The organism is Methanothermobacter sp. (assembly GCA_030055615.1).
In the GTDB taxonomy this organism is placed as follows: domain Archaea; phylum Methanobacteriota; class Methanobacteria; order Methanobacteriales; family DSM-23052; genus Methanothermobacter_A.
This window is the reverse complement of sequence record JASFYN010000002.1, coordinates 365487-423157: the sequence shown is the minus strand read 5'-3', so window position 1 is coordinate 423157 and position 57671 is coordinate 365487. Positions and strand designations below refer to the sequence as shown.

Here is a 57671-nt window from a genome sequence, read left to right as displayed (position 1 = left end):
TGGCAGTAACAGTCCACCCTGATTTTGATTATATTTATGCAAAAACCGGTAAAGAAACATACCTTTTAGCAGAGTCCCTAGCAGACACCATACTAGAAGATTACAAGATAATAAGAAGAGTTAAAGGGAGTGAACTTGAAGGATTAAAATATGAGCATCCCCTCAGGGAAGAAGTACCCTATCATAAGAATTTTGAACATCATATCATAGTAGGAGAACATGTAACACTTACAGAGGGGACAGGATGCGTGCACACAGCCCCAGGTCATGGACCAGAGGACTTTGAAATTGGTAAAAAGTATGGGCTGCCAATATTTTGTCCGGTAGATGAAGCTGGGAGATTCAAAGAAGAAGCAGGCAAATACAAGGGCCAATTTGTAAAGGATGCCGATCCATCAATTATCCAAGACCTCAAATCAAAGGATCTACTATTCAAAGCAGGCACCATAAGGCACCGTTACGGTTTCTGCTGGAGGTGTAAGACGCCAATAATATATCTTGCAACCCAACAATGGTTCCTGAAAATCACAGAAATAAAAAATAAAATGTTAGATGAAATCGAAAAAGTTGAATGGATTCCAAGTTGGGCTGGTGAGAGCAGATTCCGCAACTGGATCGAAAACGCGAAAGATTGGACAATCTCAAGGCAAAGGTATTGGGGGATACCATTACCCATTTGGATATGTGAAAAATGTGATAAAATCAAGGTTATAGGATCCATCAAGGAACTTAAAGAAAACATGATCCAAGGAGAGCTCAAAGGCGACTTCATACACAGACCCCACGTGGACAGAATAATCTTGAAATGCGAATGCGGTTCCAAGATGAAAAGAACACCAGATGTATTAGACGTTTGGATCGATTCCGGAGTTGCTGGTTGGGCGTCACTCTACTACCCAAAGGAAAAAAGCTTATTCAATAAATGGTTCCCTTATGATTTCATAACAGAAGGTCATGATCAGACAAGGGGTTGGTTCTATTCACAGCTTGGCTGTGGAGTCATAGCACTCGACCAAGTACCATACAAGAAAGTCCTCATGCACGGTTTCACCCTCGATGAGGAAGGCCGGAAGATGAGCAAATCCCTTGGGAACGTGGTCGAACCTGAAGAAGTCATCGAAAAATATGGCGTTGATGTCCTCAGATTTTACCTCCTATGGGCTAATAAGCCATGGGAAGATCTTAAATTTGTATGGGAAGAACTTAAAAATATTAATAAGATGTTTAACATTCTCTGGAACGTTTACGTCTTTGCAACCACTTATATGGTTTTAGACAGCTTCAACCCTTATGAGCATGATGAAAGAGAATTCAAATTCAGGCCAGAGGATCGGTGGATACTATCGAGAGTAAATTCAGTAGCCGATAAAGTGACAAACGCGCTTGAGAGACTCTTATTCCATAAAGCCACACGAGAATTGCACGATTTTATAGTCGAGGATCTTAGCAGATGGTATGTTAGACTTATACGTAGCAGGACATGGATCGAAAAAGAAGACCCAGATAAGATCGCAGCATATTATACCCTCTATAATGTCCTTAAAACCCTAATAATTATAATGGCACCTATAACGCCCCACTTGACAGAGGACATTTACCAGAATCTAGTAAGGGGTGCTGATCCAAACGTACCTGAGAGTATACACATGCTAGACTGGGAATACAGTCCAGAACTCATAGATGAGGACCTTGAGGAGAAAATGGATGTTGTGAGGGATGTTATTGAAGCATGTGCACGTGCAAGGGACAAGGCAAAGTACAAGCTCAGATGGCCAGTTAAGAACATAACAGTAGTATCCGAGGACGAAAGGATACTCAGGGCTGTGGAATCACTTAGGGACGTTGTTATCGAACAGGCGAACACCAAGGAGTTAGATGTGACTTTAGAGTTTGAGCGGATGAAAATACACGCCAAACCCAACCCAAAAACCCTAGGACCGCGCCTTAGAAGCGACATGCCCTTAGCAATGAAAAAACTTCAAGAAGAAGACGGCTCTGTTATAAAATCCATCTTAGAAAGTGAAGGAGTATACACATTAAATATCAAGGGCAAGGAGATACAATTGGGCGAGGAAGATATCATATTCGAGACAGAATTGCCAGAAGATATAGTGACAGCCAAATTCAATGGTGGGAGTGTATTCGTAGATACAAAATTAACCGATGAAATATTAAGTGAAGCCATGGCAAGGGAACTCATACGCCGAATCCAGGACATGCGAAAAGATCTAGACCTTGATGTTGAAGCACACATTAAAGTCGATGTGAACTGTAGCAGCAAATTCAAAAACCTTGTAAAACCCCACAAAGAGTTCATCAAAAATGAAGTGAGAGCAGAAACACTATCATTTAAAGGAAAAAAGATAGGATACACTAAAAATTGGAATATATCAGATGAAAAACTTACCATATCAATCTCCAAATTATAAACCGGTGTTAAAATGGTTTTAACTGATGAAGAAATTGAATTCATAAAAAAAGAGCTTGGTAGAGAACCCAATCCACTCGAATATGGGATGCTCGATGTCATGTTCTCAGAACACTGCTCATATAAAAGCAGCAGACCCATACTCAAACTATTCCCCACAGAAGGAGAAAAAGTCATAATAGGGCCAGGAGACGATGCAGGAGTCGTGGAAGTAACACCAGAACTAGCACTAGCAGTCGGAATAGAAAGCCATAATCACCCATCAGCCATAGAACCATATGGGGGTGCCGGCACTGGAATAGGTGGAATACTACGTGATATACTTTCAATGGGGGCCATGCCCATAGCCTTATTAGACTCTTTGCACTTCGGATACCTAGAAGACCAAAAATCAAGATACCTTTTCGAAAATGTCGTGAAAGGAATATCAGATTATGGAAATAGAGTCGGAGTCCCCACCGTAGCAGGTGAAGTTGAATTCGATGAAAACTTCAAATTTAACCCTCTAGTAAATGTCATGTGTGTCGGTCTCGTTAAAAAAGATAAGATAAAAAGGGCCACAGCACCCAACCCAGGTGAAGTATTCCTCTTGATGGGTGGTAGAACGGGCAGAGATGGGATACATGGGGTCACATTCGCATCAGAAGAACTAACAAGCTCATCAGAGATAGAGGACAGGCCAGCAGTCCAAATAGGGGATCCATTCACAAAAAAGATGGTTTTAGAGGCTAGTCTTGAAATAATGGATAAAATAGAAGTTTCAGGAGCTAAAGACCTTGGTGGGGGCGGGCTCACCTGTTGCATTTCAGAAATAGTTGCAAAATCCGATAATGGTGCAATAATAGAATTAGAAAAGATACCATTACGTGAAGAGGGGATGACACCCTATGAGATAATGTTATCAGAATCCCAAGAAAGAATGCTCTTCGTAATAAAACCAGAGAACATAGAAAAAGCCATGAGGATATGTGAAAAATATGAGCTTCCAGCAGCCATAATAGGTAAAGTCACAGATGACAAAAGAATGAAAGTAATAAAAGATGGTGAAGTAATCGCAGATTTACCAGCCAAACTCCTCGCAGATCCGCCAGTTATCATAAGAGAAGCCAGAAGACCAAAATACACCCGGAAAAGTATAAAAGTAGAACATCCACCACTGGAAGAGGCCCTCTTAAAGGTTTTATCTTCGCCTAACATTGCAAGTAAAGAATGGGTTTATCGACAATACGATCATGAAGTCCAAATACGAACCGTGGTCAAACCTGGAGATGATGCAGCGATCCTAAGAATTGATGAAGAAAATGGTATAGCGCTCACAGTAGATTCCAATAGTATACATACAAAACTCGACCCATATCATGGCGGTGCAGGTTCTGTCGCAGAGGCCATAAGAAATGTGGTTTCAATGGGTGCTTGGCCGCTCTGTATAGTGGATTGTCTTAATTTTGGAAATCCTGAAAAACCTACTGTATTCTGGGAATTCAGAGAATGCGTTAAGGGCATGGCGAAGGCTGCAAGAACATTTAATACCCCGGTTATAAGTGGTAATGTAAGTTTTTACAATGAGACAGAAGGAGTTACGGTTAACCCTTCACCAGTGGTTGGGGTTGTGGGATCCCTGAAACTTGAAAATATAAAGACAATGGACTTCAAAGAGGAGAATGACAAGATTATAGTCGTTGGTTCCACAAGAGAGGAACTAGGAGGGTCTGAATATTATAAGAGAGTGCACGGGCTCGTAACAGGAGATCCGCCAATTGTAAAATTTGAGGATGAATTAAAGGCTGCAGAGTCCATCCGTAATATCATAGACAAGTTTGATGATGGTATTACGGCAATACATGATTGTTCTAAAGGTGGATTAGGGGTGGCATTAGCAGAGATGAGCATAAAATCAGGTCTAGGAGCCAAGATCAATACCACGAAAATTCCGAACAGTTGCAAAAATCAACATCAGCTCCTATTTTCAGAATCACATGGTCGATATATTATAACAGTGAAAGAAGAAATAGCCCATGATATAATAGCAAATATAAAAGTACCATCTTCAATTATAGGCAGCGTTGGTGGTGACAATTTCCAGATAAATGACCTTAAACTCCCAGTAGAGAAATTACAGGAGACATATCATGGAGTGATAGAAAAGTACATGTAAATTTTTTGGTGTTTTATTTGAAACATAAGCGAGAAATCCTAAGACAAGCTATACATGCTACTGGTATAATATTCGTAATAATACAGCCTTGGATCGGAGTTAAAAACCTCATTTTACTCGGCATCCTAGCGGCATTCATGGGAGAGATCATACGCCAATACGACCTTAGACACTCCATACCTTTATTTTCATGGCTATTAAGAACCTGCCGAAGAGATACTAATGAAAGAGGATTCATATATTATTTTATAGGCCTAGCACTCACCTATGCCTTTTTTGGGTCGAATATTCCAATTGCAAACGCTGCTATAATCATTCTAACAATTGGTGATGCCGCATCTACCCTCATCGGTAAACTCTATGGCAAACACCCACTACCATACAAGCCCAATAAAACATTTGAAGGTTCCATCGCATTCATATTCATAGGATTCATCGGAGCATTAACACAAGTGAACCCCACAATAGCTCTTATGGGAGCGTTCATAGGATCATTAGTAGAAGCATATACTCCCATAGAAGATAATATCACTATACCCTTACTAGTAGGAATTAGCATGTACATCTTTTTTTATCTAAACTTTATTTAATCAAAATTCCATAAAATATATAAAACCCGGTGCAATAAACTTTAATTGAATTGTTTTTATTCTTTTTTGTGGTGATGGTGTCAAGCGTGGCTAGAGAAACCGACAAGAAAATGATAGAAATTTTAAGGATATTATCCGAACATGAAGAGATCCTCGGAGCGAAAGCAATAGCCAAAGAACTTAAAAAGAAAGGCTACAACCTAGGGGAAAGAGCAGTCAGATATCACATGCGCATACTCGACGAAAAAGGATTCACTAAACGCATAGGATACTCCGGCCGGAAAATAACAAAAAAAGGGTTAAAAGAGATAGAAAAGGGGCTGGTATATGACCAAGTCGATTTCATATTCTCAAAATTCGAAGAAATGATACACAATACAAGCTTCAACCCAAAAACTGGTAAAGGGAAGGTTGTAGTAAACACGTCCACAATACCCCTTGGAGCTTTTCCTCTTATCAAAAAAGCCTTCAAAGAAGGATTATGTGTAAGTCCACATGCAAGATTGGAAAAAAGAAATGGGAATTATAAGATAATGACAGTATGTGGCACCACAATCGATGGTCTACTCCTCAAAGAGGGCATACCCATACTACCAACCTTTGCCGGATTAGTTGAAATAAAAGATTATACACCACAAAGGTTCACAGAACTCATAGCATATAAAAAGACTTCCATGATGCCACTTGAAGCCTTCACAGCAAGCGAGATGACCTCAGTCCTCAATGTAATAAAATATGGGGAAGGGAGGATACCTGCCAATTTCCGTCTCATACCAGAAACAAGCCGCAAAAAAGCCCTAAAATTATTGGATAAACTCCAAAAGATGAACATTGGAGGAGTACTTAAAATAGGCGAAGCTGGGGAAAACCTCTTAGGCATCCCAGTGGATGATGGAATGATCGGGATAGCGATCATAGGAGGTATAACACCCATCTGCGCAGCCCAAGAAGCAGGCTATAATATTAGTATCAAAATGGCCGAGACTCTAATAGAATTTAACAAACTAGATTTGGTCACACGACCCAGAAAATTGTTAAAAAAGCCAAAAACACCCAGTAAAGAAAAAGTTAAAATTTTATTAACCAAGGCATGGAATCTCATACAACAAGTAGATTTTGACCCTGATACACTAACAGGAAAAGTTATAGCCAACATCTCGATTTTAAAAAGAGAAGACCTTGACAGGGCCCTTGATATTATCCAAAGGGTGTGCGAAGAAAAACCAGAATATTCAACATCACCATATTTTAGAATCATGGAATTAGAAGAAGACAAAGTAGGTATAGCTAGCATATGTAGTTTAACAGTTGATGGAGTTCTCATAAACAATGGTATAATGTCAACACCCACCTATAGTGGATTACTCGAGATAAAGGATGACATGCGAAGGTTCGTTGAACTTACAGCATATGATGGATCATCAGTTGAACCCCATGAAATATACATTTCAAAGGGGATGACAAAAGTATATGATCCCCGAAGCGAATCTAATAGGATACTAGCAAGTTTGAGGGAAGTACCCTATATTGCAAGGGAAGAAACCCTAAAGGTGACAGAAAAGCTTAGAGAAGCTGGCTTCAACATTCTCAAAGTTGGTAAAACAAACGAGATACTCTATAATGCCAAGGTTGGAAGATATAAAGTGGGGATCGTCACACCAGGCGGCCTAAACCCCATTGCAGCGGTCAAGGAAAATGGGGTGGACGTGAAGGTCAAAGCCGTTGAATCACTCATGGACATAAATAACTTTTTTACCATCAAAGAAAATATAAAAAATAAGGTGATATAAATGGAAGCCGAAAAAAGATGTGCAACATGCGAGGAACTCTGCCGTTACATAAAAGAGGAAGTAAAACCAGGAGACATTGTAAGATTGTCCCTCGGCAGAGTATATATTCCAGGGAGGGTTATAACAAACAACAATGGTATCATACAAATAAAGATCGACAGTGAAATGATAAAAGGACTTACAACAATTGACGTGGAAAAACTCAAAGATTATCTCATAGAACTAGAACATGAATGTGAAGGTAATGTCTGCATAATAGAGGCAATTGATGAAGAGGAGGGCCAAGAATGAGTCAAACATTCCAAATAATCTCTATAATATTAGCAGGTTTTGTTATTGTATCAATATTATGCCATATGCTCAACAGACACCCCACATAAAAAATAATAAAATAAAGGGAGTTTTATTTAGATGCTTTGATCTCCCTCACCTTTTCTAGGATTTTCTCCACAATTTCTTTATCTGGTAATAGGTCTGTTTCAACGACTTTTCTCATCCTTATAGGCACGCCCTCCATCCTATAAGCTGTGCCCTCTGCTTCAAGACCAACAATAGCTGGTGGGATTATAATATCGGCTAATTCTGTTGTTGGTGTCCTGTGTGGTTCAATGGCTATCACTGGGATCTCGGCCATGTATTCAACAGCCTTCTGTGGGAAATGAGCCCCAGGGTCAGATGCTATAACCATCAATGCATCTGCTTCCCTGTTCTGGAGTAAATCATTCGCACCAGTCTCTCCTGGGTTGTATCTTGGCTCGCCAGCTGAAAAGTCGACACAGTATGGGAACCCACTCTCCCAGGAGGCTACTTGGTTGAATCCTGTAACATTATAGTGGCCTCTCATTGGTATTAGGTTGAATTTACCGAAGTCGTTCAAGTCTTCGGTTAGCATAATGGCTGTGTCAATGTTTCTGTGTTTTCCTCTGCTCTGGGTTAAACCCATACCCCAGAATAGTATCCCGAATTGGGCGTTTTTCATGATTTCAACTGCTTCTTCGATGGTCTCTCTTGGTATTCCCGCCACTTCGTCGTATAGTATTTCATGCCCGAATAGGTATGCTCTCATTGCGTCGATAAGTTCATAGTCTCTGTCAAATTCTACTTGTAAGTGGATGTCTGCAAGTTTTGCGGTGTCTGTTTCCCTAGGATCTACTACGATGACTGTCCTGTCGGGTCTTCCACGTTCCCTGAAGAATCCTCTGGAGAATACATGCCGTGATATGTGTCTTGGGTGGGCATGCATTGGGTTGCATCCCCAATAGACTACAACATCTGCTCTGTTTTTAACTTCCCCAAGGGTACATGTGGGGTATCCTACGTCTTGTAGTGCTAGTACTGAGGGACCATGGCATACAGATGCTGTGTTGTCGATGACTGCTCCTGTTTCCTCAGCTAATTCCATGCCCACTGCATGCGCTTCACATTCAGTGGAGCTCCAACCATATAATAAGGGTCTTTTGGCTTCTGCAAGGATCTTGGCGGCTTTTTCTATTGCTTCGTCATAGGTTACTTCGACTAGTTCTCCATTTTTCCTTATGAGTGGTTTTGTATAACGTGTTGCGCCCTCTGTATGTACAAATTTGTTGTGAGCGATTCTGCAAGCGTTTATAGTACCTACTATTTTATTGTTTTCTACTTTACATATGATGTCGTCACATAGTGTCCCGCAGAAAGGGCAGACAACATTTTTAACATATTCCATTATGATTACCTCCATCTTGGCCTCTTATGGGACTATATGACCGTTACCTCTAACAGCTACGTATACTGTCCCTTTCGCACCTTTAATAGCATGATCTCCTAGGAACTTGTAGAAAGCTCCGGGTATTGTTTGTCCATCTACTTCAATGTCTTTTTCTACGCCTAAGTATTCGAATCCTGGGAGGAATTCGTTGACTATGCCTTTCACTACTATTGTTCCTCCAGCCATTTCGGCTCCAACCCTCGCGATAGCGTTTCCTTCGACTATGATGAGTCCGTTGTTCATGTGTATTCCTGTCATTATGTTCACATCGCCTTTTATGATGATTTTGCCACCGTTCATGTATTCTCCAATCTCGTTGCCAGCGTTTCCATGGACTATTATAGTACCGTCTTGCATGCCTCTCCAATCTCCACGGTATGAGGATCCTACATAGTCTCCAGCATCTCCTAGGATTTCTAGTTCGCCACCCATCATGGTTTGCCCTGCCCATGGTCCGGCGTTTCCTTCAACTGTTATTTTACCGCCTTTCATCTCAGCGCCGACATACATGTTGACATCGCCTTTTATGAGGATTTCACCGGTGCTCATCCCTTCTCCTATCCTTTTTGTCCTGTCAACGTCACCATCAATGATTATTTTGAGCTCTGCAGGATTCTTGGATGATTCGCCAGTTACTTCGAAGAAGTCTGATAATTTGACAGGGGTGTTCCCATGGAGTATTTCGATGTTTTTGATCTCTTCGATAGTCTTACCGGCGAATACGTCAGGTTTTATGTTGGAGGCTTCTAGTGGCACTTCTGGCTGGTCTAGAGGAGTTAATATTATCTCGCTCATAACATCACCCCTTTAACTGGAGCAGACTTTGGCAGATATGCATCTTGTACAGGATAATTCTCTAAGTTTACAGAATAGTATTGTTTGAATTTTCTTTCAACATCGGCTAGGACTTCTTGGTATATGTCTTCTTCTACTTGGGTGTCAACCCAGTATGTTCTTCCATGTTCTCTTGTCTTAACAACGTTACCATCTTTTACTATTATTTCCCCATCTTTTAGGACATAGCTTGCATTTTCGAATGCTTTTTCAATTTCCATGTAATCGTTGGATGGGTCTGTTGTCTCTGGGTTTATATCATATATGGCTATGTCAGCATCTGCACCGACTCCAAGGTGTCCTTTAACATCACTTAATCCGAGGGCTTTTGCTGGTGTGGATCTTGAGACTTGGGCTATTTCATAGAATGTGTATTCTCTATCAATGGTAGCTATACTACTCCTTCTCTGGGCCCAACTGTGCAATTTCTCTTCTATGTATTCCATCCTGTATTTGTTACTCATTAGCCAAGCTTTGATCCTTGGGTATCTGGTGAATGGGCCTGCGTTTGGATGGTCTGTTGTGAGACAAACTTTGTTAGCATCTTTGATTAAGAGGAATAATTCTAGGCCTATTCCCCATTGGACTGATGGGACTGGTGCTCTTGGCACATATAAGAATGGGACTACACCCGCACCGGTTTCGAGTTCGACGTCACAGTTTGCCCATTTGAGGCCGTTTAGTGAGTGTAGGTCGTATTCCATTGGACCGTCTGCTGTCATGGTGGTTGTTTCATCTAGTGTTACTTGTCCGACATCTATGATTAGGTGGTCATGTTTGTTTACATAATCTGCTATTTCGGGGGCTCCTGATTCGAAGTCTCTCCATGTTGTCCCGGCGTAGCTGTGGAATTGTACGTGTGTGGCATATAGTATTGTGTCTCTGCTTCCTACTGCTGGGTTGGGTTTTATGCCCTTAGGGACGTCAAATGATGCTAGTGTTGTCTCGTAGTTGCCTGGGTGTCCGAGGTCGTTACAGTGTAAGTGTATTGAATGTGGCATTCTTAATTTTTCGTTGACTTCTGCGAGTCCTTTTATGATCTCTGCGGGGGTGATGTCGAAGTATGGTGCGGGTTCGTGTATGCCGTGGACGTTTCCACCCCATCCCCATGCTTCTGTACCTGCAGGGTTCACGAGTTTGATGGTGTAACCTTTTGTGGCCTTTAGGAGCCATGATGCGTATGCTGCGCATCTGTCGATATCTCCTTCTTTAAGGTATTCCATTACGAACCAGTTGTTACCGAATAGTGGGTAGGCTGCATGGTCTATTAGGGGTGTGTCATGGAATTCTTCATGTGTGTGTCTTGCTAGTAATGGTGGCATAGCAGCTTCCATTGCAGTGGTGTAGCCCATCTTTGCATAATTGTATCCTGCCATGAAGGTTGATGGGACTGAAAATCCGCTCCCGGCTCTTCCACCTTTAAATTTTGCAGCGGCTTTTTTGCTGTCTTCTGGCCTATAGGTTCTTCCTATGTTGACTTTTGGGCCTGCTATGTGTGCGTGTGGGTCCACGCCCCCTGGCATTACTATTTTGCCTGAAGCGTCGATAACTTTTGCGTTGTCGCTGACGCTTTCAACGATTTTACCGTTTTTGACGCATATGTCCATTTTTTCCCCGTCAATGTCGTTTTGGGGGCAGTAAACAAATCCGTTTTTTATTATAAGCTCCATTTTTATCCTCCCTTAAATTTGACCGAGTTTGCCATAAGCTTTTTTCATTAATGTTGGCATGTCAAGTACTTCTTCATCTGTTGGTATGACTTCTACGGGAACGTTTTTGAAGCTTGGTGTTGCTGTGGAGTCTGTGGTGGGTCTTACAACACGGTTGGCCCATGGTCCCATTGGAATGTATATCATGTCTTCTGGTAGTGCTTCTTTTGTTTCGGCAACTTTAACGACAACATCTCCGTATTCTGAGATGACTTTTACGTTGTCGCCTTCTTTTACTCCTAATTCTCTCATCATTTCGGGGTTCATGTAGACTATTGCAGCGGCATCCACGTATAATTTAAGGTCTTTTCCGGCTTCTATGGCTTGTCCTTGCCATATGGTCCTTCCAGTATTTAGTATTGCTCTCATTCTGATTCCTCCAGTCTTATTGCATCTACGGGACAACTTTCAACACATGTTCCACATTTTCCGCAAAGATCTGGATTTTTTATGTTGATGACTCCATCTTCTACTATCATTATAACTTCTACGTCTTCTGTGGGTCCTTTACCTCCCGCGATTTCAGGACTTCTTAGGGCATTGACTGGACATGCTACGACGCAGTTTCCACACCCGTGACAGAGGTCTGGGTATGCTTTCAATTCGATTGCCATTGGTTAAACCCCCATTATTTTGTTAAGGATTCGAATGCATTTTGCCATGCTTTTGATCTGGTTGGTGTGTAGTTGATGTTTGTCCTTTTAACTGTTATTGCATCTACAGGACAAGATTTTTCGCATGCTCCACAATAGATGCAGAATTTTTCGTCTTTGTGGAGTTTTTCGGGTTTTTCTCCGGGTTTTTCGGGTTTGGGGAATGAGAGGACATTACATGGGCATACCATGACGCATGTTTCGCATCCTTGACATTTTTCTTCGTCGAGTATTAGTTCGCCTTCGAATGGTTTTGTGACTTTAGCAGCGTCAACTGGGCAGATTTCTTGGCACCATCCACAATTGACACATAATTCAGGGTCTATGTAGGATGTTCCTGTTATTTCTGGTTCTTCTATTTCGTATTCTCCGTATGGGCAGATTCTGCATACTTGCATTATTGCGTCGACTGGGCATACTCTCTTGCAGATTCCGCAGTGTACGCATTTGTCTTCATCTACGTTGATGTCGCTTGCTATGACTGGGTTTATTGATGTTGGTTCTTCGTGGTCTATTTCTATGGCGTCTGCTGGGCACATTTCTTCACAGATTCCGCAGTATATGCAAGTGTCTTTGTCTATTTCGATTTCTCCTGTGACGAGGTCTTTTCTTTCTGGGAGGTCTCTTGTTATGGTTATTGCATCTTGTGGGCATGCTGTTTCACAGGCTTTGCAGTTTATGCATTCTTCTTCGTCGATTTCGGCGGATTTTAATAGTTGTGGATATCCTGGGATTTCTTTTATGGATGTGCCGTTTATTTGGAGGTCTAGTGCTTGGAATGGGCATATCGAACTGCACATGCCACATAGGACGCACTTTCCTTCGTCTATGGTTATTTTGCTGGTCTCTTGTTCTGTTCTGATCATGGCACCTGTGGGGTTGACTTCAATGGCTTCTACTGGGCAGATTTCTTCACATAAGCCGCAGACTGCGCAGAGACCGTTGTTGAAATATAATTTTCGCGTTTCTTCGCCGGCTCTTTCAACTGTAATATTCCCCCCTTCCTCTATTACTTCTGTAGTCTCCATCAATCTTCTACCTCCTCAATTTCTATAGAATTTGTCGGACACATTTCAACACATATGAGGCAACCACAACACCATTTAGAGTCGATTTCTGCTTTTAGTTCATCGAGTTTTATGGCTTTCATAAGGCAGCTGTCTATGCAAATGCCGCATCCGATGCACGAATTTTTCACTGAAGCTTTGAATTTTCTTTTTTGGCAAGCTTTGATTATTGTTCTTGTTTTATTCGTGTCCTGTAAGAGGGCGTAGGTTAGAAGTAGGAAGTCTCTTGGACATAATTCCGTTATCACTTTTGCGACTTCTATCGATCTTATTGAGAGGTTTCTGCCATTCAGGTAGTGTGAAACTGTGGATCTGTTGATGCCTAGTCTATTGGCTACCTCTTTTTGTGTGTGTCCTTGTTTTGTCAAGTTTACTGCTGCAAGGTACCGGAGTCCTGAAATTATATGCTTTGGCATCGGGTCACCATGTGTGCTAATCACACTTTTATGCTTATTTTATTTAAAATATTTCTACCAAGAAAAAATAGAAAATTATATATACTGGTGTGTGGTATGTACACATACTATTGTGGGATTAAATCAACACAAGAAACCTTCAAAGCAGGCATTCCGGAAAGAGGATCCCTTAAGGAACTTGTAAGACGATTCACAGGAGCAAAATGGAAACTCATAAAGGTAACACCTTCCATTAAAGCTTCATTGAACTTTACCCTTGCTTTAACAGCCCCTCGCCTCGATTTAACCAAGACAAAATCACCTTCACGAACTCCTATTTTTTCTCCATCAATAGGGTTCATCTCAAGAAACTTCCAGTCCCTAAGTTTTTCAAGGCCTCTTACTTTACTTGTCATGGTTCTTGTATGATACTGATATAAAATTCTACCTGTGATGAGTATGAAGGGATAATCTTTGTCAGGAGTCTCAAATAATTTGAATGAGGGTAAAATGAATTTTGCTCTACCATTTTCCCGCGTGAAACCATCCTTATAAAGAAAAGCAGTTCCTGGATCTTTTTCACTTCTACAAGGCCATTGGATTCCCCCACTTTCTAGTCTTTTATATGATATGCCTTTATATGACGGTACGAGTTTTCTTATCTCATTAAATATTTCTTTAGGATTTTCGAATTCGAAACCAGTGGCTCCCATTTTTTTGGCAATATTGCATATGATCCACCAGTCGGGTTTAGCGTCTCCTGGTGGTTTAATAGCAGATCTTATTAATTGCACCCTTCTTTCAGTGTTTGTGAATGTACCATCTTTTTCTGCGAATGAACAAGCTGGTAAAATAACATCCGCGAATTTTGAAGTTTCACTTGGGAATATGTCTTGTACGATTAAAAATTCAATATTTTTAAGGGCTTCTTCCACGCTCTTTATATCTGGTTCGCTTAAAATGGGATTTTCACCCATGATATACAATGCTTTTATTTTACCTTTGCATGCATTTTCAAAAATTTCAGGCAATATTATCCCTTTTTCGGGGGGAAGTTTGGAATTCCATTTTTTTTCAAATTTTTCCCTAAAATCATTGATCGATTGATAACCTGGGTACATATCTGGTAGTGCACCCATATCAGAGGCTCCTTGGACGTTATTCTGTCCCCTTAATGGGTTGATACCAGTATTGACCCTTCCAACATTACCGGTTAGCAACGCTAAGTTGCTAAGTGCAAAAACATTATCTGTCCCATTAACATGCTGGGTTATTCCCATGGCATAGATTATAGAAGCAGTGGGAGAAGATGCATAGAGTATAGCAGCCTCCCTAATAGCATCAGAGGATATGCCAGTTAATGACTCTATTTCACCCCATTCAAGACCATGAAGATATTTTTTGAATGATTCAAAATCTTCAGTTCTTTCTTTTATGAATTTATGGTCTATGAGATCCTCTTCTAATATGGCCTTGCACATTCCCAAAATTAGAGGAACATCAGTACCTGGTTTGTTCCTTAAATAAATATCAGCATGTCTTACAAGCTCTATCCTTGTTGGATTAATCACTATAAGCTTTGAACCATTTTTAACAGCTTCTATAACCTTATATGCGATTACAGGATGGGTTTCAGTTGTGTTGGTTCCAATTGCCAAAATGCAAGCGGAGTTTTTAAGTTCGTTGATTGAATTAGTCATGGCGCCGTTGCCAAGAGTTTCCCTTAAAGCTACCACAGAGGGGGCGTGACAGAGTCTTGCACAATGGTCAATATTATTGGATTTCATCACAGTTCTTGTAAATTTTTGTAACAGATAATTTTCTTCATTAGTACACTTTGCAGAGGCTATGGCTGCGAATTCATCTCCATTGTATTTTGAAAGTTTATTTGCTATGAATGAAATAGCCTCGTCCCATTCAACTTCTTTGAACTCGCCGTTTTCTTTTATGAGGGGCTTTCTTAATCGTTCAATGCTGTTAACGAAATTTAGGGCGAATCTACCCTTGACACAAAGTCTGCCATTGTTAACTGGATTTTTAGGATCCCCTCTTGCACTGACTATTCTATTACCTCTGATTCCAAGGTAGATTCCACAACCCACACCACAGTATGGGCATACCGTTTTAACTTCTCTTGATGGTTTCTCTGATTTCTTTACGAGGGCTCCGACTGGACAAGTTTCAACACATTCACCACAGGATACACAGATAGAATCTAGTAAAGGTTTATCCATGAATGTACTGATTTTGGTTTTGGCGCTTCTGAATGCGAAATCTATTGCATTTACGCCTATAATATCACAAGATTGGACGCATAAACCGCAGAGTATGCACTTACCATTATCCTTCAAGAAGAATGGGTTAGAGTCGTCAATTGAATCGTCAATTTTAAATTCCCTCAAATTTGCCAAATTCTCGTTATTAATACCAAGATAGGAAGACACGTTTTCTAATTTACATTCTCCCGATTTAGGACATTTAAGACAATTCCCAGCATGTTCATTTATCAACAGGGAGACTATAACCTTTCTAATCCTATTGAGTCTATCAGAGTCAGATATTACCATCATACCGTCTTCTACTGGGGTTTCACATGCGGTTACAAGCCTGCCGTCAGAGGTTTCAACTAGACACAACCTACAAGCACCAAAAGCATCCAAACCCGGCCTGAAACAAAGGTGGGGTATGTATATATTGTTTTCCAATGCGGCGTCCAATATACTTTTACCCTCGTCCACTCTAATATTCTGACCGTCTAAGATAATCTCTATTTTCTTCTTCATAAACATCGTCAAAATTTTTTATTTGATGAGGAAAATTTTATCTTTATCTAAAAATAAATCTTTGTCCTGGTGACCCTATGAAGATACTTGGCATAATAGGTACAAAAGACACTGGTAAAACAACACTTGTAACAAGGTTAATAAAAGGATTAACCAAAAAAGGGTACAAGGTCGGGACAATAAAACATACTCATGGAAGATTCGACTTTCCGGGTAAAGATACTGAAAGACACCGCAAAGCAGGGGCGACGTTGGTCATAGGAGCGGGAAAAGAAACATTTTTCCTTTCCCCCAAAGAAAAGAATATCAAATGGATAATATCAACAATACCCTTCCTAGAAGAAATAGATTTCCTAATCATTGAAGGATTCAAAAAAATGGAATTTGCCAACATATCCACATCCACGGAAAATGAATTCACCATAAAAAAGGTAGATCCATTCTCCCTCAAAGACGAAGAATTCAAAGAAATACTACAACTAACAGAAAAAAGAACCTATGGCCTCCTATTAGGCCTGAATTGTGGAAAATGCGGATTTGAATCTTGCGAGGAATTTGCACAGGCAAAAGTTAGAGGGGATGCAGATGATATTAATTGTAAAAGCCAATTCAAAAGGGCCATGTTACGCATAAATGGCAATCCAATACCACTCAACCCTTTCGTCCAAGAAATCATGTCAAAGACCATTACCGGGATGGTTAAATCCCTTCAAAGAGAAGAAACCGAAATCAACAAAATAGAGATCATAATAAAATGGTGAAAATGAAAATCTACGACGATTATAACAGGCCGGTAACATCATTAAGGATCTCGATAACTACAAAATGCAACTTAAACTGTTTCTATTGCCATAAAGATGGTATAATCCCCAGTTCTAGGGAAATGACAGCAGATGAAATAGAGAAAGTATGTAAAGTCGCATCCCAATTGGGTATAACCAAGATAAGATTATCAGGCGGCGAACCATTGCTCAGAGATGATATAATTACGATAATAGAAAAAATTGACACCATAGGATTCAAAGACATATCACTCACTACCAATGGCACACTACTCAAACAATATAGCTCCAAACTCAAAAAGGCCGGCCTTAATAGAGTCAACGTGAGCCTTGACACGCTCGATTCCAACACATACAAGTTCATAACAGGTAAAAACCACCTAGAGAAAGTTAAAGCTGGTATAAAAGCTGCTGTTAAAGCAGGCTTATACCCGATCAAGGTTAACATGGTGATAATGAAGGATATAAATTCACATGAAATCTGGGACATGTTCAAATTCTGCCATCAACAAGGGGCCATACTCCAACTCATCGAACTTTTAACCACAGAACAATGCCCAGACAACGGTTTTGAAAAATACCATTATAACCTCACTGAAATCGAAAAAAAACTTTCCAAAATAGCTCATCATGTGAAAACTAGGAAATTTATGCAAGATAGGAAAAAGTATTATATCGATGGTGGGGAAATCGAAATCGTAAGACCAATGGACAATACAAGATTCTGTGAAAACTGTACAAGGATGAGAATAACCCCAGATGGCAAATTAAAACCATGCCTCTTGAGAAACGACAACCTCATTGACATGAAAAAAGCACTTCAAGAAGATAACCTAGAAAAACTCCGCAGATTATTCATAAAAGCAATAAAAAACAGATACCCATATTATCACAAAATAAAAAAAGGGGAAAACTTAACCTGGTAGATGGTATGGATTACCATCCCAGAAACTACTGTCGATGAGACCATACCTGAAAAGCACGTAACCAGTTGCCCCACCATTCAACGCGGCCATTATATCAGATTCAAGCTCTGCCTTAGGGATTGGTGTTATGTCAGAATCTGATCTATAACTTTGCAAACCTGTCCACACTTCCTTCCCGCCGCAGTTATCCTTCACATACCTCGTCACTTCCTCTATCCAAGCTGTTGTCGCATTATAGTTACCCTTGTATGCCATTGGGATGAGCACGTCAAGATATTGTGCAAGTTGGCCATAATCTTGGCCATAGAAGTAGGCATTCCATTTTGTCTCTGGCATTAGAGCCGCTGATACTAGAATTGTTGGATTAACAGTTTTAACTGTCTCATATATTCTCTGAACTACTCCTGTTATTATATCTGTTGCATTTGGGAACTTATAGGCAGTTCCTGGATAACGTATATAGTCAAGGTGGATACCACTAACACCAGGAAAACCTAAAAACTCTTGAACTCTGTTTATCAATGTTTCGATGTGGGATTCATTTGTAGGATCAACCCAAGCACCGTTTTCTCGTAGACAGATTACCCATGCACTTACACGGATACCAGCATCTGAAGCGCCTTTAAGGAAGTTCAGAAGTGCTGTTCTGTACTCCATCTTAGTGAAAGCCTGCTGTTCCAAGAATATATCTGTTATACCCTTATTCTTGAGGGTGGTGAAATTAACCTTGTCCATGGTAGAAGCGTGAACCCATACCGCACCATGTGCTATCGGACCTTCATTATTTTTTATATTAACTACCGTCACGTAATTTGGCAGTCTTCCATTGGTATTGTAGAAGTTTATTATCCTGCTGTAGGCGTAGATTAGGCTTTGGTAGTTCACTTTACCAATTGTCGTTGTCATGTAATCAGGTGATCTTTTGTTGGTTTCCATGTATTTTTTGATGTTTTGGGCCACTTGTAAATATTCCGTCTTTGTGAGCGTCCCAATCGCTGTGGTCTTCAATGGATCCGTTGGCGATTTATAATTATTAATAGGTACGCTTGTTTTCTGGTTGGTGTTTAGGTTTATTGTTGTGGTTACTGCAGCATATAAGTAATCATCTAATGTTATGATCCTATTGTTTACCGCAATCTGGGAGGGTATTCCACCATTTTGACTTATATAACCTGTTATTGCATTGGACATTGAAGATATTTCATTGTATGATAACTGGGGTGTACTTGGTATAGTGCTGATTTTCACACTTTTTATTGTCACAGAATTTGGCAGTCTTTCATTGGTATTGTAGAAGTTTATTATCCTGCTGTAGGCGTAGATTAGGCTTTGGTAGTTCACTTTACCAATGCTTGTGCTGACATAATTTGGTGATCTTTTGTTGGTTTCCATGTATTTTTTGATGTTTTGGGCTGTTTGTAGGTATGCTGTTTTTGTGAGTGTTCCTGTTGCGCTGTAGGTGGGTGGGTTTGTTGGTGGTTGGTAGTTGTTGGTTGTTATTGTTTTTTTCTGGTTGGTGTTTAGGTTTATTGTTGTGGTGGCTGCTGCATAGAGGTAGTTGTCTAGTGTGATATTTTTATTGTTTACTGTGATCTGGGATGGTATTTTGCCTGTTTTTGATGCTTGGTCAGCTATTACCTTGGAAGCATTTGAAACTTCATTGTATGTTAATTGGCCCGCCGAGGCGCTGTTGGTCAGCACTAGTAGAAATGCCAAAAAAACACCCAAATATAATGCTCTTTTCATGGTAACACCATAATGAGCCTATAAAACAAAACAACTATATAAAGGTTACTGTTCTCTGGGGGTTTTTCAGCTGAAAAAAGGTTGGAATGATCTCTTCATAAACTATTTAAAAGAAAAGATGGCCAAAATAAAAAAATAAGACAAGCAAAAAGCGTTTACAAAGAGCTTCGATAAACCTTCCTATGATTTTTAGCCCCATAAATAACAAATATCTTATAACTTCACATCCATATATTATCCTAATTGTTGCTATTTTTGTCGTGTGGGCGGCCCCCAAGCAAAAACGAATATAGGAACCCTACCTAAGAAAGGGGGGTGATACTTTCTTGCGAATCATAAATGTCGGGAAACTGCTTTTCGGGCTTCATCTGCTATGAAAACTATAGGTATGAATGATATTAAGTATACCCATTCATTTAATCCAAGGGGTGAAGTTCCAAAAATTGACTGAAGTTGGGGCACATAAACTATGGAGAATAGTATGAGAAGCTCGAATAATATTCCCCAGATTATCCAACGATTCTTGAATAATCCTATTTGAAAAACTGATGATTTCGTAGTTTGGCATGTTAAGAGGTTACCTATCTGGGCCATCACTATACCAGCGAACACCATTGTAGTAGCCTTAAGGTATAGTGGATCCGTAAAGGCTAAAGGTTTTCCCAGTGTCCAGCCGCCGTTATAGAGCACCCAAAAATAGCCTGACATTACAAGGATGGCCTCTATAGTCCCAATGAACAAGTACCCGTGGAATATAACTGGTAAGTTCAGTAGTCGTTCGTGGGGTGGTCTTGGAGGTTTATCCATAACATCAGCTTCTGGGGGGCTTCTTCCGAGTGCTAGTGCGGGTAAAGTGTCTGTTCCAAGGTCTATTGCAAGTATTTGCATTACGGTGATTGGGAGTGGTATTCCAAGCAGAACCATTAAGATGAATGGTACTATTTCAGCGGTTTCATGTGAAAAAATGTATGTTATAAACTTTCTGATGTTTTCGTAGATGGTCCGTCCCTCTTTAACCGCTTTTACTATAGTTGCGAAGTTATCATCTATTAGGACCATGTCCGCGGCTTCTTTGGCCACGTCAGTGCCGCTTCCCATTGCAACACCTATATCGGCTTTTTTGAGGGCTGGTGCGTCGTTGACTCCGTCTCCTGTCATTGCTACTACTTCTCCTTCACCTTCTAGGACCCTTGCTATGCGCATTTTATGTGTTGGGACTGTTCTTGCGAATATTATATTATTTTCCCTTTTTAGAAGATTTCTAAGTTCGTTATCTGATAGTTTGTCCAGTTCTTTCCCTTTTATTATCTGGTAGTTTTCATCTGGGATTATCCCTATCTCTTTTGCTATTGCTGCTGCTGTTAAGCCATAATCGCCTGTTATCATAATTATCCTGATACCTGCTCTTTGACATTCTCTGACAGCTTTTTTAACGTTTTCGCGTGGGGGGTCTTGGAGTGCTGTCATTCCTACTAATATAAGATCTTTTTCGATGTTCTCTGGTCTATAATCTTCTAGTTGGTTTGGAAGGTCTCTGTAGGCCATAGCAAGCATTCTGAAGCCCTGGGATGCGAGTTCGTCATGGATTTCTAGTATTTCTTTTCTTCTTTCGTTTGTTAGTGGTTCTGGTTTCCCATTGACTGATATCCATTTTGATAAGGATATTATCTTTTTTGGGGCGCCTTTCACGTATGCGACTTTTTTATGGGGTTTTTGGTGTATTGATGTCATCATTTTCCTCTTGGAGTCAAATGGGATTTCTGTTATTCTTGGGATCTTCTTCATTTCTTGGTCGCGGTCAAAGTCTATCTTCTTGGCGGCTACTAGTAATGCAGCTTCTGTAGGGTCTCCTATGATGTGCCATTCACCATTATCTTCTGGTGGTATTAGTTTGGCGTCATTACAGAATGATGCTGCCCTCATAAGCAGTTTTATTTCGCGTATATCCTTGTGAGTGAGGGATTTACCATCCCATATAAATTTTCCTTTTGGTTCATAGCCTGTTCCTGTTACATCGATTATCTTGTAGGGTACCCATACTTTGCGTACTGTCATTTCATTACGGGTTAATGTGCCTGTTTTATCTGTGCATATGATTGTTGTGGAGCCGAGGGTTTCTACACTGGATAATCTTTTTATGAGAGCGTTATCTTTTACCATTTTGCGAGCAGAAGTTGCCAGGGACAATGTAACAGTTGGAAGCAGTCCTTCGGGCACGTTAGCCACCATTAGGCCAATTGCAAAAATAAATGCTAAGCTAGGTGGTAATCTTATAATGTAGAGGTTGACTAGGAATAGTATTATGCCCATTAGGATTGCGATAATTGCTATTATCCTTGCAACATTTGCTATTTGTTTTTGCAAGGGACTTGGTTCTTCTTTAACTTCTTGTGTTAATTCGGCTATCTTGCTGAATTCTGTATTTTCACCGGTGCGGTATACTATTGCTTTGCCCGAACCTGAAGTTATGCTTGTACCGGCAAATATTAGGTTGGGTGTTTCAACATAATTGTCATATTCTTCTACTGGATGGGATACTTTCCTTACTGGCTTGGATTCTCCGGTTAGTGTTGAATTGTCAACTTTTAGTTCGTGTGCTTCGATGAGCCTGGCATCTGCTGGTACATTATCCCCTTCTTCTAGGATTAAAAGGTCTCCTGGGACAATATTCTCTGCTAATATTTCGATTTCTTCACCGGCCCTTATAACCTTCGCTTTTAATGGTAAAATCTTTTTAAGGGCTTCGGCCGCTTTTTCGGCTTCATATTCTTGCCAGAAGCTGAAAATGGCATTGATGATAATAACGGCGATTATGGCAACTCCTAACTGTGGGGTGCCTGATATAAAAGCAAGGAAACTAGCAGCCCATAAAATCAAGGCTAGAATATTGTACAAGTTCTCTATGAAATTGAATATAATGGGTTTCTTTTTAACTCGTTTTAATTTGTTGGGCCCGTACCTTTTTAAGCGTTTTTCGGCTTCTGAATGGCTTAGACCATTTTTTGTTGTTTTTAATTTTCTTGGAACTTCTTCTTCAGGTAATTGATATATTTTCATATTTTACACTTAAAATGTATCTTTTATCCTGAGAGGTTTATTTGCATATTATGGTGATTATATCTCTATTTTGGAGTTTGTAGTCTGATGCTATTCTCATTTTTTTCCTGGCATCTATTGCATGCATGAAGGAATCTCCTATTTCGGTATGTATTAAATATGCGAGGTCGCGAGGTTTCGAGCCTCTGGGGATGAGAAATGCGTCTGGTAATATGTTACCTTCCTTGTCTGATAATTTGTGTTCATCCTCTACTGGGTAGACTACTATCATGTCAAGTAGATCGAATACTGCTTTATTAAGGGCTTCTTGTATTCCCGTGCTCCCATAAACTTTTAGGACATTTTCTCTTATGTATTCAAGTGCACTTAGTTGCTTTTTGGTGAGTTTACTCTCATCTAATACCCTAAAATCGCTATCACCCGGCTTATAGTCTATTAAACCGGCCTTGGCAGCTCTTTTCAGTGCCAATTCAGCCTCTGCAGATGTTGGAACAACATTAGGATACCTTTCTTTTAATCTTTCTATGTTCTCCCTTGCTGATGCCATGTCGGCCTTATTTGCAACTATAAGACTGGGTTTCGCGATTTTGAGAAGTTCATCCACGAATACAAGCTTATCCTCATTATCCCATGAGTAGTAGTCTTTTCCAACTTTCCTTGAAGCTTCGATAACATCCTCAACACTCACACCCACGCCTGAAAATTGTTCATAGATAACCTTTGCCATATCAATCTTCTCAGAGATTGCTTTTCTAAGTAATCGATCCCAGTTCCTATCTATTATGCCATAAAGCCACATAAGGATCTCTTTTTTGAGAAATTCAACGTCCTTGATGGGATCATAGCTTCCGGGGTCCACTGGTCTCCCTTCTTCATCAGTGGAACCAGAAGCATCCACCACATGGAGAAAAACTCTAGCCTGTCTTAAATCATCTAAGAACTTATTCCCAAGTCCCCTGCCCTCATGGGCTCCTGGCACTAGACCAGCAACATCTATAAGTTCAACAGGTATGAAACGAACACCATCCTCGCAAATGGAATTTTTAGGATTACATTTTATATTAAATTCCTTACATGGACACTGTGAAGTTACATATGCCACTCCCCTATTCGAATCGATAGTAGTGAAAGGATATGATGCAACCTCTGCTTTTGAAAGAGTGGCCGCATTAAAAAACGAAGATTTACCCACATTAGGTTTCCCTGTAATTCCAATCTCTATCATCATATCACACACTAAAGAAATTCATCATACTATTTTTTTTTACTTCACCTAAATAATATAAGAGGTGTTTGAATATAAAATTACTACTTGAAAAAATTAGAGTTGGAGGATTTCTTCGGTGGTATTATATCTTGTGGGAGCCGGGCCAGGATCTCCAGATTTTGTCACGCCAGCGGCGCGAAAAGCGGTTAAAAAATCCGACTTAGTTGTTGGAAGTGAAAGAGTCCTAAAATTATTCGATGAAAAGAAGGAGAAGATAACACTTAATGGCGAAAATGTAAGAGAAAAGTTAGAAGAGGCTGTTAAAAGAGCTTATAGAGGGGAGACAGTTTCAATCATTTCAACAGGGGATCCCGGCTTCTCAGGTGTTTTGAATCCAGTTAATGAAATCATCAAAAAACTTAATATAGAAGTAGATGTCCAGGTTATCCCTGGTATTAGTTCAATTCAATTGTGCGCAGCCCGACTCTTGCTACCCTGGAACCATGCAAACATCTTAACATTACACGGGCGAAAAGAAGCTGAAATATCCAAGTTAATTGACAATGGGAAACCCACTATCCTACTACCCTCTAAAAATCCTAGTGAAACAGCATCATTCCTAATAGAAAGTGGCGTAGATCCCGAAAGAAAGGTGGCAATATGTGAAAGGCTAAGCTACCCAGATGAACGAATCATAAAAATGAAATTAGAAGATGTTAAAAATTCAAAATTTAGTTACATGTGCGTCATGGTAATCTATTAAACAATAACACTTGGTTATCAGAGTATTTTGACCTCTTTCATTTTTAAATTTGGTTTGATGATTAACATGTGTCCCATTTTTATTTTCTCCCAATTTTCTTCAGTCAACTTTTCAGAGCAGACTATAACGGCCTTCTCCTTATTTAATGATTTGGTTTCGATTAACATTCTAGTTTCCTGGGATTTCAAAGTTAAAGGACTTATTTCAGACGGTTTCCTTTTTAATTTGAAAAGCGAATAATAATCAGTGTTTATTTCTGAATATCTGAATGCGTAAAATGATTTACCATCTGATAATAAAAAATTAAGGCCAGTAAAGTTACTTTCCATGACTTTTTCCAGAGCCTCTTTTACTCCACTTATAATATCATGTTCTTGAATATTCTGTAGGATCCAATGAAAATAGACTTCTGAATCGGTCTCCCCCTTTATATTTCTGCTATAGTCCTCTTTTAGAAGTGGTAAAAGATTTTCTCTGTTCACTGAACCATTATGGGCGAATATCCAATCATTACATTTGAATGGATGTGAATTTACTTCGGCTGCTGGAGCACCAGTACTCTTTCTCACATGGGCCATGATTATCCTCGATTCAACATACTCAGAAAAACTTTGAAAGCGGGATCTTTCATCAGTTGCAGATATACCTTGCTTTTCTAAACGAGGAGAATTATTTTCATACCATGCAACACCCCATCCATCAGGATTTTCATCTGAAAATTTCTCCTTGAATAACTCTAAAGAAAATTTAAAATCCACTAGCTTATTAGCTACCAAACCTAACAATCTACACATTTACCTTCACCATCCTAATTTTTTGGAATTTCCTCCAATTCTACATTACCACCGCTACTGGCCGGTATAGATTATAAGTGTGCATACTAGTTATTCTGCTGTGCGAAATCCACATTTTTTTATCCTTCTTTGACCTCAATTTACGGTAAAGGTGACAAAAAGTGATAGAAGAACCAAAACATTTGATGTAGATACTTCCTTGAAGGTTCACATTCCAAATAGGGTAATAGATAGTTTTTTATTGGATTTTGGGGGGATAAAATGAAAAAGACATTTCCTGTTATAGTTTTGGTAATTTTGGTGTTAATGTTTGCCGGTTGCACAAACCTGGGGGCAAATGTGTATGATGGCGAATACATGTCATTTGAATACCCAGAAGGTTATAATAGTTCGGATAATGGTAAAGAATTTTCTGAATTAGGAAATTATGAATATGTAATGCTTTCTTGCGAAGATGAGAATCAAGATATAATAGTCAGCGCTTATCTGGATGCTACATTTGAGGATGTTGAAAAATATGTGGTGCAAGAGATTGAAAAATGGAAAATGACTGGAATGAACTATACACGCGTCACTGAGACGATTGGAGGGGCAAACTGCACCATATATAAAGTTGAAAAAATGAAGAACTACCACCTAATGTTATTATTGCAATGCCCTGAATTTCTTATTTTCCAAAAGGAAAGGATGGTCTTTGTGCTATGATTGTGGTTCGTATAGTACGAAATTTGATCGGTATGATGCTGTCGAGCAGATTATAAAAACAATAAAACCAAAAAAATCCTAAAATCCCTTTGATGATATCATTTTGGAAAAACTATGGAAACTTAAAATATTTATTTTAGTTTCAATAAAGGCAGCGCTCAATTTTTGTCTGGGAAGGTGCTTTTGATGTGGAGAAAAAAATACATGGCCTTAGTGCGTTGAGGTATAATACTATCTAAGGCCCTAGTTCACCAAAAAATATAACAAAAAAATATAAATGTTTATTATAAGAGGGGGGACAGTGGTTTTTTCATTCCATTGGGATATTTGGTCTCAGAACTTTCTTATGAATATTCTCACTCATTAAACTTGACTGACGATGGTTTGAGGCCAGATGTATTGCCGGAAAATTTTAACAAAAGTAAGTTAATATATGAAGAGATAATAATGAATGCGATATATTCGGTTGCTAAAAGGGTTTGATATTGAAGAAAGTGGAAAAGCAGGAGTATTCACAGTACACACTCTCTAGTTCCGGTGGTACTGTTTCAGTTGGTAATTTTATTATCATCTTTATTTCTGAGAATAGCAGTGTGACCATTTAAGATTTAGGATTCAATGATCCTGAACTGTATGAACCACTCGGTAATGAGACAACTGGGAAGGTAAAGTGTATACCAAGAAAAAAACTAAACGATACTAAGATACCTTATTATGTTCATGTCTTCGAAAAGGATGGAGGAATTTTATTATTTATTATGCGTCTGAATATGAAGAACTTGCTAAGCGAATCATAAAACCTTGAAAGTGAATGATCTTCCAAATTTTCTTTTTAATTTTTAAATGGATTACCTTGAAATATATACTGTTCACTCACAATACAACCTTGAAAAGGAAGATTAAATTCGAAAAACCGACCATTAACATGAGATGGGTTAAAAAGAAACTAAGAGACAAAAATAGGTGATTTCTTTAGAACATTAAGAGGATACCCCGGCCAGTGCCCCATATTATGCTAAGTGCTAATACTAAGATTACAAATACTGAAACAGAACTTACAATAGGGTTTACCAGATTTTTAGGGAGTTTGGATTTTAAAAGTTCCTCAAACATTAAACCTCCGTCAAGTGGCTTTGCAGGTAGGAGGTTAACGGTTCCAACTGCGAAATTGAGGATTGAAATCCAAAAGAACAAGTCTTGGAGGTAAAGTAGTAAGGTGGGTAGGTTATCTCCCCATATTGATTTCACGGACTCCTTGACTTCTAGATTGTTGGTGCTCCTTATGCCAATATATGCTCTGCTTGCATTGTTTGGATTTTTTGAAGTCTTTAACTTGAATATACCTTGATCTGTTTCTATTGTGATCACTTCACCTATCTTTATATCTTCTATAGCCTTCCGGTATTCGGTTATATTAGTTGTTGACTTGCCATTAATGCTTTTTATGACCATACCATCCTTTAGTATGGTACTGGCGGGGCTGCCAGGTACCACGCTTTTTATCACTATGCCATCTGTTTCGAAGGTTGCGGGCACGGCATAGGATGAAACTCCAATAAATACTAGAAGGCATAAAAATGCTATTATCAGGTTAGCGATGGATCCTGCTGCGTATATTCTCAATCTTGGGAGCCTATTTAACCTTTTAATATCATCCTCATCCGGTTCTACGAAAGCACCAGGTATTATAGCGAGCAAAAGTAAGCCAATGGATTTTATTTTCACGCCTTCAATCCTTGCTAGTATTCCATGTGCGAATTCATGGGCTACTATCACAATTACTAGTCCTATCAGCCCATAGGACAATGGAACAAAGAGCGGACTCCCTGGAATATCCACTCCTGGGACGATTAAAGATGCTTGTGGTTGCACGAAAATGTCCTTGAGGGATGCTATGATTGCATATAACATGTAAAACATGAAAAAGAAAGCTATGGGGATACCTATGTTCACACTCCACTTCCAAAATCTGGAATACTTTTGAGCTATCCTATCAATAAGGCCCCTCATCCTCTTTGTCTTTCGCATGAGTAGGGGTCCATAGACTTCAATCTTTAATTTTTTCCTGAATAATAATGCTAAAGTCCATATGAGTATGAAGACAACCCCATAGAATAACAGAATATCCATATTTACACCTTAGATTTTGAATGAATCGAATAGGAGTACATTGCATTTAGAGTTTTTATCTATTCCTTCACTGTTTTCTTCTATCATGATATAACTGTTTGATTTTACCATAGATTTTATGATACCCGAACCACTTATAAGTATCGGTTCGGCTATTTTATTATCTGTAAATGCACGTATGTAATCTGTCCGCCCAAGCTTGGATGGGATTTTACGTTGACATATTCTCTCAACTAGCTCATGTTCATAGTTGATATTCTGCATCCTTAAAAGGTAATATCTTACGAAAATGTCAAATTGTACCATGGCAGCTACAGGATACCCTGAGAGCATGAACACGGGTTTATCCTCCACTAGTCCAAAGGCTAGTGGTTTGCCTGGTCTTATGGCAACTCCATGGAAGATGACTTGACCAAGATTGCTAACTGTATCCACTACAATATCGCCTTTGCTAATGGCGGTTCCACCAGTTGTTATTATCATATCATATCCTTGAATGTTCTCTTCGATCTTTTCTTCTAATACTCTGGGATTGTCTGGTGAATGTTCAACCGTCGGTGATGCCTTCGCACTTTCAACAAGCGCTTTAAGAGCATACTTATTGGAATTTATTATCTTCCCTGGTCCTGGTTTTGTCCCAGGTTCTACAAGTTCATCCCCTGTGATGATGATCTTAACTCTAGGCTTCTTATAAACTTCAATAGTGTCGTAGCCTGAGGATGCGGCGATTGCAAGCTCTTGGGGGCGCATAACAGTTCCGGGTTCCAGTATGGTTTCACCAGCTTTTACGTCCTCTCCTCTCGTGGCGATGTTTTCACCTGGACTGGTGGGCTGTAAAACCTCGATTTCATCCCCTTTTTTGTAAGTGTATTCTTCCATGACCACTGCATCTGCACCTTCAGGTATGGGGGCGCCAGTGGCTATCTTAACAGCTTCTCCTTCTTTAAGTTTAACATTTGAAACCTTACCCGCACTGATTGAATCTATAACCTTTAAAGTGATGGGATTATCCGCTCTGGCCTGGAATGTGTCCCTTGCTTTTATAGCATACCCGTCCATGGCAGCCTTATCAAAGGGTGGTGAATCCAACTTTGAAATTAACCTCCTAGAATTTACACGACCATAAGCATTGATAAGATCGATGGTCTCTTCACTGGTGAGCCTTTGGTTTTCATCTAATAACTTGAAGGCTTCTTTCACTGGTAAAAGTTCACTTATAAACATGAGGATCCTCCCTATCAATTAATATTTTACTAGGATGTAATATATTTAGGTGAAAATCAGAGTTTAGACTGCTATGATAGAAGTGGAATCTCTTAGAAAAAGTTTTGGAAAGATAATAGCATTGGATGATATCAGTTTCCATGTGGATGATGGTGAGTTATTGGGTATTATAGGCCCTAATGGAGCTGGTAAAACCACTGCCATCCGGATAATCGCTTGTATTTTACATCCTGATAAAGGTAGTGTTAGAGTGGCTGGGTTAGATGTTACCCAAGATCCTATTAAAGTTAAGTCGATGATAGGCTATCTCCCTGAAGAGCCAAATCTTTATGAGCGGTTCACAGCAAGAGATCTTCTCAAGTATTTTGGTGAATTATATGGGGTTCCAAGGGATGTTCTTGACGATAGGATTAATGAATTATTGGAACTTGTGGGCATGGAGGATCGGGCGGCTGATCCTATAAACACGTTTTCTAAGGGGTTGAGACAGCGTATTGGTATAGCTAGGGCGCTTATACATGACCCTCCTATTCTTATATTGGATGAGCCTACAATGGGCCTTGATCCAGCCACCGCAGCTTCTATAAGGGAATTTATAAGAGAACTCAAGGGTGATAAGACTATGATACTATGCACTCATTACATGGAAGAGGCTGACTACCTCTGTGATAGGGTCGCTATTTTGAACCAAGGTAGAATATTAGATGTAGGCACGCCCCAGGAGCTTAAATCGAAGATAAAAGGCGACCTAACATTGGAGATAAATCTCATCGACCCTACTAGAGTTGATCTAAACCTTTTAGAAGTGGAGGGTGTGAAGAATATAAGATTAGATGGGAATAGACTCGAGATTTCACTCAAAAATAGGAGTATTATCCCAACTATTATAGGAATTTTGGGGGAGAATGTTTATTCTGTGAATACAAGGGAAACTAGCTTGGATGATGTTTTCATAGAGATGGTTAGGGGTTCATAATGTGGACTATAACAAAATGGGAGATCAAAAGCACATTCAAAAGCCGTAAATTCCTCTTCATCTTCATATTCCAGATAGTCACCTTATTCCTGATAATATTTATTTTTGGTGGAGTGCTTCAGATGATGAACACAACCGAGGAGGTCGCATTAACCCCTTCACTCAGTGAATTCGTATCCTTGGATGTTAATGACCCCTCAGGGATCATCAGAGATGAACTCAACTCCAAGGTGGTCATGATACACCCTACAAGCACAAGGTTCCCAAGAGGAAATTCGCTCCTACTTGTAGATGAATACAATGGATTACCATTGAATGCAACTCTATTCCTAGATTATTCAACTCCAATGAGAAACGTTATAAAAGATGAGGTGGAAAGTGCTGTTGAAAGATCCTCAAGGAAAATAGCCAATCAGATCATGGCATCCATGGAAAAAGAACGAATTAATGTTAAAGAAGAAGCTGTGGGAGAATCACTACCATTAAAACTTGTGAATAAGGTTATGGTCGCGATACTCCTCATATTACCCTTGTTTATGTTTGGGAATCTTATCATCGACAGTATCACGGGAGAGAAAGAAAGAAAAACAGGAGAATCACTTATTGCAATGCCAATCCCCCGCAGTCACATCATTTTGGGAAAATCTTTTGCGGTTATAATAATAATGGCCATTCAATTACTTATATGGCTGATGATAATATGGGTTAGGTTTAGAATATATAATGCTCCTATTATATATTTTGTTCTAGTTTTAACAGCATTCCCGGTTGTGGGACTTACAAGTTTGGTCGCTGTTTATTCCAAGAATTACAAGGAAGCTGGTATAGGTATAACGTTGGCTTATATAATTACCATAGGTTTTCTTATAGTCCCGGCACTGGCATATATTTCCCAGAAGAGCGGTCTAGGCCCCTTAATTCTCATAATAAAGCTTTTAAGTTTAGAAAATATAACGATATTTGATATGGTATCAACTGTTTCGGTTTTAATTTTTAGTAGTGTGATCTTTCATGGTTTGGCGGTGTGGCTTTTTGAAAGAGATGACATAATATTCGGCCCCCGGCCAGGTGTTTTAAAGTTATTAAGGGATTTTTTATGAAGTTGGTGGCATTATCGAGAAAGGAGGCATATGATATACTCACGAATAGGGTCTATGTATTCCTCGTGATTGTACAGGTTGTTATATTGCTTGGGAGTTTTGCCCTTGCTAGTGTAAGCTCGATTGTATTAGACCCGGGGTTAATAGATAAGTGGGGTGGAGGCCAATTCTTGAAAGTTGGAGTACCTGAAGATATAAAGGGGACGATCCTTGAAAAAAATTTGAAGGAAGAAAATTTGAAACTTGTTTATTTTAATGATCTTCGAAGTGCGAATAGGGCTCTTGGCTCGGAAACATCGGCTACAGTGTATCTGGGCGAGGATGGGGATGTTAAGGTAAACATAGATGCTGGGAGCATATTTTACACTATATTATCTGAGAAAGTACGAAGGGCAGCGGAGTCATATAATATAGAGAAGAGCCTTAATGATCTTCCAAGCGAGGAAATAAGTAAGGTTAAGAAGCCTATTAAGCTTAGTATAGTTGAGATGAACAAGGAGAAGCATTTGGAGGTTGCACTTGAAAGTCCGTATTTTGTTGGGATTATGTACGGTTTCATGGTACCTTTTATACTTTTTTTACCTTTCTTCCTTGGTAGTAATATTGTTACTGATAGTATTGTTGGTGAAAAGGAGAGGAAGACCTTTGAGGTGCTTCTCATGACACCTTTATCACCATACATGATAATAGTTGGTAAGATAATCCCTATAGTTTTATTTTCTATTCTACAGAGTTTGGCTTGGATTATTATCTTGTATCTGCTCCACGTCCCACTTTATAATCTGTCTTTGATTGTTTTGCTGCTTTTTTTCATGGTCTTTGGATTTGCAGGTGTTGGGGTGTTTGTTTCGAGTTTGGTTGACAGCACGAAGGAGGCTAATTCCGCGATAACTATCATACTCTTCATCGCAACATTCATACTTTTTGTGCCACTTTTTATGGATGTGGGTTTCTTAGGATCCTTTATAGATTTTATACCAAGTGTAATATTAGTGAAACTTTCAACCAGCCAATCTGTTGGAGGGGTAGTCTGGGATATGGTACCTTCTTTGATTTTTTCCATTTTAGTATTTGTTTTTTCCACTATTTCATTCAAAAAGGAAGGCCTAATAAGATTATAAAAAAAAGTAAATTTTTGGGGGGGTTTAGATGTTGAGATACTTTTCTATCTCATACTTGAATACTTGGATTCTGTACTCGTCCCATTCTTTATGTTTTATTTCCATGAATTTTTCATAGATGTGGTCTCCAATGGCTGATTTTATGACTTCATCTTCTTCAAGTGCATGGTATGCCTCCCAAAGGCTTGATGGTAACGTTTTTATACCCATCTTTTCAAGTTCTTTTAAGTCTAGTTTGAATACATCAAATTCAACAGGTTCTCCAGGGTCTATTTTATTCTTTACACCATCCATTCCAGCCTCTAACATGGCGGCGAATGCAAGGTATGGATTACAAGATGGATCGGGTGCTCTGAATTCAACTCTGGTACCTTTGCCACGAGATGCAGGTATTCTTATAAGTGTTGATCTGTTTTTGAAACCATAGGCAATATACACAGGGGCTTCATATCCTGGGACTAGTCTCTTATACGAATTGACTGTCGGTGCGCATATTGCAGATAAGGCTCTTGAATGCTCTAATAGGCCCCCTATAAAATACATTGCCGTTTCTGATAATTGTGTTGGGGTGTCTGGATCGTAAAATATGTTTTCACCGTTTTTGAAGAGTGATTGGTGGCAGTGCATGCCGCTTCCATTTTCTCCGAAGAATGGTTTTGGCATGAAGGTTACAAGGTAGCCCATCTTATCTACTATTGCTTTTATAGCCTGTTTAAATGTTATAACTGCATCTGCAGTTTTTAAGGCGTTGTCGAATTTGAAGTCGATTTCGTGTTGTCCTGGGGCCACTTCATGGTGGCTTACTTCAATCTCAAAGCCTAGGGCTTCTAGGTCCATTACTAGTTTTCTTCTGAAGTCTGTTCCTTGGTCTATTGGTTCAACATCGAAATATGCGCCTGTGTCGAGTGGTATTATGTTCCCTTCATCGTCATAATCGAGTATGAAAAATTCTGGTTCCGGACCCACATTATATTCATATCCTAACTTTTCATATTTTGATAGGACTTTTTTTAGGACGTATCTTGGATCGCCTTCAAATGGTTTGCCATCTGGCCAGTATACGTCACATATGAATCTGCAGACGCCTTTTTCTTCTGGTCTCCAGGGTAGTGTGGAAAATGTTTCTGGTTCTGGTTTTAGTACGAGGTCGCTTTCGTTTATGTCTACAAAGCCTTCGATTGAGGATCCGTCGAATAATATGCCCTCTTTCATTATATCTTCTAGTTGGTCTGCTCTCATTAAGGGTATGGCCATGTTTTTTGCGGCCCCGTGTATGTCCACGAATTGCAGTCTGACGAATTTTATGTCGCATTCTTCTACTTTTTCCATGATTTTTTCGATTTTACTATCCATAGAATACCTCCATTGACCGGAAGTATATTTCCTCCTAGTGGTATATATACTTTTTTATAGTTCCACAATCTTAAAGGGGTCATCCTTTAGAAGGTCAAAGGTTAAAAGTTTGGGAGCCCATATAACATTACCTTTGCCTGTTAAAAGTTTTAAAGCTTCAAATGATTCTATACAACCAACAATATTCGGTACTGGTCCTATAACTGGTGGAATTTCACCTTCTAAACGTCGAACTTTCTCTTTAACATCACTTGTTAATCTGAGACCCTTTGAAGGTAATTTAAAAACTTTTTCATAGGATGGTGTTCCATCTCCGAATACGGTCACTTGGCCCATTGAAGCATGCACGGCTCCGTGTACAAAGGGTATTTTTGATCTTTTACACTCTCTACTAACTATGATCCTTGATATGATGTTATCCATGGCGTCAATTACAACATCATTATTTTCTATGATTTTATTCACATTGCTTTCATTAACTTCACAATTAAAAATCCTGATCTCAATGAAGGGGTTTATTTTCCATACCCTTTCTTGGGTAGCGGTTACTTTCGGCTTTCCAATATTATGAAAATTGCTCATCAACTGTCTGTTGATATTAGATATGCTGAAGGTGTCCTTATCTACAATAGATAGTGATCCCACACCCATCCTAGCTAGCATTTCAATGGCGGCGCCGCCGATACCCCCGCATCCAATTACTGCAACTCTGCCTTTCTTTAGCTTTAGCTGTTCATTCTTTTTCAAAAAACCCATCTGTCTGGTTATTATCTCCCAATAGGTTAAGCCTTCATATCTTCTTGGCATTTATGCCACCTTAATCCCCCTTATAATGGGGGAATCTTTCTGGAATCATAGGATGGTTATCCTTAGGTTAATTTACTATAAAAATTTATCAAGAAGTAGTGTTTTTTAAGTTTTATGCCGGGGGCGGGGTTCGAACCCGCGACCTCACGGTATCCCAGGTTAGGGGTTAGAGCGGTTATTCTACCCTATGAGCCGTGCGCTCTAACCAGCTGAGCCACCCCGGCTTTGCTTGTAAAAAACCAGTATTTTACTTATGAAAATTACTCGTTGCTGGGGAAGTGACACGTTTTTTGGATCATTAGTATTGGCTATTGAATGGTAAATTTCATGTGAAACTGGTTTTTTTCTCATACATGGACTTTGAAGTGGGTATCAGCTTTTAGAACCCTCTTATAGGCTTCTAAGACTATTTGGGGGGTGACAAATCATATTATCATTTTTTATGTTATAAATATTTTTCGGCGCGCGGATGTTATGGATTTCTTCCCCCCATAGTTTTTTTATAATTTGAAGTTTTGGATGTAGTAGAGTACTATTATGAGGGCTATATTTAGGATCATGAATAGGATGTCAGTTCTTTTTAATGGAGATTTTTTATGGTACATTTGGCTTTCTTGGGAATATCCGCGGCTTAACATGCTTAGGTAAGTTTTTTCGCCTTGTTCATAAGCGCGTAGGAATATCATTGCGATAGTTTCCCCGATTTTCTTAAGTCTCCATGAGTATTCAGTGTTTTTATTCCATATGTCAAAGCATCTGGTTTTTTGGGCGTTTTTTATCCTTTCAAGTTCATCATAGAAAAAGAATAGGTATCTTACAGTTAGATTTAGTAGCATGATAAATGTGTGTGGTATCCCGATTCCCCTCATTGAATTTGTAAGTTCCTGCATTGGTGTTGTTGAAGAAAGTAGTATTATCGCTGTTATACTAACGGTTATCTTTGCAAATAATAGTATCCCAAATAGGAGTCCTTGCATTGTCACATGAACCCCAAGGGGTCCGGTCCAGATAATATCACCAGTCCTTATAAATAATTGGAATAGGGCGATGAAACCTCCAAAGGGCAATATCAAAAATAGTCTCTTTAATATGTAGGAGAATGGTATCCTAGAAAGCGATAATAAAAGTAGGAGGTAGGCCTCGATTATAAGAAGGATTAGGAGATCAGAGGCGCTCACTGCATAAATTATTATGATTAGACTTATTATTATTTTTATGCGCCCATCAAGATGATGTATGGGACTTTCCTTTAGAGTTTCCCTTTCTATGCTTATAAGATCTTCCATAAAAGGACCTCAAAAAAATTAAAAAAAATTGGAGGGGGTGGTTATTTCCCAGTTTTAAGCGCCGCACTTATCCCATAGGCTATGATTAGAACTATTATCGTGCCAAGGACTAATGCAAGTACTTCTCCTTCCTTACCGAGTCCTGGTATGGTATAATCAGGCAAGGGTGATTCTATGACTGGTTCGGTTTCTGGGTTTGGCATTACCTTTTCTGCTGTACTTTCTAATCCGTCGGGGTTTTGGGATGCTAGGAATGGTGCCAGTGCTGCTATGATGAGGGCTATGATAGCCCCGCCAACAATTAGTTTTTTGTCTCGACTCTTCATTTAGATAACACCTCTGCCTTTTCTTTTCCCCACTCTTTAAATGAGAATAGGTCGGGGCGAGCGCTTTGAACTGCTAGTACTATTACTACAGTTAGGACTCCTTCTATGATTCCTATGACTGCATGGTATAATCCCATCATTGCAAGTCCTTTATCTAGTGGGAATGTCCCCGCGATCCACATTTCTATTGCACATGCTATAGCTGCCAAAAATATTGAAGCCCATGCTGCTATGAAAACTGCGGGTATTTCTCCTAGGCTCCTTGTACCCTTGAATAGGTAATATCCTACGAATCCTCCGATGATGCCCATATTGAGGATGTTAGCTCCTAGTGCTGTTATTCCACCATCACCAAATATCAAACCTTGTAGTATAAGTACGATTGATAATAATAGGACTGCTGCCCATGGACTTGCGAATATTATGGCAATAAGTGCCGCGCCGACCATGTGTCCACTAGTACCCCATGGGATCGGGACGTTCATTGCTTGTATCGCGAATATACCAGCTGCTAGGACTGCGAAGAGGGGGATTTGCCTTTCATCGAGTTTTCTGCTGGCCCATCTAATACTAAAATACAAGGCTACGATTGCTATTATCCAGTAGATGAGACACTGGGAAAGTGGTATGAAACCATCGGGTATATGCAAGTTATCCTGCCTCCTTATTCTTTTGATCATTATCATGTACATGCTATAATATAAACATTACCCCTAGTATTACTTCATGTTGTATCATTTATATGGTAGGTAATAATAGTTTTGGGGTTTTCCTAAAAAAGAGAATAAGGGGGCAAGCAATAGACGATTCAAAATCTAAAAAATAGGTACTTTTAGGTTGTGTGGGGTTTATTTCCTAGCCCTTGCAACTTTTCTAGCTATGACTAATTCTCCAATTGCTATAAGTCCAACGAAGAATTTTTCAAGTCCGCCAGTTGCCCAGATTGCCTCTCCAAATGTTGATTTTTTTATCCTTTCCTCATATTCTGCTGCTGTTATCCTTTCTCCTGTTCTTCTTCTTGTGATTATAGCAGCGGCTTCCATGAGCTCATCCCAGCTTATACCCTTTAACTCCTGGGACATGGCCTCAAAGATCTTGTAAACCTTGATCTCATATAAACTAGAAAGTGTTTTCACTATGTCCAATGCTCTTACAATCCCAACAATGACACCTTCATCATCTAATACAGGCAAGTTAACAACTTTATGTTTTGAGATTTTTAAGACTGCTAATCTTGCCGGGTCATTTTCATGTACGTGTATAATCTCCTCTGGTATGTGCATAATCTCTGATACCCTCTTTTTACCCTCTCTAAGGCCCCTGATGACATTGAGGGATGTTATCCATCCTATAAGTCTCCTTTTCTCGTCTACTACAGGTATGGTGAATCTTTTATGTTTTTCCATTTTTTCTGATACTTCATCCAGATCCGCATCTGGGCCTACTACTATAAATTTTTTATCCATAAGCTCTTTAACTTTCATGGGATAACCTCTTCAATTTTAGTGCACCTACTGGGCATTTAGTAGAGCATACTTCACATAGGATGCATTTATCATCTGAGAATATGAGTTCCTCATCTTCGAGTCTTATGGCTTCTGTTGGACAATTTTCCTCACATATTTGGCATGCAACACAAGCTTCTTGGTCTATTAGAAGTTCTTTCGTTCTTATTACGGGTCCGAGTTCTCTTTCGAGTTTTATCACGCCTTCTTCACATACGTTTGCACAAGCTCCGCAGCCAATACATATACTAGTATCTATGGTTGCAGTTTCATCTTCAAGTTTTATGGCTCCTGTTGGGCAGAATCTGATGCATGTACCGCAACCTTTGCATCTTTCGCTGTCTATTTTGATGTTTTTCATTCTCAAGATTCTGTGGGGTATTTTCAAATCCTTGAGGTGATATTTCACATCTTCGTCTATTGTTGCTATGCTCTCAACCACATTTATACATCTTATGGGACATGTTTGAGCGCATATTTCACATTTTACGCAATTTTCTAGCACTTTAGCCTGTCTTGTGGATTTTGCATTGGCTATAGCGTCTACTGGACATTCTTCGGCGCATAAGTTACATCTTATACATTCTGGGGAAATTGTTATGAATTTACCTTTCACTTTACATTTTCCAATATCTAAATCTTGGCCTTCCACGGCCTCTAGCTCCATGTATCTTCCCTGTAGGTCTTCTTTAAGCGCATTTTTACTTTTTTTAAATGTTATATCCATTCTTATACACCATTCATCTTATTAGTTTTCGATTAGTTTGATGGCGTTTACTGGGCATATGTTTTCGCATTCACCACAGCTGATACAAACTTCTTGGTCGACTATTATTTTATCGTTTTTGAGGCTTAAGGCATTTACTGGGCATTTGTTTACGCAGATGCCGCATGCTTGGCAAATCATATCATCAGGGATGACTTTTCCACTCTTCGGTCCCTTGATTTCTCTTCTTTTAAATAGTATTCTATCATCTTTGATGGTGAAGAATTCTTCTTTAAGGTTTATTGCCTCTACCGGACAAGCTTGTACACATTTTCCACAATATACGCATTCTTCTCCTATGCTAATTGGGGCTGGCATTTCAAGTTCTATGCAGTTTATTGGGCATTCATCGACGCAAGCCCCGCAGCCAATACATTTCTCCTCTAAACTTGCTATTTCCCTATTTGGTTTGGTCTTTTCGATTATCTCTACTATTTCATCTATTTCAATGTCTTTGTCTATGATTTCCTTGATCTTTTCTTTTATCTGGTCTGTTATATCTATTTCAAAGTTTTTTTCGTCATGTTTATTGCTTATTTCATTGGCGATATTTTCTAGGATGGAGTTTATCTTGCTTGTGGCCTCTGCTACTTTTTCTGTTTCTTTTTCGAGAACTTCTGATACCATTTCTGTTGTATGTATTCTATTAAATTTCCTGGAGGCTGTGGTTCTTGTGGTGTATTTGATGGCGGTTGATGGGCATACATCCATGCATTTTTCGCATCTTGCACAATATGCAGGGTCTATGTAGGGTAATTTGCTTACTTTCCCGACCTTTATCGCTCCTTTGGATGGGCAGACTCTTGTGCATGTCATGCAACCTATGCATTGATTGTGATTTATTACTAAGGCCTTTCCTGTAGCCACGGCCCTTGGTAGGATTTCGCCGTATTTTATGGCTTCTGAGGGGCATGCTCGGGCGCAGTAACCACATCTTACACATTTTTCTTCATCTATAACTGGGTGTATTTCCTCTTTACCAGAGGCTACGAGTTCTATGGCACCAGTTTTACAAGCTGCAACGCATGCTCCACAATTTAGGCAAAGTTTTGGGTTTATTGTAGGTGTTGGTTCCCTTATAGGCTCTGATAGGATGGTTTTCATTTTTATGGCATCGTATGGGCATGCTTCCCTGCATAGTATGCATCCTATACATTTTTCGTCTATTTCGATGTGGTTATCTGGTGGTATTTCATGGATGGCATCTACTGGGCAGACTTTAAGGCAAGGCCTATCCTTGCATTCTTTGCACTTTTTATCATCTATTTCATATTGGACTTCTATTTCTCTTATTGGTTTGTATGTTTTTTCGACAGTTACTGGAATTTTATCAGCCCCTTCCAACTATCTGGGATGGTTTCAAGGTTATGAGGATTTTATCATCTTTTAGGAGGAATCTTGCGGTGTATAATCCTGGGACTCCGAATGGACATGTCTGGTAGCATATGCTACATCTGAGGCACTTTTCAGGGTCTCTTTCAGTGATGTTTTTCTCTTCGTTGTATTTTAGGGCGCCTGTGGGGCATTCATCTATGCATAATCTACAACCTTTGCATTTGTCCTCATCCCAGGTTATTACATTGATCTTAAGCCTGTCTGTTATATTTTCCACTATTTTAGTTACTTTTTCCTTATCGGGAAGTATTTTGAGGGCTTTTTTCATGATTTTGGATAGTGAGAATTCCAATTTTATAATCTTTTCAGGGTCATAGTCTGGCAGTTTTCTAACCCTTTCAACTTCTAGGTTTATGGCCTTTTCTAAATTGTCGACTAATAAGTTAATTATCTCTTTTTGTTCGTCGATGTTTGTGATGAAGACTTCTTTTATGGCTCCTTTTATTGGGCAAGTTTTGATGCAATCTCCACATGATACACATTTTGACTGGTCTATGGTGATTATGTTGTTATGGGATGAGATGGCCCCTATCTTGCAAGCTTCTAGGCATTTTTCGCAGCGTATGCAAAGGTAGTCATCGATTACATAAAGGGTGTCCTTTGGTAATATCTTGTATTCTTCTTTTATAAGATAGTTTTCACCTGTTTTGAGAGTTTTTGGTTCTGTTGGGCACACTTCCACGCAGAAACCGCATCTTATACAGGCTGATTTGTTTATGACGGGGTATGCCATTTCCATTTCATCGTCTCTCACCAGTTTTATCGCCCCTGGAGATGGGCAGGAGGCTATACAGGCCCCACAGGAAATGCATAATTCTTTTTGGACTTGTGGGAAATCTCTGAACCTTGATGGCGATTCAGCTATTTCTGGATCTGTTTTAGCATCTAGGAATCTTTTGATCCATTTTTTTCTTGCGAATTCGTATATGTACCATATTACAGAGGACATTATAATTTACCTCTCACCCCTTCTTTTCTCCTGCTATGTTCTTTTAAAAGATTGTTCATGCCCCTGAAGTCTTTTTTGTTTCCATGTTCATCAATTATTGTCACACGTTCGGTGCAGGCAATGCAAGGGTCTATACTTTGGTATATGGCGACTGCATCTGCTATTGTAGGTGAGTCATTGAACATGTGTTTTACACAGGCTTCAAGGTTCATTATAGTGGGGGTTCTTATGGTTATATCTTTTATGATGCCGTTTTTCGCTGTTTCGAATATGTATGTGACTTCCCCTCTTGGGGCTTCGTATCTGTTATCAATTGAACCTTCGGGTATTTCACATTCTTTCCTTATTGGACCCTCTGGGAGTTCATCGATGGCTCTTCTTATTATTTTTATGGATTCTAGTATTTCGTCGAATCTTACCATTATCCTTGCGTAGTTGTCGCCTTCTTTTCTCCATACTGGTTTGAAATCGAAGTAGTCTGTGAAGGTTGGGTGCTTTTGCCTCCAGTCGAATTTGACACCTGAGCCCCTTGCTATGGGCCCTACAGCTCTTACATCTATTGCATCTTTTTTGCTCATTTTCCCTATATCCTTGGATCTTAAACCTAGAAATGCTCCGGTTTTGAACATTTTCCTGTAACGGTATACTGCTGGCTCCACTATATCCAAGTTTTCTAATATTTTCTTCTTTTGAGATTCTTTTATGTCCATTCTAACTCCGCCGACTATGTTCCAAGCGTAGTGCACTCTGTTTCCTGTTATCATCTCTGTGAGGTCCATTATCTTTTCTCGGATGTTTAGTAGGTATATTGCGAGGGTTTCATGTTCTATTGCCAGGAAGTATAATGCATTAGCGATGAGGTGGCTTTGTATACGGTTGAGTTCACCTATTATTACTCGTAAGTATTGTGCTCTGAGTGGGGGTTCGCAGTCTGCAATTTTTTCTAGGCCCTCGATGAATGTTACTGGATGGAAGTGGGAGCATATGCCACAAACTCTCTCTGAGAGGTAGACTACTTTCTGCCATGGTTTGCCCTTGGCTATCTGTTCTGCGCCGCGATAGAAGTAGCCTAAGTCGACTTCGGCGGCTACTACCCTTTCTCCTTCTGTTTTGAGTTTTATCCTTAATGGTTCTTTTATTCCAGGGTGGATTGGCCCGATGGGTATGTAACTCATTATTATCATCTCTCTTGTGATTATTTTGAGTAGCTGGCCAGGACTCCTGGTACGTATTTTAGTATGGCTGTGGCTATTTCGGCTGGTCTTGGTGGGCATCCTGGGACTTCTGCGTCTACTGGGATGAAATTGCTTACTGGGGCTCCTGTTTTGTCGGATTCTTGTTGGAATATTCCCCCGGTTAGGGCGCATGCTCCTATTGCTAGGACGGCCTTTGGCTCTGGGACTTTGTTATATAATTCTATGAGTTTTTCTTGCCATTGTTTCGCCACATGTCCAGTAACTAGGAGCGCGTCGCATTCACGGGGATTATTGTGGAGGTATATGCCGTATTGTTCGATGTCGTATCTTTTTGATAGGAGTGCGGCTACTTCTATGTCGCATCCGTTGCATCCTCCTGTGCAGATTAGGCAAACGTGAATTGATCTTTTCCTTATGAAGTCTTTTATCATCCACTCCCCTCTAGGATTTTTATTATCTTCTTCCTGGCCTTTTCTATCAGTTTTTTATACTCTTCTGGGTCTATTTCTAGTTTCCCAGAAATTTCTAATTTTTTTATGATTTCTTCTTTTATGGTTTTTAGTTGTTCTTTATCCAGGAGTTCTAGATGGTGTAGGTAGTCTAGTCCTAGGTCTAGTTCTATCTGTTTTTCAAGTCTGAAAAGTATTGCTTGTTCCATTGATGAGTGGGATGATTCTATCCTTGCCATGTCCAAGTTTTTGGCTAATAATTCCTCCACTTTTTCTATTGGGATCTTCAAGGTTTCTGAGAGTGTTTTCACTACTTGGTTTTTGTAGGCGTAACTTTCAAGCTTCCACAATTTTATCTTTTTTATTGTCTTGTCGGTCATAGGGTCACCCATAGTATTAATGCGAATAGGATCCCTATTATGCTCTCATAGACACCATATCCCGGTCTCATCCCGATCACAAAACCTATGAAGAATAATCCGAGGGGTGCGTAGATGATCATGAGTCCGCCCCCTATTAAAGCGACTATGAGTGGTATGGTTTCTATTCTTTTTCTTACGAATGGTTCACTGTGCCACTTATAACTTACCTCTAAGCCTATCACCATCCCGATGGTGAACATGACCAAATGTGGAAGGTATGTGAAGTATGCCATTCTAGAAGCCTCCCCCCTTGAATATGAAGGCTGCTGTAATTATGAACATGATTATAACAAACCAGAATGCTATGGTTTCAATTGTCTCCACATTTTTACCTAGGAAGAAAAATGAGAGCAGTAGTGTGAATATTATAGCTGCTACTATTGCAATCCTTAATTGCATTATACTAGCTGCGACCATTACCATGACAAGAATGCCGATCATAGCCAATGACAAGATTATATATGATCTTTCCATTATTTACACCTCACACAAGGACAGCATTTACAAGGGCCAGTACTGCGAATATCCATTGTATCATTACAGAGTGATATGGTGCCACCATTGGCGTCAAGGCAGCGATAAATCCTAGAATGATTGTAATGATTGTCATCCCTATGATATAATCTAATGGCGTGTTTATTATACCCCCAAAGAAGAGTGTTAAAAAGCACCATAAGAGTACGAAGTATCCTAGAATTTCACCCATCATTAGAACGCCCCTTATAACACCAAAATGCTCTGTCTTATAACCTGAGACTATATCCTTACCCCAGACTATCCCAAATGGACTATAAGGTGCCTTTGAAACTAGTAATATGAACACGGCCAATGCGCATAATGGTAATTGCATGACTAGAGATCCATGGACGATCTGATAATTGATTATATCAGCTAATATGAGGGTGTGGGTTTTGAAGTATACTAGTGCCATGACTGCCATTAGGGGCATTTCAGCAGTAGCAGAAAGAACTGCCCTACAGCTTCCCATTTTTGTATAAGGCGACCCAGAAGCTAGGCCTATACCATGCTCTGAAACCTTATGTATGGCATAGCATAATATTATAATGCCAAGTGGACCATGTAATATCGGGCCTATGATGAGTGCGAGAACCCATAGACCATCTAATGCCATTACTATCGCCACGTATAATGGCATGCTCGAAGTTCTGGGGATTGAAAGCTCTTTTATATAGAATTTGAATGTGTGGAGTAAATGTTGTATTATGGGCGGTCCTGGCCTGCCCTGGATCCTCGCTATAACCTTTCTTTGGAGTCCTAATAATAGTCCTCCTATTATGAATGCTGTGATTATCTCTAATAGCATGTAGGGTAGATTGACTGGGGATAGATAGCCCATCTTTATCACCGAGTTTTAGTAACCTGTGAATGTCAGTTTTGTGCGTTCTTTCTCATCTTTCTTGGTCTTTGCACGGGCCATTAACACGAGGCCAATATAATATGCTGATAATGGGATGAACACGGTTAAAATTATGATTGAAACAACTAATGGGGGTGGTATTATAAGTCCAAGTATGATGGGTAGGCTGGTGACTGTTGCGAGTATACTATTTTTTGTCTTTTTTTTCATTGTAGATCACCCTAGGATTAATAGGACTTCTATTACTCTTGTGAAGACCATTAGGGAGCTTAAATGCATCATATTTATATAGGGGGCTCCCTTTGCTCTTATCATTTCTACTTTGGTTGCGAAGAATGGTGCTAGTGCACCTTCTCCTATAGCCCCTATGAGGAGTAATGTTCGGCTCATGTTCAATATAGGGTTTGTGGGGATGTTTGCTAGGATGCCCATGCTTAGGGTGCCTGTGTTTGCTAGTATCATGGCCACTCCACCGAATAGTGGTAGGCTACAGATCATGAGAACGAGGCCATAATGGAATGTTGCATCGAGGACGTGGGTGTCCTTCACTCCTGCAAATATGCCCATGTTTGTGATGCCAGTTAACGATACGAATAGTGCGAAATTGAACAAGTCCCCTGTGGTAACTACGCCTGTTAATGCTATACCACAGAGTATTGTCATGAATCTCCTGAATCTGGCTTCTTTTTTCTCTACAGTGGTTGTTCTTACTATGTCTTCTCCAAATCTTGCTACTGATCTTAATTCTGGTTTGCTTAGTGCCAAGAATATTGTGAAAGCCACTATAACCGCTACTAAAGCTAGTGAAAATGGGCTTATATATAATATTATATCCATGAATGGGATGTGTCCTATTATTGGACCGTTTAGATTTGTTATCTCATTCATAAACTTGACCGCCCTTATTTATTGAATTCTTCCCGGTTTAGTATTCCTAGGAGTCCAAATTTCAAGGCTACTTTGATTACGATCCCGCCACCTGACATGAATAGTGCCACAAGCCATAATCTTGGGTTTAGGAAATATAATAGGAATCCTAGAAGCCATGAGCACCATGCCAATCCTGACACTCCTGACATCTCCTCCCAGAAATCATGTGATAAGCCCTTGGGTTCTCCTATGAACAAGTAGATGAGTATACCAGCCCCTGCGACCGCTCCCCCTGTAAAACCTGTTAGTATCGTACCATATACAACACAGAGGAGTGAGGTTATGGGGATGGCTGTCTTTAGAACTTCCATGTCAATAGGTTTATATTTTTTTAATTGTGGCGGGTTGGTTCCTCTTTTTGTATATTCTCTGAATATTAGCACTTCTGTTACTGCTAGTATCTCTGCTAGTGATACAACTAACCCTGGAAGGATGAGTGCTTCGGCTAAGTCAGTCCCCACAGCTGCTACGATTATCAGCATGGCATAAGTGACTATCTGGATTATTAGAATCTTTTGGAAGTCATTTTTTTCTATTATAACCCCTGAGAGTCCTATGGCGGCTGTTACGATGGCGATTGTGATTGCTATGGGATAAAAGTTTACGATTATTTGGGGCACGACATTAGGGACTATTGAAACAGGGTCCATTTTATTATTCTCCCATCATATTTTTCTTGTCCTATTTAATATAACCCAAGAGGCTATGGTAAATGCTGTGAATAGTATGGATGATTCGAGTATCGTGTCTAATCCCCTTGTGTAGTATAAGATTTCATCTAGGATCCCCCCTGGATGCGCTACGATAGTGGTGCCTAAGTGGTATGAAACATCTCTCAGCCACTGGGAGAATGGAGTTAGATAGGCCGTTATCCAACCTTCATATGGGCTTTTGTACTGTGACTTCACTATACCCCTATTATGGGGGTCTACTGGCAATCCGCCACGATTATAGGGTGCAAGATTATAACTCACATCAACATTTTTCTTGGCCAGCTCTATCTGGAGTTGGGGTGGAGGTTTAGGATAGACTTGTTCAGGGTTGAGATGAAATGGAAGAGGCAAACTAAAAACTAATACTACTGCTATTGCGAATGCGAATATTTTAGGGACCACCCTGGGCTCGGCTAAAAGATTTAAGATTCTCCCTATCAACTTATGGGGCCTCCCATTTCTTCCAATCTTATAATAGCCCTTATCATTATGATATAGAGGATTGGATTCACACTTAGAAATGTTAACATTGCAAGGGTATAATTATAACTTAAAAAGATCAATGCCACGCCTGTAGAAGGGACTGTAAGGTTTATTATCCTAACTATGGGCTCTTTGGAAGTTTTAGGCCCGAATACAACACCTAAGCTCCCAATTAATACTAAGGTTAACCCTAGGTAGAATGATATTAATGGAAGTGTCCCAGTGGCTGAGATCATCCTATTTCGCCTCGCATTTTTCTGATTTCAAGTACTCTAACTAATCCTATCATCATTATGATTATTCCTACGAAGGTCATGAATGAGGATGCCATGGCCACGTCAAGGTAGCCGAAGGTTGCCACGATACTAATTAGCCCATCACCTAGCACTGCTAACATGAGGAACTTGTCTATGGGCCTTGTTTGAAGCACGCCTCCTAGGGCCCCGACTATCATGAGGATGGCCGCAGCATATATGAATTCAATGTTCATCCTTCTATCTCCTTTACTTTGCTTATGGTGAATGCTATTGCATTGGCGCCTACAGTTGCGAGTATGAAATATACCATTGATGTTATTGCACCTAGTGGTGATGGATTTTTGAGTGTTATAATCGCCGCAACCCCAAAATTTATGACATTGAGGTATGGCATCCTTTCTAACCTATTCTGGGTTATGAAGAGTCTTAAAACCATATATATTATTATACATGAGATGATTGTTTCTTCTATCATTTCTACCACTATTTGATGACCTTTCTATTCATTTTTCTGGCTATTTTACCGATTAGTTTGGATGATAGTGGATGATATAAGCCTTGGATGGTTAATATGGCGATGACTATACCTACTATAAAGTAATTTGCTGTGATACCAAAATGGGAGGCGATCCATATTATAGAAGTTATGGTTAGGGCTCCTGTTGTCCCGGCGTATCCGGGATCTGCGCACATTCTATTCCCGAAGTAAACGAATAATGCGGCGATCAGACCACCCTCAGGGCCCCCGAATCCATAGTAGCCACAGGATGCTAGTAGAGTGCCGGCTGAGGCGTCTGGAGAGCATACGATATTCCCCTTAAAGTAGCCTCCGCCTAGATCTCCTCCTCTTTTCTCTATGGATTTGCCGATTGCCCTCGCGCCTCTGACACCTGGGGCTTCGGGTAGGCCCATCCATATGTCTATTATAACGAAGTTTAGCCATGCTAAGATTGCGGCGATTGGGATTGCTATGATTTCATTCAAAGGTATCCACCCCAGGTGTTAGTTTCCCTAGAAGTAATATTAGACTTGTCCCAGTTTATATGTTTGTATTTAATATTCTTAGATTCCATGGATGATCCAAAGAAGCTTTGTGAGGTCATGAAATTTGGATGGACATTTAGATGTTTAATGTTTTTTTCAAAAAATCTTGGAGTGCGGATAATAGTATATTAAACATTTCTTTTGCACCTCATACCCGTATTATCCCTTTATACTTCACCTTAATTCTTCTCTTAAAACATATAAATATGTTTTGTTTTGCCCTAGGATATGAATATTTTATAAATTTTTGTTATTTTCCCGGTTTCTTGTCCAAATTTAAAAAGAGTAAAAAAAGTGTGGGAAATTTAAGATATTGGGTAAATAAATTGTATCTCAGTGTTTTTTTATAGTATCTTTGATGATAATTCTAGGGCTTTATCCTCGTTGTATATTATTTTAAGGTCCCAGAATAGTGTTAGGTAGGATTTTAGTGGTGTTGGGTCATTTTTAATGTTCTTTTTTAAGGTGTAATTGAGAGTTTTTTCCATGGCTCCTTTGTCCCCTGCCACGTAATATACTAGGAGTGCATCGGCGTAATGTCCTATGGAATATATTTCTGGATCTCCATCACCTTTGAATTGGCCATTGTCTTCTTGGTTAGCTTTAAGCCATTTTGAGCCTTCTTGGATTGATTTTAGGGCCTTTGTATCATTTGTTGCGAGGTAGTATAGGGTTAATCCTTTAAGTATTTCGATGTTTTCATATGCTATGGAGGTCCAAGATCCGTCTCTTCTTTGTTTTTCAATTACATTATATATGATTTCTTTGTTTGGGTTCATTCCACCTACTTGGGATTCTGTTTTAAGCTTCAGGTAATCTGATCCTATAAGTTGTGATGACTCTTTGTTGGCTGCTATTCTGATCTCCCCATTTTTTATCTGGTTTTCAATAAATTGTAATCCTTTATTTGTTATTTTTTCAGTTTCATTTGTTTTTAGGTCTTTTAGGGGATAAATTGTCTGGGCCGTTGTTATGGTGTATTCTGCTGGTGGCATTCCACCAGGGAATGACCCATTTTCCATCTGTTTATATTCTAACCATGTGATTAGATAATCAGATCTTTCTTTAAATTGTGTGTTTCCTGTTTTAGCAGCTAGTTTGTCATATAAAACTGCTATCATGGCGTTGGAGTCGTAGCAGCCTTTAAATGTGCTTCCGAATTCTAAGTCTCTAGCGGGATCATATTCCATTGGAGTGTATCCACCGATTTCTGAATAAGAATATCCGTTCCAAAACTTTTCTATGAAATCAGTTATTTTTTCATATTTTGGGTCTCCAGTAAAGTTTATTTTGGATTTATTCCCTTCTATGGGGGGTTTTGGAATGTATTGATATACTGCAGCATCTCCCGTGACAATAAGAGTTTTGAAGTGGGTGTCTGTGGGGAGATATAATCCCAAACCTTGCTGATGCATGGGTTTTCTAATGTAAATGTATGTTATGTTATTTTTTTCGAGGAAATAGTATGCTTCATTGATCTGTGAAGTGGTAAATATTGTCTTTACTTCTATTTCGCTCATCTCTTTCTCTTTTAATGTGGGGGGGTTTCCCATCATACCCTGGTAGATCGTCTTCCATAATAGAACGTCCCTTCTGTGCGTGTTACCTATAAGGAGGTAGGCATCTTCCATTGTCGCCAAAAACACAGAATTGGGTGGCGTGTTTTTCTCTATCCATTCAAAGGCCTCTATCTGCTCTGGTGTGGGACTTATAACATTTAGATAAGCTATCACACCCCCTTGTGCGATTGGGATGATCAAAAGAAGTGAAATAACAAATAATCTTATATATGGTGTGAGATTTTTCTTTAGTATCCTATAATCTGGTATTCTGAGCTTATTCAATCTTATAATGGCTTGTGAGAGCCCGTAACCGGCCATTAAGGATAATGGTATCGCAGCATAAGGGTCCCGGAATCTGAAGGAATATGTTCCCATTATCGCAAATATAGTGAACCATAAAAATATAAACTTGTAGAGTGGATTCTTCGATTTTATGAAAAATAGTGCACCATATAATCCGAATATGAGCTGGATTAGACCCATCCATTTTGGGAATCCGAGTATTGTAACTGGTTGTGTTTGTAAACGGGTGGCGAGTAATGTGAATTCTAGAATACCGGCGACTGCGAAGAAGAATAAGATAGAAACTTCTATTGGCCTTTTTTTAAAGGAGGGTATCAGGAATGTTAAAATTAATATTAGGACAGTTATGGTGAGGAATACCCATCCCCTATGGGTGAATAAGTATATTGAAAATATCAGAAGAGCTATTATAATATATTTAAGATTGCCTTTGAATATCTTGAAGAATCCTCCTAGACTGAAACTATCAATATCAGAGTATTCTGGCATGCTCTTAACATATTTTACGAGGATGTAGAGTATTATTGTGAATAATAGGATTCCTAAGGATTCTGGTATGAATACCGATGTCCTGGCCACAAATGATGGTACCATTGAAAATAAAAAGGCTGAGAAAATTGAATCCCTCTCATTTTGGAAGATTTCCCATGCGATCTTATAAAATACGAGTATAGTTAATATTGCAAGAACCGGTGGTAAAAGAAAGAATACAAGTTGGCTGTTAAATATCTTATACATGAGGAGTCCTAACATATGATAAAGTGGTGGATAAGCGTATGGTTTAAGTCCTAGTAGTGAAGTGGGGTTTTTTGAAATTATGCCTATGCCTTTTGTGGCTAGTCTCATTACAATGTCATGGTGGATGTATGCATCGTTACCAGGGAATGCAAAATTCCTACTTGGTATGAGTCTTATGATAAAGGCTAGAATACATACTAATATAATAGACTTCTTTCTTGGCAACTTTATCACCACTATAGTATTTCTTTGAGGATTTTGAGGATATTAGGGTAATCTTTCACCAGTCTGAAAATTGAAACCTTGGAATCTAAATTTAATTTTTTTCCTTTTAATGATTCTATCAAGTTATTTAGATCTTCGTCAGTTAGTTTATTAAGTATTTTCCGATACTTAAGGGATTTCATAATATTAACTCCAACTTTTTTATACCACCTTTTCTCATACACTTTTAAAAAGCCTGCATCGGTTCTACCTTCTTCTATGGCATCTGAAGCTGTTTCAGCGGCTATTTTCGCGCATTCTGCGGCTATGTGTATGCCCCCACCGGTTAATGGGTCTACTTGTCCTGCAGCGTCACCTACTACGAGCAGACCATCAGTATAGGTTCTTTTAACAGGCCCTCCAATAGGTACGGCTCCTATATTGAATTCTATTTCGGTCGCATTTAATTTTGATGTGAATTTTTTAAGATAATATTGTGCACTTTTCATGTTCCATTCTTTTCTACGTATTCCAACGCCAATGTTCGCCCTTTTTTCGCCTTTTGGGAATATCCAGAAGTAACCGCCGGGTGCTATTTTATTTCCGAGATAGAATTCCATTATTTCATTTTTAACATTAACGCCCACCATCTCTGACTGGGCGCATGAACAGATTTCATCTACTTTAAACCTTGTATCTAGGCCTGCTTTTCTGGCGATTTTTGATTGTATCCCATCCGCAGCTATAACGATCTCTGAACTGATATCAAATCTTTGACCATTTTTTTTAACTATCACACCATTAATTTTACCATCTTTGATTATCAGATCTTTTGCTGTTGTATTAACCATTATATCGGTTCCTTGTTCAGCTGCTAAAATGGCAAGGTGTTTGTCAAATATTTTTCTTTCAACAATATAACCTGTTATCATAGGGTCCCTGGTTAGGAAACTTGCACCAGAAGGTGCATGAATGCATGCACCTTTAATCCTAGTGCAAGTGAATTTTGGTGATGGGTTTATTTTCATGGATTTGAAGAAGGTGTCACTCACACCCCCGGCACATTGTACTGGTGTGCCTATTTCAGGGTTTTTTTCTATCATAAGGACCTTGAGACCCTTCTTCGAGGCGTAAAACGAGGATATAGATCCGGATACTCTGCCTCCTACTACTATGAGGTCATATTTCATGATTTGCACCCTTTATTTGTATAGCGTTCACTGGACATACTATACTGCAGGTACCGCATTCCCTACATTCTCCATTTATCATGACAATCTTTTCCATTTCTAAGACTTCATATGGGCATACATTTACACAAGCGCCGCAACACCCACATTTATCTAATAGCCTCAATTAACCACCCTATTTTTTTAGAGTGTGCAGAGCGAAGATTTTAATCAGATGAATTGATGGGAATTATGTCTAATTTTACCTATAAAAGACCTTTTATTAGAACTGTTAAGGGTGAGATGGGTTTATAATCATTCTAATCATTAACTTAACCGTTAACTTAATATACCAGTTTTTTATTATTTATTAATTACCATGCAGGGGTGCCCGAGCGGCCAAAGGGGGAGGACTTAAGATCCTCTGGCGCAGGCCTTCGAGGGTTCAAATCCCTTCCCCTGCACTAGACCCATACTTATTCTGGCCTTAGTAGCTCAGTGGTAGAGCGCTGCCTTGGTAAGGCAGAGGTCGGGGGTTCAAATCCCCCCTAAGGCTTTGTAGGTGATTTGATTCTTTCATAGATATGATTTTATGAGAAGTAATGTTTTTTTAGGTGATGGAATTGTCTAAGGCGTTTGATATAATAATGGCAGGTGTAATATCGGGTATAGTAGCGTTCACTACCCAAAAGCTTGGAGTGGGTGGAACTGCATTAGGCGCTGTTTTAGGGTCAATGCTCTATCAACTCTTATCTCATTACCTTAGAGAGCCCCTAGAGGATGTTAAAACGCAGATAGTGGAGGATAAGATAGTTTTTACAATCCCGCTTATGATTATACTCATAATAGAAGTTATAAATTTCTTGGCCAATTTTTATTGGAGATCTGAGAGTATAATTTATCTTTTAGAAGGTGTAACCCATTGGAATCTTTTCAAGTCAATGGGTCTTGGACTTCTTATAATGGGGTTATACCCTTTCTTGAAGCCAGATGAGATAAAGAAATTTCATGGTTACTTGCTTGTATTCGCAGGTTTATTGCTCCTTTTAAGGGGATTTGTGGATGTGAATTCTTCTATTGTGAAATTTTATAGTCTATTATTTTATCAGTTTGATGCTTTGATCTCTGTTATTATTATTACTATCCTACTTTATGTGATAGCTATTATACTTAATGAGTCTATAATTATAATAACTGGAAATAAGCAATTGTAATGGATGCGATGGAAATGTCCCGGAGGAACGCCACTCTTAAGGCTATAATTGATGTGATATTATATGAAAATCCTTCTACGCAGGATGAGATCGCTGAAAAGTTGGGAATTACGCGGCGTTATGTTACTAAGTTACTTAGGCCGCTTATAAAGAAGGGTGTTGTTAAGAGGGCTTATATGGTTGATCTTCAGAAATTTGAGGAATTTGCGGATGTTTTTGGTGAGGAAGTGACTTCGAGGGAGTATGCTGGGAGTTTTTTCATCAAGGAGCTTTTGAAGGATATGGCGAGGCATGTGTGTAAGCAGCTTGAAAAGTCATTTAAAGCTTTTGCCACTTATGATAAAGAGCTTGCAGATGAAGCTCTTAGGATGGATTATGTTACTAATCATATGCATGAAAAGATCAGGTCTTCAGTTGATACTGCAATTGCTATGAATCCATATTCTGAGTTTGGGAGGGCTGTGGTATTCACTGAAATAGCCTATGATCTTGAACGTATAGGTGATCATTCAGGTATAATAGCTAATTTCACGGTTAAGGAAGCGTATCCTGTGGATCCTGAGATTATGGATTATCTTCGTTGGATGTATGAAACTGCTATTAGCATGGTTAAAAAGGCTATGAAAGCTTTCCTTAATGAAAGATTGGAACTTAAAGATGATGTTATGAAACTTGAGAAGAAGATGCATAGGATACAGAGAAAAGCGCTTAATTGTATTGCTACTCAAATGGCTGAAACGTCTTTTGATGAGAAAGAGCGTTCAACATACTATATTTCGCTTTCAAGGGTAGTTAAGACCTTTGAGAGAATAGGGGATATTTCTGTGGAGATTGTGGATACTGCGGGTGAGTTTTATATGAATATTCCACGTACAATTACTCCTGAGAGGTTCAGAAAGTTGTAGATTTTTTGGTTATGAAAAAATGGAAGGCGTTCCCAACATTTATTTCAGAGATTGTTGGGTTGATATAACAGAAAGTGCATTAAATGGAGTTTTTGAATTTTGCATTTTTTTATTTGGTTTTTTTCCGTGATATTGTATTTCTTCGAGTTTTAAGGTTTTTCTGAATGGTTCTTCTTGTGATTCTTCGTTTATGTGGGCTATTAATCCTGGTAATCTTCCTATCATGAATATTCCGGTTCCTGTGCTCCAGTGGAATCCTATGTCTGATAATATTGCTGCGTTAGCTCCGTCGATATTTAGGTGTATTTTTTTGGAGTTGTATAGTATTTTTTCTATTTCTTTTGCTAATTGTGTGTGTGGTCCTGTGCATTTTAGTTCTTTTGCTATTTTTAGTATTTTTGTTGCTCTGGGGTCTTTTTGGTGGTATCTGTGACCATAACCAGGTATTTTCTTTCCCATTTGTAGGTGTTCTTCCACGATTTTCTCTGCTAATACTGGTATATCTTTTTGGGATTTACAAATACTTATGGTTTCTTGGAATAATTTCATGGCTTTTTCTATAGCGCCAGCATGGTTTTCGCCGAAGGCTAATAAACCGGCGGCTAGAGAGGCGTTTAAAGATGAACCTGTTGATCTGGTGAGACGGGCGACTTGTGTGCTTGGTGGTGTAACACCATGGTCGCAGAAGGATACTAGTATGGCATTAAGCATTTTGGATTTATTTTTAGAGGGCAAATCGCCCATTAATAGTAAAAATATGACTTCGGGGAAGGAAAGATTTTCAATTAAATCTTCTATTAAATAACCACGTGTAATTATACAATTTTTTTCAATGAGGGTTATGGATGTCCTCCAACGACAAATATTAAACTTAAAAATTTCTTTTAAGGATTTTTCTGTTATCATAACTATTCACCATACCAGGCTTATATGTCATCATATTTATACTTTTAGTGTAGTTTTGTTCATATAATATGAACAAAATCCTATCATCAAATATTTTTGTTCATAAAATACGAAATATAATTCACTAATAGTAAAATTTAAATAAGTTTACAGCCAACTTAAAAATTGGTGATAAAAAATGGACACCAAAACAATTTTAGGGATAATAGTCGCCATAATTATAATAATAGGAGCCATAGTAGTCCTAGGCGGCCAGGGTGAAGAAAAAAGGATCGATATAGTAGGTTCAACATCTGTACAGCCGGTGGCTGAAAAACTTGCAGCCGAGTACATGAAAAAACATCCAGATGTTAAAATAAACGTACAAGGCGGAGGATCAAGTGTAGGCATTACACAAGCACAACAAGGAACAGCAGACATAGGCACATCCTCCAAAGAACTAAAAGAAGACGAAAAGAAAGGCCTTAAAGTATACCTCATAGGTAAAGATGGTATAGTCGTAATCGTGAATAAACAAAACAACATCCAAGGCCTTACAACAGAACAAGTCAGAGACATATTCAGTGGAAAAATACGAAACTGGAAGGAAGTAGGAGGCCCAGATGCCCCGATAACAGTTATAACAAGGGAAGAAGGTTCAGGAACGCGTAAAGCATTTGAAGAAATTGTGATGAAGAAAGAAGCTAAAATAAGAAAAGATGCAATCGTAGAAAGTTCCACAGAGGCAGTTAAACAAGCTGTTAAGCAAGACCCCAATGCCATCGGCTTTATATCACTTGCTAACCTCGATGACACCGTTAAAGCACTTGAAATCGATGGTATAATACCATCAGAGAAGACAGTAGCCGATGGGTCATACAAACTCCAGAGACCATTCTTGTTCCTTACAAAGGGCGAACCGACTGGCGTGGTAAAAGACTTCATTGATTGGGTCCTAAGCCCAGAAGGACAAGAAATAATAAGATCCGAGAAAATAGTCCCAGCCAAACAATAGAATCCAAACCCCCTATTTTCTCTTTTTTAGAACCTCCTGAAATGAAATATATTATATATTAATTAAGGAAAACTATTTTTTAGGGGAATAATATTTTCAAGGTGATACATTTGGAGATAAAATGGAAAGGGGGGATACTACTCATATTTGTCATCGTACTCTACCTATTATTCAGACCAGGCGTCCATTATGAGAGGATCGAGATAGCAGGTTCAACATCTGTACAGCCGGTGGCTGAAAAACTTGCAGCCGAGTACATGAAAAAACATCCAGATGTTAAAATAAACGTACAAGGCGGAGGATCTGGTATGGGCATCCGAACAGCCCAACAAGGCGTTGTAGACATAGGCACAAGTTCAAAATCACTTAAACCCGAAGAAAAGGATGGTTTAAAAGAATATGTTATCGGAAAAGATGGTATAGTGATAGCAGTGAACAAAGAAAACCCCATAGACGACCTGACAAAAGAACAACTTAGAGACATATTCAGTGGAAAAATACGAAACTGGAAGGAAGTAGGAGGCCCAGACGCTGAAATACATGTCATAGTCCGAGAAGAGGGATCAGGGACTAGAAGTTCATTCCAGAGCTTAGTAATGAAGGATGCTAAAATACGTTCTGATGCGATAGTTCAAGGATCCACAGAATCAGTTAAACAATCAGTTAAACAAGACCCTTATGCTATTGGTTTTGTTTCAATGTCCCATATGAGTGATGATGTAAAAGCCCTCAAAATTGATGGTGTCCAACCATCTGAGAGGACAGTCGCTGATGGGTCATATCCACTTGTTGTTCCGTTCATATTCCTCACAAAGGGCGAACCAACCGGTGTTGTGAAGGACTTCATAAAGTGGGTTTTTTCACCAGAAGGACAAAACATAATAAGAAGTGAAAGAGTTGTGCCCGCAATAGCAAATGTTTCAGATGATGACTAAAATTGTGGGGGTTATACCATGATAAGTAGGACAAGGGAAATGCTAATTGAAAAGGGACTTTTCCTAACCGCAATATTCTCAATAATAATCATACTACTAATAGTACTTTTCATCTTCAGAGAAGCCATACCAATATTCCAAGAATATGGTTTTATACATTTCATATTCGGTTGGGAATGGGCCCCTTCAGATGGAGAATATGGCGTATTTACAATGATAGTAGGATCATTATGTATTACTTTCCTTTCACTTGCCATTGCAGTTCCCTTCTCCTTTTTATGCGCAATTTTCATGGCAGAAATAGCACCACAATTCATGAGAAGAATCCTCAAACCAGTCATTGAAACACTAGCAGCCATACCATCTGTTGTATACGGATTCTTTGGCCTCATAGTCTTAGTACCCCTTGTAAGAACACATATCGGGGGCACAGGTTTCGGCATACTTACAGCATCATTAATACTGGCCATCATGATAATGCCCACGATAATAAGCGTATCAGAAGATGCGATCAAATCAGTCCCATTGGAATACAAGGAGGCGTCACTCGCCCTAGGAGCAACCCATTGGCAGACAATAAGGCATGTAATAGTCCCAGCTGCAATACCTGGTATAATTACATCTATTATCCTCGCGATGGGAAGAGCCATCGGTGAAACATTAGCAGTTATCATGGTAGCAGGTAACGTAGCACAAATCCCAAGTTCAATATTAGACCCTGTGAGAGCATTAACATCAAACATAGCCCTTGAGATGGGATATGCAACAGGATTACATTACAGCGCACTTTTTGGGACGGCTGT

General features: G+C 39.3%; 58 protein-coding genes and 3 tRNA genes (2 of these 61 cut by a window edge). 19 read left to right on the top strand and 42 right to left on the bottom strand.

Features of this window, described 5'->3' with window-relative positions; translation table 11 throughout:
- From ileS to QFX38_05440, 5 genes are all read left to right on the top strand, one after another.
- Positions 1-2429, top strand: partial view of an isoleucine--tRNA ligase gene (ileS, locus tag QFX38_05460; GenBank protein MDI9624313.1) — the 3' portion only. Its footprint begins 694 nt before the window's first position; the window shows 2429 of its 3123 coding nt (coding positions 695-3123); the start codon falls outside the window, past its left edge; the stop codon is at positions 2427-2429.
- Between the two features lie 12 nt (positions 2430-2441).
- The gene (purL, locus tag QFX38_05455) at positions 2442-4583 is read left to right on the top strand and encodes a phosphoribosylformylglycinamidine synthase subunit PurL (protein ID MDI9624312.1); all 2142 of its coding nucleotides are present in this window, start codon (positions 2442-2444) and stop codon (positions 4581-4583) included.
- 17 nt (positions 4584-4600) lie between these two features.
- Positions 4601-5173, top strand: a complete 573-nt coding sequence (locus QFX38_05450) for a phosphatidate cytidylyltransferase (GenBank protein ID MDI9624311.1) — start codon at positions 4601-4603, stop codon at positions 5171-5173.
- 74 nt (positions 5174-5247) lie between these two features.
- Positions 5248-6963 carry an NrpR regulatory domain-containing protein gene (locus QFX38_05445; GenBank protein ID MDI9624310.1) on the top strand — a complete coding sequence of 572 codons (1716 nt, stop codon included), beginning with the start codon at positions 5248-5250 and terminating at the stop codon, positions 6961-6963.
- The gene (locus QFX38_05440; GenBank protein MDI9624309.1) at positions 6964-7254 is read left to right on the top strand and encodes a DUF2097 domain-containing protein; all 291 of its coding nucleotides are present in this window, start codon (positions 6964-6966) and stop codon (positions 7252-7254) included.
- 112 nt (positions 7255-7366) lie between these two features.
- Here the strand turns inward: QFX38_05440 and QFX38_05435 are convergent, their stop codons facing one another.
- The 8 genes from QFX38_05435 to fdhF all read right to left on the bottom strand — a co-directional run bounded on the left by QFX38_05435 (position 7367) and on the right by fdhF (position 16148).
- Positions 7367-8668 carry a formylmethanofuran dehydrogenase subunit B gene (locus QFX38_05435; protein ID MDI9624308.1) on the bottom strand — a complete coding sequence of 434 codons (1302 nt, stop codon included), beginning with the start codon at positions 8666-8668 and terminating at the stop codon, positions 7367-7369.
- Positions 8669-8689: 21 nt separating this feature from the next.
- A complete protein-coding gene (locus tag QFX38_05430) occupies positions 8690-9502 on the bottom strand; it encodes a formylmethanofuran dehydrogenase subunit C (GenBank protein MDI9624307.1) in 813 nt (270 codons plus the stop codon).
- Entirely contained in the window at positions 9499-11211 is a 1713-nt protein-coding gene (locus tag QFX38_05425; protein ID MDI9624306.1) for a formylmethanofuran dehydrogenase subunit A, read from the bottom strand. The genes QFX38_05430 and QFX38_05425 overlap by 4 nt, the downstream gene beginning before the upstream one ends.
- Before the next feature lie 12 nt (positions 11212-11223).
- Positions 11224-11619: a molybdopterin dinucleotide binding domain-containing protein gene (locus tag QFX38_05420; GenBank protein ID MDI9624305.1), complete on the bottom strand. Its 396-nt coding sequence runs from the start codon at positions 11617-11619 to the stop codon at positions 11224-11226.
- Positions 11616-11864 (bottom strand): 4Fe-4S binding protein, encoded by a 249-nt coding sequence (locus QFX38_05415; protein MDI9624304.1) that lies wholly within the window; start codon positions 11862-11864, stop codon positions 11616-11618. Before QFX38_05415 ends, QFX38_05420 begins: the two co-directional genes overlap by 4 nt.
- Before the next feature lie 14 nt (positions 11865-11878).
- Positions 11879-12931: a 4Fe-4S binding protein gene (locus QFX38_05410; GenBank protein MDI9624303.1), complete on the bottom strand. Its 1053-nt coding sequence runs from the start codon at positions 12929-12931 to the stop codon at positions 11879-11881.
- Positions 12931-13386 carry a 4Fe-4S binding protein gene (locus QFX38_05405; GenBank protein MDI9624302.1) on the bottom strand — a complete coding sequence of 152 codons (456 nt, stop codon included), beginning with the start codon at positions 13384-13386 and terminating at the stop codon, positions 12931-12933. Before QFX38_05405 ends, QFX38_05410 begins: the two co-directional genes overlap by 1 nt.
- A 107-nt stretch (positions 13387-13493) precedes the next feature.
- Positions 13494-16148, bottom strand: coding sequence for a formate dehydrogenase subunit alpha (fdhF, locus tag QFX38_05400; GenBank protein MDI9624301.1), 2655 nt, complete (start codon positions 16146-16148; stop codon positions 13494-13496).
- Positions 16149-16225: 77 nt separating this feature from the next.
- Here fdhF and mobB point away from each other — a divergent pair, with 77 nt between their 5' ends.
- Positions 16226-16909, top strand: coding sequence for a molybdopterin-guanine dinucleotide biosynthesis protein B (gene mobB, locus QFX38_05395; protein MDI9624300.1), 684 nt, complete (start codon positions 16226-16228; stop codon positions 16907-16909).
- Between the two features lie 2 nt (positions 16910-16911).
- Positions 16912-17856, top strand: coding sequence for a GTP 3',8-cyclase MoaA (gene moaA, locus QFX38_05390; protein ID MDI9624299.1), 945 nt, complete (start codon positions 16912-16914; stop codon positions 17854-17856).
- On the opposite strand, the gene QFX38_05385 is transcribed toward moaA, so the two are convergent.
- The 3 genes from QFX38_05385 to QFX38_05375 form a co-directional block, all read right to left on the bottom strand.
- Complete coding sequence (locus tag QFX38_05385; protein MDI9624298.1) at positions 17845-19572, bottom strand: pseudomurein-binding repeat-containing protein; 1728 nt, start codon at positions 19570-19572, stop codon at positions 17845-17847. The two genes, moaA and QFX38_05385, sit on opposite strands and share 12 nt — an antisense overlap.
- A gap of 363 nt (positions 19573-19935) precedes the next feature.
- A complete protein-coding gene (locus QFX38_05380; GenBank protein ID MDI9624297.1) occupies positions 19936-22659 on the bottom strand; it encodes a cation-transporting P-type ATPase in 2724 nt (907 codons plus the stop codon).
- 37 nt (positions 22660-22696) lie between these two features.
- Entirely contained in the window at positions 22697-23884 is a 1188-nt protein-coding gene (locus QFX38_05375; protein MDI9624296.1) for a redox-regulated ATPase YchF, read from the bottom strand.
- Between the two features lie 118 nt (positions 23885-24002).
- Here QFX38_05375 and QFX38_05370 point away from each other — a divergent pair, with 118 nt between their 5' ends.
- Positions 24003-24629 carry a cobalt-precorrin-7 (C(5))-methyltransferase gene (locus tag QFX38_05370; protein ID MDI9624295.1) on the top strand — a complete coding sequence of 209 codons (627 nt, stop codon included), beginning with the start codon at positions 24003-24005 and terminating at the stop codon, positions 24627-24629.
- Between the two features lie 17 nt (positions 24630-24646).
- Here QFX38_05370 and QFX38_05365 read toward each other — a convergent pair whose 3' ends face one another.
- Positions 24647-25423 carry a class II glutamine amidotransferase gene (locus QFX38_05365; GenBank protein MDI9624294.1) on the bottom strand — a complete coding sequence of 259 codons (777 nt, stop codon included), beginning with the start codon at positions 25421-25423 and terminating at the stop codon, positions 24647-24649.
- A 261-nt stretch (positions 25424-25684) separates the two neighbouring features.
- On the opposite strand from QFX38_05365, the gene QFX38_05360 reads away from it, so the two are divergent.
- A complete protein-coding gene (locus QFX38_05360) occupies positions 25685-26128 on the top strand; it encodes a hypothetical protein (GenBank protein MDI9624293.1) in 444 nt (147 codons plus the stop codon).
- Between the two features lie 972 nt (positions 26129-27100).
- Here QFX38_05360 and QFX38_05355 read toward each other — a convergent pair.
- Both QFX38_05355 and QFX38_05350 read right to left on the bottom strand, forming a co-directional pair.
- Positions 27101-28258, bottom strand: a complete 1158-nt coding sequence (locus QFX38_05355; protein MDI9624292.1) for a site-2 protease family protein — start codon at positions 28256-28258, stop codon at positions 27101-27103.
- Positions 28259-28267: 9 nt separating this feature from the next.
- Positions 28268-29482, bottom strand: a complete 1215-nt coding sequence (locus QFX38_05350; GenBank protein ID MDI9624291.1) for a molybdopterin molybdotransferase MoeA — start codon at positions 29480-29482, stop codon at positions 28268-28270.
- Positions 29483-29555: 73 nt separating this feature from the next.
- Between QFX38_05350 and QFX38_05345 the strand changes: the two genes are divergently transcribed.
- Genes QFX38_05345 through QFX38_05335 form a run of 3 tightly spaced genes read left to right on the top strand, consistent with a single transcriptional unit; the run spans position 29556 to position 32679 of the window.
- Positions 29556-30458 (top strand): ABC transporter ATP-binding protein, encoded by a 903-nt coding sequence (locus QFX38_05345; GenBank protein ID MDI9624290.1) that lies wholly within the window; start codon positions 29556-29558, stop codon positions 30456-30458.
- Positions 30458-31558 carry an ABC transporter permease subunit gene (locus tag QFX38_05340; GenBank protein ID MDI9624289.1) on the top strand — a complete coding sequence of 367 codons (1101 nt, stop codon included), beginning with the start codon at positions 30458-30460 and terminating at the stop codon, positions 31556-31558. The genes QFX38_05345 and QFX38_05340 overlap by 1 nt, the downstream gene beginning before the upstream one ends.
- Complete coding sequence (locus QFX38_05335) at positions 31555-32679, top strand: ABC transporter permease (GenBank protein ID MDI9624288.1); 1125 nt, start codon at positions 31555-31557, stop codon at positions 32677-32679. The genes QFX38_05340 and QFX38_05335 overlap by 4 nt, the downstream gene beginning before the upstream one ends.
- A 24-nt stretch (positions 32680-32703) precedes the next feature.
- Here the strand turns inward: QFX38_05335 and glnA are convergent, their stop codons facing one another.
- The 27 genes from glnA to QFX38_05200 all read right to left on the bottom strand — a co-directional run bounded on the left by glnA (position 32704) and on the right by QFX38_05200 (position 52101).
- The gene (glnA, locus tag QFX38_05330) at positions 32704-34032 is read right to left on the bottom strand and encodes a type I glutamate--ammonia ligase (protein ID MDI9624287.1); all 1329 of its coding nucleotides are present in this window, start codon (positions 34030-34032) and stop codon (positions 32704-32706) included.
- Positions 34033-34086: 54 nt separating this feature from the next.
- A complete protein-coding gene (locus tag QFX38_05325) occupies positions 34087-34839 on the bottom strand; it encodes a HesA/MoeB/ThiF family protein (GenBank protein MDI9624286.1) in 753 nt (250 codons plus the stop codon).
- 115 nt (positions 34840-34954) lie between these two features.
- Positions 34955-35063, bottom strand: a tRNA-Met gene (locus QFX38_05320).
- A gap of 276 nt (positions 35064-35339) precedes the next feature.
- Positions 35340-36125, bottom strand: a complete 786-nt coding sequence (gene cbiQ / locus QFX38_05315) for a cobalt ECF transporter T component CbiQ (GenBank protein MDI9624285.1) — start codon at positions 36123-36125, stop codon at positions 35340-35342.
- A gap of 41 nt (positions 36126-36166) precedes the next feature.
- A complete protein-coding gene (locus tag QFX38_05310; protein ID MDI9624284.1) occupies positions 36167-36451 on the bottom strand; it encodes a PDGLE domain-containing protein in 285 nt (94 codons plus the stop codon).
- Positions 36448-37101, bottom strand: a complete 654-nt coding sequence (gene cbiM, locus QFX38_05305) for a cobalt transporter CbiM (protein MDI9624283.1) — start codon at positions 37099-37101, stop codon at positions 36448-36450. Before cbiM ends, QFX38_05310 begins: the two co-directional genes overlap by 4 nt.
- A 198-nt stretch (positions 37102-37299) precedes the next feature.
- Complete coding sequence (locus tag QFX38_05300; protein MDI9624282.1) at positions 37300-37935, bottom strand: CBS domain-containing protein; 636 nt, start codon at positions 37933-37935, stop codon at positions 37300-37302.
- Positions 37925-38683, bottom strand: coding sequence for a 4Fe-4S binding protein (locus QFX38_05295; GenBank protein ID MDI9624281.1), 759 nt, complete (start codon positions 38681-38683; stop codon positions 37925-37927). The genes QFX38_05300 and QFX38_05295 overlap by 11 nt, the downstream gene beginning before the upstream one ends.
- A gap of 21 nt (positions 38684-38704) precedes the next feature.
- Positions 38705-40066: a 4Fe-4S binding protein gene (locus QFX38_05290; GenBank protein MDI9624280.1), complete on the bottom strand. Its 1362-nt coding sequence runs from the start codon at positions 40064-40066 to the stop codon at positions 38705-38707.
- The gene (locus QFX38_05285) at positions 40053-41066 is read right to left on the bottom strand and encodes a 4Fe-4S binding protein (protein MDI9624279.1); all 1014 of its coding nucleotides are present in this window, start codon (positions 41064-41066) and stop codon (positions 40053-40055) included. The genes QFX38_05290 and QFX38_05285 overlap by 14 nt, the downstream gene beginning before the upstream one ends.
- Entirely contained in the window at positions 41066-42250 is a 1185-nt protein-coding gene (locus tag QFX38_05280; protein MDI9624278.1) for a nickel-dependent hydrogenase large subunit, read from the bottom strand. Before QFX38_05280 ends, QFX38_05285 begins: the two co-directional genes overlap by 1 nt.
- A gap of 11 nt (positions 42251-42261) precedes the next feature.
- Entirely contained in the window at positions 42262-42693 is a 432-nt protein-coding gene (locus QFX38_05275; GenBank protein ID MDI9624277.1) for an NADH-quinone oxidoreductase subunit B family protein, read from the bottom strand.
- Positions 42690-43091, bottom strand: coding sequence for a DUF1959 family protein (locus tag QFX38_05270; GenBank protein ID MDI9624276.1), 402 nt, complete (start codon positions 43089-43091; stop codon positions 42690-42692). The genes QFX38_05275 and QFX38_05270 overlap by 4 nt, the downstream gene beginning before the upstream one ends.
- Positions 43088-43366 (bottom strand): DUF2104 family protein, encoded by a 279-nt coding sequence (locus QFX38_05265; GenBank protein ID MDI9624275.1) that lies wholly within the window; start codon positions 43364-43366, stop codon positions 43088-43090. The genes QFX38_05270 and QFX38_05265 overlap by 4 nt, the downstream gene beginning before the upstream one ends.
- Before the next feature lies 1 nt (position 43367).
- A complete protein-coding gene (locus QFX38_05260) occupies positions 43368-43607 on the bottom strand; it encodes a hypothetical protein (GenBank protein ID MDI9624274.1) in 240 nt (79 codons plus the stop codon).
- Positions 43608-43617: 10 nt separating this feature from the next.
- Complete coding sequence (locus tag QFX38_05255) at positions 43618-44490, bottom strand: NADH-quinone oxidoreductase subunit H (GenBank protein ID MDI9624273.1); 873 nt, start codon at positions 44488-44490, stop codon at positions 43618-43620.
- 15 nt (positions 44491-44505) lie between these two features.
- Positions 44506-44721, bottom strand: coding sequence for a hypothetical protein (locus QFX38_05250; protein MDI9624272.1), 216 nt, complete (start codon positions 44719-44721; stop codon positions 44506-44508).
- Between the two features lie 6 nt (positions 44722-44727).
- Complete coding sequence (locus QFX38_05245; GenBank protein ID MDI9624271.1) at positions 44728-45399, bottom strand: proton-conducting transporter membrane subunit; 672 nt, start codon at positions 45397-45399, stop codon at positions 44728-44730.
- A 14-nt stretch (positions 45400-45413) separates the two neighbouring features.
- A complete protein-coding gene (locus QFX38_05240) occupies positions 45414-46091 on the bottom strand; it encodes a DUF2105 family protein (protein ID MDI9624270.1) in 678 nt (225 codons plus the stop codon).
- Positions 46092-46106: 15 nt separating this feature from the next.
- Positions 46107-46595 (bottom strand): DUF2106 family protein, encoded by a 489-nt coding sequence (locus tag QFX38_05235; GenBank protein ID MDI9624269.1) that lies wholly within the window; start codon positions 46593-46595, stop codon positions 46107-46109.
- Positions 46592-46873, bottom strand: coding sequence for an EhaE family protein (locus tag QFX38_05230; GenBank protein ID MDI9624268.1), 282 nt, complete (start codon positions 46871-46873; stop codon positions 46592-46594). The genes QFX38_05235 and QFX38_05230 overlap by 4 nt, the downstream gene beginning before the upstream one ends.
- Entirely contained in the window at positions 46870-47127 is a 258-nt protein-coding gene (locus QFX38_05225; GenBank protein ID MDI9624267.1) for a DUF2108 domain-containing protein, read from the bottom strand. Before QFX38_05225 ends, QFX38_05230 begins: the two co-directional genes overlap by 4 nt.
- On the bottom strand, positions 47124-47369 hold the full coding sequence (locus tag QFX38_05220) for a DUF2109 family protein (protein MDI9624266.1): 246 nt from the start codon (positions 47367-47369) through the stop codon (positions 47124-47126). The genes QFX38_05225 and QFX38_05220 overlap by 4 nt, the downstream gene beginning before the upstream one ends.
- 8 nt (positions 47370-47377) lie before the next feature.
- Positions 47378-47878: a hypothetical protein gene (locus QFX38_05215; protein ID MDI9624265.1), complete on the bottom strand. Its 501-nt coding sequence runs from the start codon at positions 47876-47878 to the stop codon at positions 47378-47380.
- Between the two features lie 404 nt (positions 47879-48282).
- The gene (locus QFX38_05210) at positions 48283-50766 is read right to left on the bottom strand and encodes a glycosyltransferase family 39 protein (protein ID MDI9624264.1); all 2484 of its coding nucleotides are present in this window, start codon (positions 50764-50766) and stop codon (positions 48283-48285) included.
- A gap of 11 nt (positions 50767-50777) precedes the next feature.
- On the bottom strand, positions 50778-51935 hold the full coding sequence (locus QFX38_05205) for an NAD(P)/FAD-dependent oxidoreductase (protein MDI9624263.1): 1158 nt from the start codon (positions 51933-51935) through the stop codon (positions 50778-50780).
- Complete coding sequence (locus QFX38_05200) at positions 51925-52101, bottom strand: 4Fe-4S binding protein (GenBank protein ID MDI9624262.1); 177 nt, start codon at positions 52099-52101, stop codon at positions 51925-51927. The genes QFX38_05205 and QFX38_05200 overlap by 11 nt, the downstream gene beginning before the upstream one ends.
- A 194-nt stretch (positions 52102-52295) precedes the next feature.
- On the opposite strand from QFX38_05200, the gene QFX38_05195 reads away from it, so the two are divergent.
- The 4 genes from QFX38_05195 (at position 52296) to QFX38_05180 (ending at position 54033) form a co-directional block, all read left to right on the top strand.
- Positions 52296-52378 (top strand) — tRNA-Leu (locus tag QFX38_05195).
- Between the two features lie 20 nt (positions 52379-52398).
- Positions 52399-52470 (top strand) — tRNA-Thr (locus QFX38_05190).
- A 61-nt stretch (positions 52471-52531) separates the two neighbouring features.
- The gene (locus QFX38_05185) at positions 52532-53128 is read left to right on the top strand and encodes a hypothetical protein (protein MDI9624261.1); all 597 of its coding nucleotides are present in this window, start codon (positions 52532-52534) and stop codon (positions 53126-53128) included.
- Positions 53129-53142: 14 nt separating this feature from the next.
- Complete coding sequence (locus QFX38_05180; GenBank protein MDI9624260.1) at positions 53143-54033, top strand: PhoU domain-containing protein; 891 nt, start codon at positions 53143-53145, stop codon at positions 54031-54033.
- A gap of 39 nt (positions 54034-54072) precedes the next feature.
- Here the strand turns inward: QFX38_05180 and QFX38_05175 are convergent, their stop codons facing one another.
- Positions 54073-54939: a citryl-CoA lyase gene (locus tag QFX38_05175; protein ID MDI9624259.1), complete on the bottom strand. Its 867-nt coding sequence runs from the start codon at positions 54937-54939 to the stop codon at positions 54073-54075.
- A gap of 178 nt (positions 54940-55117) precedes the next feature.
- Between QFX38_05175 and QFX38_05170 the strand changes: the two genes are divergently transcribed.
- The 3 genes from QFX38_05170 to pstC all read left to right on the top strand — a co-directional run.
- Positions 55118-55933 carry a phosphate ABC transporter substrate-binding protein gene (locus tag QFX38_05170; protein ID MDI9624258.1) on the top strand — a complete coding sequence of 272 codons (816 nt, stop codon included), beginning with the start codon at positions 55118-55120 and terminating at the stop codon, positions 55931-55933.
- A 104-nt stretch (positions 55934-56037) separates the two neighbouring features.
- Positions 56038-56868 carry a phosphate ABC transporter substrate-binding protein gene (locus tag QFX38_05165; GenBank protein ID MDI9624257.1) on the top strand — a complete coding sequence of 277 codons (831 nt, stop codon included), beginning with the start codon at positions 56038-56040 and terminating at the stop codon, positions 56866-56868.
- 18 nt (positions 56869-56886) lie between these two features.
- Positions 56887-57671: the 5' portion of a phosphate ABC transporter permease subunit PstC gene (gene pstC, locus QFX38_05160; GenBank protein ID MDI9624256.1), read on the top strand. The gene runs 91 nt beyond the window's last position; the window shows 785 of its 876 coding nt (coding positions 1-785); its start codon is at positions 56887-56889; its stop codon lies off the right edge, out of view.

Coding starts and splice junctions, on each gene's coding strand:
- QFX38_05340 (MDI9624289.1), top strand. CDS start 30,458: ATGTGGACTATAACAAAATGGGAGATCAAAAGCACATTCAAAAGCCGT.
- QFX38_05265 (MDI9624275.1), bottom strand. CDS start 43,366: ATGGCATACTTCACATACCTTCCACATTTGGTCATGTTCACCATCGGG.
- QFX38_05225 (MDI9624267.1), bottom strand. CDS start 47,127: ATGAACATTGAATTCATATATGCTGCGGCCATCCTCATGATAGTCGGG.
- moaA (MDI9624299.1), top strand. CDS start 16,912: ATGAAAATCTACGACGATTATAACAGGCCGGTAACATCATTAAGGATC.
- QFX38_05335 (MDI9624288.1), top strand. CDS start 31,555: ATGAAGTTGGTGGCATTATCGAGAAAGGAGGCATATGATATACTCACG.
- QFX38_05430 (MDI9624307.1), bottom strand. CDS start 9,502: ATGAGCGAGATAATATTAACTCCTCTAGACCAGCCAGAAGTGCCACTA.
- QFX38_05220 (MDI9624266.1), bottom strand. CDS start 47,369: ATGATAGAAGAAACAATCATCTCATGTATAATAATATATATGGTTTTA.
- QFX38_05175 (MDI9624259.1), bottom strand. CDS start 54,939: ATGATAACAGAAAAATCCTTAAAAGAAATTTTTAAGTTTAATATTTGT.
- QFX38_05355 (MDI9624292.1), bottom strand. CDS start 28,258: ATGGATATTCTGTTATTCTATGGGGTTGTCTTCATACTCATATGGACT.
- QFX38_05365 (MDI9624294.1), bottom strand. CDS start 25,423: ATGTGTAGATTGTTAGGTTTGGTAGCTAATAAGCTAGTGGATTTTAAA.
- QFX38_05285 (MDI9624279.1), bottom strand. CDS start 41,066: ATGTCCTCTGTAATATGGTACATATACGAATTCGCAAGAAAAAAATGG.
- QFX38_05440 (MDI9624309.1), top strand. CDS start 6,964: ATGGAAGCCGAAAAAAGATGTGCAACATGCGAGGAACTCTGCCGTTAC.
- QFX38_05420 (MDI9624305.1), bottom strand. CDS start 11,619: ATGAGAGCAATACTAAATACTGGAAGGACCATATGGCAAGGACAAGCC.
- QFX38_05230 (MDI9624268.1), bottom strand. CDS start 46,873: ATGATCTCAGCCACTGGGACACTTCCATTAATATCATTCTACCTAGGG.
- fdhF (MDI9624301.1), bottom strand. CDS start 16,148: ATGAAGAAGAAAATAGAGATTATCTTAGACGGTCAGAATATTAGAGTG.
- glnA (MDI9624287.1), bottom strand. CDS start 34,032: ATGGATAGTAAAATCGAAAAAATCATGGAAAAAGTAGAAGAATGCGAC.
- QFX38_05425 (MDI9624306.1), bottom strand. CDS start 11,211: ATGGAGCTTATAATAAAAAACGGATTTGTTTACTGCCCCCAAAACGAC.
- QFX38_05375 (MDI9624296.1), bottom strand. CDS start 23,884: ATGATAGAGATTGGAATTACAGGGAAACCTAATGTGGGTAAATCTTCG.
- QFX38_05325 (MDI9624286.1), bottom strand. CDS start 34,839: ATGCCAAGAAGATATGAAGGCTTAACCTATTGGGAGATAATAACCAGA.
- QFX38_05350 (MDI9624291.1), bottom strand. CDS start 29,482: ATGTTTATAAGTGAACTTTTACCAGTGAAAGAAGCCTTCAAGTTATTA.
- QFX38_05405 (MDI9624302.1), bottom strand. CDS start 13,386: ATGCCAAAGCATATAATTTCAGGACTCCGGTACCTTGCAGCAGTAAAC.
- QFX38_05280 (MDI9624278.1), bottom strand. CDS start 42,250: ATGATAATAATGAGTTACATACCCATCGGGCCAATCCACCCTGGAATA.
- cbiQ (MDI9624285.1), bottom strand. CDS start 36,125: ATGGAAGATCTTATAAGCATAGAAAGGGAAACTCTAAAGGAAAGTCCC.
- QFX38_05300 (MDI9624282.1), bottom strand. CDS start 37,935: ATGAAAGTTAAAGAGCTTATGGATAAAAAATTTATAGTAGTAGGCCCA.
- QFX38_05170 (MDI9624258.1), top strand. CDS start 55,118: ATGGACACCAAAACAATTTTAGGGATAATAGTCGCCATAATTATAATA.
- QFX38_05180 (MDI9624260.1), top strand. CDS start 53,143: ATGTCCCGGAGGAACGCCACTCTTAAGGCTATAATTGATGTGATATTA.
- QFX38_05410 (MDI9624303.1), bottom strand. CDS start 12,931: ATGGAGACTACAGAAGTAATAGAGGAAGGGGGGAATATTACAGTTGAA.
- QFX38_05185 (MDI9624261.1), top strand. CDS start 52,532: ATGGAATTGTCTAAGGCGTTTGATATAATAATGGCAGGTGTAATATCG.
- QFX38_05255 (MDI9624273.1), bottom strand. CDS start 44,490: ATGGGCTATCTATCCCCAGTCAATCTACCCTACATGCTATTAGAGATA.
- QFX38_05445 (MDI9624310.1), top strand. CDS start 5,248: ATGGTGTCAAGCGTGGCTAGAGAAACCGACAAGAAAATGATAGAAATT.
- QFX38_05345 (MDI9624290.1), top strand. CDS start 29,556: ATGATAGAAGTGGAATCTCTTAGAAAAAGTTTTGGAAAGATAATAGCA.
- QFX38_05245 (MDI9624271.1), bottom strand. CDS start 45,399: ATGAATGAGATAACAAATCTAAACGGTCCAATAATAGGACACATCCCA.
- QFX38_05360 (MDI9624293.1), top strand. CDS start 25,685: ATGAAAAAGACATTTCCTGTTATAGTTTTGGTAATTTTGGTGTTAATG.
- QFX38_05415 (MDI9624304.1), bottom strand. CDS start 11,864: ATGGCAATCGAATTGAAAGCATACCCAGACCTCTGTCACGGGTGTGGA.
- QFX38_05270 (MDI9624276.1), bottom strand. CDS start 43,091: ATGACCGACAAGACAATAAAAAAGATAAAATTGTGGAAGCTTGAAAGT.
- QFX38_05240 (MDI9624270.1), bottom strand. CDS start 46,091: ATGGACCCTGTTTCAATAGTCCCTAATGTCGTGCCCCAAATAATCGTA.
- QFX38_05260 (MDI9624274.1), bottom strand. CDS start 43,607: ATGGAAAGATCATATATAATCTTGTCATTGGCTATGATCGGCATTCTT.
- QFX38_05275 (MDI9624277.1), bottom strand. CDS start 42,693: ATGATAAAAGACTTCATAAGGAAAAGATCAATTCACGTTTGCCTAATC.
- purL (MDI9624312.1), top strand. CDS start 2,442: ATGGTTTTAACTGATGAAGAAATTGAATTCATAAAAAAAGAGCTTGGT.
- QFX38_05295 (MDI9624281.1), bottom strand. CDS start 38,683: ATGGATATAACATTTAAAAAAAGTAAAAATGCGCTTAAAGAAGACCTA.
- QFX38_05310 (MDI9624284.1), bottom strand. CDS start 36,451: ATGAAGAGTCGAGACAAAAAACTAATTGTTGGCGGGGCTATCATAGCC.
- QFX38_05250 (MDI9624272.1), bottom strand. CDS start 44,721: ATGAAAAAAAAGACAAAAAATAGTATACTCGCAACAGTCACCAGCCTA.
- QFX38_05205 (MDI9624263.1), bottom strand. CDS start 51,935: ATGAAATATGACCTCATAGTAGTAGGAGGCAGAGTATCCGGATCTATA.
- QFX38_05380 (MDI9624297.1), bottom strand. CDS start 22,659: ATGAAAATATATCAATTACCTGAAGAAGAAGTTCCAAGAAAATTAAAA.
- mobB (MDI9624300.1), top strand. CDS start 16,226: ATGAAGATACTTGGCATAATAGGTACAAAAGACACTGGTAAAACAACA.